This is a genomic window from Amphibacillus marinus, assembly GCF_900110345.1.
GTDB lineage: Bacteria > Bacillota > Bacilli > Bacillales > Amphibacillaceae > Amphibacillus_D > Amphibacillus_D marinus.
The window spans coordinates 1-57,671 of sequence record NZ_FODJ01000006.1 but is presented as its reverse complement, the minus strand read 5'-3'; the positions used below and the strand labels follow the sequence as shown (position 1 = coordinate 57,671).

The following is a 57,671-nucleotide window of genomic DNA, read 5'->3' as shown; positions in this document are numbered from 1 at the left end:
TGTTTGAAACAGATCAAGAGGAGATTGTTCTGACGGTTGATACAACCGGTAGTAACTGGTTAGAGATTGAGGATGCAAGTGGCGAACGTTTATTTTATGAAACGCTTCAAGCTAGTACAGCTCCGCAAACCTTTGTCATATCAGATGAAGCTTTTGTTTATTTGCGATTTGGTGAGCCTGGAACGATTTCCTTAGCCATTAATGATTTAGATATTGAATTATCGAGTGAGATTGCTCCAACAGCAGTTCAACGGCTCTGGATATATATAAACGATGCTCCTCAATAACAAAACAGTTGCAATAAAAACCCTTCTCATCACATGGTGGGAAGGGTTTACTGTCATGAATTCGAATGAAAATTTGTAGAGCAGCGTAATCTTAAATTGTACATAATAATCTCGGAAGGATGTTTTTTAATTTGAATATACCTAATCGTATTACGTTATCTAGAATTATGATTATTCCTGTTTTTATCTTAATTCTTACCCTATCACTTGATTGGGGACAACTTATTATTGGCGAATCATCATTGCCCATAACCCACCTTGTTGCAGCTATTCTTTTTATTGTCGCTTCAGGAACCGATTGGGTTGACGGCTATTATGCTCGCAAGTTTAATCTTGTCACCAATTTAGGAAAGTTCTTAGACCCAATGGCAGATAAGCTTCTTGTAACGGCAGCTTACATTCTGTTAATTGAACTCGGAATTGTCCCTGCATGGATTGTCATTATTATTCTATCCAGGGAGTTTGCAGTTACAGGATTACGGCTCGTTGCGGCCGGTGGGGGAATCGTGCTAGCTGCTGGACAATTAGGCAAGTGGAAAACAACCTTTCAACTATTGTCCATTTCCTTTTTATTGCTGCATGACTTTCCCTTCTCTTACTTGAATTGGCCAGTTGGTCAAGTATTGTTATACTTGGCGCTCATTCTAACTGTTATATCAGGTGTTGATTACTTTATCAAAAATTGGGCAGTGATGAAGGAGTCTAACTAAATGAAAGCAATTAATGCTGAGATAATTGGCGTTGGCACTGAGCTGCTGCTTGGACAGATTTCCAATACAAATGCACAATGGCTTTCGGAGCAATTAGCTACAAAAGGTATTGGTGTTTATTATCATCATGTGGTTGGAGACAATCACAAGAGGCTACTTGATGTTTTTAAGCTCGCTGCCCGACGCTCTGACCTTGTTTTTGTAACGGGAGGTTTAGGACCAACTGATGATGATTTGACTCGCGAAACTTTGGCAGAATTTGTTGGTAAACCTCTATGTCAGAATGAGCAGGCATTAGCTGATTTAGAATATTTCTTTAAGCGCACCGATCGCGATATGACCGAAAATAATTTAAAGCAGACAATGGTAATTGAAGGTGCTCAGATTATTCGTAATCATGCTGGCACTGCACCAGGAATGATTGTTCCGTTTCAAGACTGTCATTTTATTATTATGCCTGGTGTGCCCAATGAAATGAAGACAATGATGAAGGAGCAGATTCTTCCCTCTTTATCAGAAATGCTAAAATTACATGATGTCATTGTTTCAAGAATGGTTAAATTTATTGGGATAGGCGAGTCACAGCTTGAGATGCGCGTCAAGCCATTAATTGATCAACAAAGTAACCCAACTATTGCCCCGTTAGCTACAGAAGGGGAAGTGGCATTAAGAGTCACTGCTAAAGCACATACAAAGCTAGAGGCAGACGAGCTTATTAATCAGACGCTTGCTCAGATTAATGATTACGTAGGTGAATATATTTATGGTTATGACGAAGAGTCCATAAGTGATGTTATCGTCAAATGGTTATCTGAGCATCACAAAACGCTGGCAGCGGCGGAAAGCTTAACAGGTGGCCGTTTTGCAGATGCTTTCGTTTCTGTTCTTGGTGCTGGCCATGTTTTTAATGGAAGTTTAGTGAGCTATACTGCTGATGCAAAAGCAGGTGCGTTAGGTGTCCAACAGGCGACGATTGATCGAGAGGGCATGGTTAGTAAACAATGTGCTTATGAAATGGCTAAAAGAGCAAAAGAACTTTTTAATGCTAGTTATGGTATTAGCTTCACTGGGGTAGCTGGTCCTGATCCACTAGAAGGCAAAGAGGTAGGAACCGTTTATATCTGTTTGTATACTGATTCAGATAATTATATCATTGAACAGTTTTCATTCCCAAAAAGTAGAGAAATTGTCCGTAATCGCTCAGTAAAAAAGGGTTTACAATTAATTTATGATAAATTAATTCGGCAATAAATTATTGTTATTTTTATTTGAATGATCAAAAACTTAATTTTCTCAAATATAACAGCCTTAAAAAAATAAGAACATTTATTCGGTTTTTGCTTGTTTCTTTTCTGAAAAAAAGGTATGATAAGGTTAGCTGATATTTAGAGGAGGAATTTGTGTGAGTGATCGAAAACAAGCCTTAGACATGGCTTTAAAATCTATAGAAAAGCAGTTTGGCAAAGGATCAATTATGAAGCTTGGGGAGCAAGCCGAACAGAAAATTGCAACAGTTTCAAGTGGTTCATTAGCATTGGATGTTGCTTTAGGTGTAGGGGGTTATCCTAGAGGACGAGTCATTGAGATTTATGGCCCAGAATCCTCAGGTAAAACAACTGTTTCTTTACATGCGATAGCGGAATCACAAAAAAATGGTGGAACAGCTGCTTTTATTGATGCGGAGCATGCGCTAGATCCTGTATATGCACGTAAGCTCGGCGTTAATGTTGATGAATTGCTGTTATCTCAACCGGATACTGGTGAACAAGCATTGGAGATTGCGGAAGCATTAGTCCGAAGTGGTGCGGTTGATATTGTTGTTATTGACTCAGTTGCAGCGCTTGTACCCAAAGCAGAGATTGAAGGAGAAATGGGCGATACTCACGTTGGTTTACAGGCTCGTCTTATGTCTCAAGCACTTCGTAAGCTTTCTGGTGCGATTAATAAATCTAAAACAACTGCTATTTTTATTAACCAAATCCGGGAAAAAGTCGGTGTTATGTTTGGTAACCCAGAAGTAACACCAGGTGGTCGTGCACTTAAGTTTTACTCCTCGGTACGTTTAGAAGTGCGTCGAGCAGAAGCAATTAAGCAAGGAAATGATATGGTAGGGAATCGGACGCGGATTAAAGTAGTAAAGAACAAGGTTGCACCGCCATTTAAGCAAGCAGAGGTTGATATTATGTATGGTGAAGGTATTTCTCGTGAAGGTGAAATGCTAGATATTGCATCTGACCTGGATATTGTCTTGAAGAGTGGTGCTTGGTATTCTTATAATGAAGAACGATTAGGACAAGGAAGAGAAAACTCTAAGCAATTCTTGAAAGAAAATGAGGATATTGCTAGTGAAATTTATCATGCTGTTCGACGTCACTATAATATGGATGAGTCAGGCGATGATGAACCTATTATAGATGAACTAATTAAGGACGAATAATAGTATTGGTTACAACAGATAGCTTTGGTGAGATATTTTCATAAGATTAAGCCTAAGCAAAAATGAGTCGACTTCTCGAGAAGCGGCTCTTTTTTATGATTGTATACAATTACTTACCTAACCAATGCTTTTTTGCAGACCAATATTTTTAGCTAAGAGTAAACCCCATTCAGCATTTACGTTGTTGAATAGGGTTTTTAATGGTGATGAAAAAGCTTTATTCAGCCCCATTTTAATGCTTAAAGGTAAAATACTAGAAAATAGCACGGATGATTTCTTGACATTGCGAATTGCCAACAGTAAAATTAGAGGTGTATAGTTTAATTTGAAAATTATACATCTTAAAATTAATGACGCATTATAATGGGTAAGACAAGTACATGCCGACTTAAAATTTTTTAAAAAAAATGAATAGCAAGAGGAGGTGAAACCATGGGCAATGTGGACTTTTTGGTTCTAGCCATCATCTCCATTTTAGCTACCCTAATCGTCGGTATTGTTGTTGGCTATCTGATTCGAAAATCTATTGCAGAGAAAAAGATTTCAAGTGCTGAAGAACTAGCTAAGCAGATCGTAGCTGAAGGGCATCGTAATGCAGAAGTAGCCAAGAAAGAAGCCTTACTTGAGGCAAAAGATGAAAATCATCGGCTACGTCAGCAAGCTGAACAGGAACTTCGTGAGCGTCGAGTAGAGATGCAGAAGCAAGAAAATCGTCTCATGCAAAAAGAGGAAAACCTTGATCGAAAAGACGAAACGTTAGATAAACGTGAACGTATGCAAGAGAAGAAGGAGAATTTATTAGCGGAAAAACAACAACAAATTGAAGAAATGGAAAGCAAAGTGGAGGCTATGTTGCAAGACCAACAAGCTGAACTGGAGCGCATTTCTGGTTATACATCGGAGCAAGCAAAACAAGTTATTTTAGAACGCGTTGAAAAAGAAGTTAGTCATGAATCAGCACTTATTATTAAAGAGGCAGAGAATCGAACCAAGGAAGAGGCAGATAAAAAGGCAAAGGAGATCTTATCCTTAGCCATGCAGCGTTGTGCTGCAGATCACGTGGCCGAAACAACGGTTTCAGTTGTCAATTTACCAAACGATGAAATGAAGGGTCGGATTATTGGGCGAGAGGGGCGCAATATTCGAACTTTAGAAACATTAACTGGTATTGATTTAATTATTGATGATACACCTGAAGCAGTTATTCTATCTGGTTTTGATCCCGTTCGTCGGGAGACAGCAAGAATTGCCTTAGAAAAGCTAGTGCAAGATGGTCGTATTCACCCGGCACGTATTGAAGAGATGGTTGACAAGTCAAGACGTGAAGTTGATGAATATATAAGAGAAGTAGGTGAACAAACAACATTTGAAGTGGGTGTTCACGGCCTGCATCCTGACTTAATTAAGATTCTTGGTCGTTTAAAGTACCGTACCAGCTACGGACAAAATGTCTTAAAGCACTCGATTGAGGTAGCCCATTTATCAGGTTTACTGGCATCAGAGCTTGGTCAAGACGTTACCCTAGCAAAACGGGCTGGATTGCTTCATGATATTGGTAAAGCAATTGACCATGAAGTTGAAGGAAGCCACGTTGAGATTGGTAAAGAATTGGCGGTTAAGTATAAGGAAAAAGAAGTTGTTATTAATTCAATTGCTTCTCACCACGGAGATGAAGAACCGACTTCAATTATTGCTGTGCTTGTTGCTGCTGCTGATGCTTTATCGGCTGCGCGACCTGGTGCCAGAAGTGAAACATTAGAAAATTATATTAAACGACTTGAAAAACTAGAAGAGATTTCAGAATCTTATGATGGTGTAGAAAAGTCATTTGCCATTCAAGCTGGTCGAGAAGTCAGAATTATGGTTAAGCCAGATGAAATTGACGATCTGGAAGCTGTTCGAATAGCACGAGATATTCGAAAGCGCATCGAGGATGAGTTGAATTTTCCAGGACACATTAAAGTTACCGTTATTCGTGAAACACGAGCAGTTGAATACGCAAAGTAAGATGACAAATAGAGGAGTGATCAAAAGTTTAACTTTTGTTTACTTCTCTTTTTTAATAACCACTAAACAGTTTTTCTTTTCAACGATAGGTAAAAAAGGTATGATGTAAAAGAATGATAGGGAATATAGTAGGCTACTGGAAAGAAAAGTGTAAGGCAAATTAATTAGACGTGCGCCGTTACCAAACGTCCTATTACTGTACTTTCGCTTTGTCTTAGTACACGTATTAGGCCTTTATTTTGGTCCATTTGTATACAGCGTTGGTCGCTCTACCTTTGAAACAGGTTTATTCCATTTTGATTAGTTAATTAAATCTAAAAAGTACTTTTGAAAGAAACATGTTTTTCTAATACAAACTATTATTTTAAGAGATTTGCTAGACGTTTATCGTAGAAGGAGTTAAAAGATGCGTATTTTATTTATTGGAGATATTGTAGGATCAATGGGGCGTGAGCAGCTGCAATCATATTTACCGAAATTAAAACAAAAATATCAACCTCAGCTTACCATTGTAAATGGGGAGAATGCTGCAGCGGGAAAAGGAATAACAGAAAAGATTTATAAGCAATTTTTAGATTGGGGAGCTGACATCTTAACAATGGGTAACCATACCTTTGATAAGAAGGAGATCTTTGATTTTATAGATGATGCCAAAAAAATGGTTAGGCCAGCAAATCTACCAGAAGGAACACCTGGGAAAGGCATAGCCTATGTCAATGTAAATGGAAATGAAGTAGCAATTATTAATTTACAGGGGCGGACTTTTCTCCCGCCAATTGACGATCCGTTTAGAATGGCTGATCAATTAGTAGAAGAGGCCAGCAAGCGTACGAACCTCATATTTGTTGATTTCCATGCGGAAGCCACTAGTGAAAAGCTTGCATTAGCTTGGTATTTAGATGGGCGCATTAGCGCATTAGTTGGCACACATACCCATGTGCAGACAACTGACAATCGTATTCTTGATCGAGGCACTGCCTATATCTCTGATGTCGGGATGACAGGACCCTATGATGGTATTATTGGGACAGATAGAGAGGCAGTTATTAAGAAATTCTTAACCCAGCTACCCGTTCGTTTTGAAACAGTAGCAAGTGGGAAAAGTCAACTAAGTGGTGTCATTATTGATATTGATGTAAAAACTGGACAATCAACAAAGATTAACCGATTATATTTTAATGACGAGCAGCCTTTTTTCAATTAACATTGACTGGAATTAAGCATATCAGAAAATTGATCAGAATATAGTAAAAGTGGAATGACTTTAGAAAACCAAGGAGGTAGCATAAGTGGACGTATTAAAAGTTTCAGCTAAATCAAACCCAAATTCAGTAGCAGGTGCTTTAGCAAATGTGTTACGTGAACGCGGCTCCGCAGAAATTCAAGCCATCGGTGCAGGTGCTTTGAATCAATCTGTAAAGGCGGTAGCGATTGCTCGGGGCTTTGTCGCGCCAAGTGGTGTAGATTTGATTTGCATTCCAGCTTTTACAGATATAAAAATTGATAATGAAGAGAGAACAGCTATTAAATTAATTGTCGAGCCAAGGTAAACCGTCAGGCTGGGAGATAACCGAATATCAAAACTGGGTATTTGAATATTCTGACCAAGCGCAGGTAAAATACGTAGACTCCAGTAGGAATAGCGCGAGCTGAGGATCCACTGTGTGAAGTGTTTTTCTTTACACAGTGGATGTTTTTTGACTAAATACATCACATCCTAGACTGTGATTACTCGTCCCACCAAAAACACTTGCGACAGCATCTAACTGAATGGCCCGAAGCCGTGTCCACGGCTGTATATGAAATGTTTGCAAAACCTAACTGACGAACAATCTGTGAGCCTAAAGATGGTCCGTACATGACCTTGGATGAAAGCGAAGTGTTTAACCAAAGCTCGCTATGTTTTCGAATATAATATGTGAATTTTTCTTACCTCATTATGCTTTTGGCCCACCCCATTTTCATATACTTTTAAAGGAGTGAATTTTATGGTGATTGATGGTCATTGTGATCTTTTATTTCAGTTGTGGAAATATAACTATGATGTAAACGGCAGTGCAAAGCTACAATTCGATTTAACTAAATGGCGTAACAGTCCTGTTCGAGTTCAAGCCTTTGCTATTTTTGTTCCAGAAGATGTCCCTGAACAGCTACAATTTAATGTGGCTTTGCAAATGGTCGATTTGTTTTATCGAAGAATTATTGAGCCTAACCACGATATTATTCATATAAAGTCAAGGTATGATTTAGATAAATTAGCAGATCATCAACGGGGAGCAATTTTGACGTTGGAAGGTTGTCATCCAATTGGACAGGATTTAAATAAGCTAATTAAGCTAGTTGACCTAGGTGTCAGAATTGTCGGATTAACTTGGAATAACAATAATGCAGTTGCAGACAGCATTGATGCACGTAACGGAAAAGGGTTGTCGGTATTTGGTAAGGAGGTTGTTCACTATTTAAATCAAGTAGGCGTTTGGACGGATGTTTCACATTTATCAATAAGAGGATTCTATGATGTCATTGAACTTGCTAAGTATGTGATGGCATCGCACAGTAATGCATTTTCTGTTTGTCAGCATCGCCGTAATCTCGATGATCAACAAATTGAGGCATTAATTGAATCTGATGGCTGGATAGGGATTACTTTTGTTCCGTTTTTTACGAAAATGACCGAACCAGTCGAAATTCCAGATCTTATTAAACATATTGACTACTTTCTAGAACGTGGTGCTGTTAATCAATTAGGCTTTGGCTCCGATTTTGACGGCATTACGACAACAATTAGAGGGCTGTCTTCAGTGCAGGATTATCATAACTTGTTAAATTATTTAGTGGAACGCTATGATCAAACTATCCTTGCCAAGATTAAGTATGAAAATTTCCACCGAAAATTTCCTGCAATCTCAGTTTAAATCATGCTTTTTTACACAAAAACGTTTGCTAACATGTTAAAATGGACAGAGATGTAAATGAGGAAGGAGTTCTAATCTATGAACGAACAACAGCTAAAACAATCAACTCAAATAAATCAAGCTGATCAAAACAATTTAGATCGGCTAAAAAATATTGATTCAGATGAATTAATTGGAAAATATTTTCAAGCGACATATGAGCCGCCAAACTTAAAAAAAGCGAAAAAGCGTCTGAAAAAGGACGTTGATATTCACTATGATTTTAGTATTCCAGCAGACATGAAGGAAATCGGTACAGGTAAAAAGTTTTTAATTCGCACATATGGTTGTCAGATGAATGAGCATGATACTGAGGTAATGGCGGGCTTATTAACTGATATGGGTTATCAATCGACTGAATTAACTAGTGAGGCTGATGTTGTCCTGTTAAATACTTGTGCAATTAGAGAGAATGCAGAGAACAAAGTGTTTGGTGAAATCGGTCACTTAAAGCCATTAAAAATGGAAAATCCAGATTTAATTATTGGCATTTGTGGTTGCATGTCACAGGAAGAGTCCGTTGTTAATCGTATTCTGAAAAAACATCCGTTTATTGATATGATCTTCGGTACCCATAATATTCATCGTTTACCAAGCTTACTTAAAGAAGCGATGTTTTCAAAAGAAATGGTAGTTGAAGTTTGGTCAAAAGAAGGTGATATTATTGAAAACCTTCCAAAGGTTCGAAAAGGCAACATAAAAGCGTGGGTTAATATTATGTATGGATGTGATAAGTTCTGTACATACTGCATTGTCCCATATACGCGAGGGAAAGAGCGGAGCCGTTTACCAGAGGATATTATTCAAGAGGTGCGCCATTTAGCTGCCCAAGGCTATCAAGAAGTTACTTTGTTAGGGCAAAATGTAAATGCATACGGAAAAGACTTAGAGTTTGCCTATAGCTTAGGTGATTTATTGGACGAGATTCGAAAAATAGATATTCCACGTGTGCGTTTTACCACCTCACACCCAAGAGATTTTGATGATCGATTAATTGAGGTATTGGCTAAGGGTGGTAACTTACTTGATCATATTCATTTACCGGTTCAATCCGGAAGCTCTGACGTTTTACGAATCATGGCAAGACGCTATACACGTGAGGATTACCTTGAGTTGGTTGGTAAAATTCGTAAAGCAATGCCAAATGCGACCCTGACTACCGATATTATTGTTGGGTTCCCAAATGAAACAGACGAGCAATTTGAAGAAACGATGACCTTGATGAAAGAGGTTGGCTTTGAAGCGGCTTATACGTTTATCTATTCACCAAGAGACGGTACACCAGCTGCGCGCTGGACCGACAACATTTCAATGGATGTCAAGAAAGAACGCCTACAGCGTCTAAATGCGCTTGTTAATGAGCAATCTAAAGCTGCAATGGAAAAATATGAAGGACAAATTGTCGATGTTTTAGTTGAAGGAGAAAGTAAGAAGGATCCTGATGTGCTATCAGGTTATACTGAGCGCAACAAGCTTGTCAATTTTAAAGCATCCAAGTCGCTAATTGGTAAAGTTGTTCCTGTGAGAATTTTAAAGGCAAAAACATGGTCGTTAGACGGTGAACTTGCCGAAGTTAAAGCTGAGGTGTACTAAGTATTGCATTATTCAAAGGAATCGATTATGAATAAAGTTGAAGAGATTTCAGCCAAGTTAAACGAGTTGGAACAAGTTGAACGTTATAAAGCTCTAGAGGAACGACTTAATAGTAATGATAAGGTGAAGGACAAGATTAACCAGATTAAAGCATTACAAAAGCAAGCCGTTAATTTGCAGGCTTATGGCAAAACTGAAGCTACCCGACAAATTGATCAGCAAATTGATGCTGTTCAAGCTGAAATTGATGCCATTCCAATTGTTGATGAGTTTAAATCCAACCAGACAGAGGTCAATGATATCTTGCAGACGCTTGTGGATCAAATTGAACAGCAAATTAAGGATCATCACGATGGTGATCAATCAATTAGTTAAAGCATAAGAGTAAAGAACTTTTTACTCTTTTAAAGTTCCAACAAAAAGAGCTACCTACACCTTTAGCTCGCAGGATATGAGTCAGTTAAATCCGTCGCCCACTTAGTCGTTCATATGTAAAAGTAATTTAAGTGCAAAAAACTTATCTGTTGGTGCGATCGCTCATAATTGCGGGCGATCGCACCTATTTTATTAACTTCGCACTTATTACCTCTCCTTTCGCACTCACCCTAACTTAGGTGTGATTAAGTAAATTTAAGTGCGAAAATTCATTTGTGGGAGCGATCGCTCACAATTAAGTGCAATTGCACCCACTTTTGTAACTTCGCTTACAATGAAGCGCTTTTTTAATGATTTCGTATCATAGTTATTATGCATTACTTACTTGATAAATCTGCCTGTCGCCTTACTCTTACTGTTCAGTCATTTAAATTAGTTTAGATTAATTGTAGCAACCTTTGGGCAAATGCATAGGATGAATTATGTGGTGAGAGTCACTTCGCCTAGGTTAATTGCATACACTGAACATGAAGAAAGAGGAGGTTAGATGCTATGTCATTTCTTGATCAAGACTATCGAGAAATTATTACAAAGGCAGTGATTGGAAAAGGTCGTAAATTCACACAGGATACACATATCATTAGTCCAACGCACAAACCCTCAAGTATACTTGGTTGTTGGATCATCAATCATTTATACAATGCGAAGAGAAAAGGTGAGGAAGTAGTTGAAGTGAGTGGGAGCTATGATATTAATGTATGGTACTCCTATAATGATCACACGAAAACAGAGGTTGTTACAGAACGTGTCACCTATTCCGATCCAATTAAGCTGGCAGTAAAAGATAAGCAGACAGTTGGTTCGCAAATTGAGGTTTACGCAAAAGCTCTACAACAGCCTAACTCATTATCCTGTCAGATTGAAAAAGGAGATAGTAAAATAAAAACAGAAGTTGAACGAGAATTTCTCGTTGAGGTTATTGGTGATACTAAGGTTGCAGTTAGAGTTGATCCAAGTGGCTTTGTAGAAGCAGATGAAGACTGGATCGATCAGCTAACTGATGATGAATTAATTAATTTAGAGCCGAAATCTTCTAATTAAAGCGTACAGCTTATGTACGCTTTTTTCTATCCATCTGTTTTTAATAGCAATTAGATGTCGGCCGTATGGTATATTTCTCACAGGTTCCCGTTCAGCGTAAATTAATAGATCAAGTTGAAACAATAAAAAACTAGATCACATCTATGCTATAATATATCTATCTAAATTTAAAAAATAGGAGTCAGATTAATGCGTAAGTTTACCCCAATGATTGAGCAATACTTAAAGATAAAAGCGGAATATAAAGACTGTTTCTTATTTTTTCGCCTAGGTGATTTTTATGAAATGTTTTTTGACGATGCTTTAAAAGCATCGCGAGAACTAGAGATTACGTTAACAAGCCGTGATGGTGGTGGAGATGAACGGATTCCAATGTGTGGTGTTCCTTACCATTCTGCCAGTAACTATATTAAGAATTTAGTAGAAAAGGGCTTTAAAGTGGCTATCTGTGAACAGGTTGAAGATCCTAAGGTAGCTAAAGGTGTCGTTAAGCGAGAGGTCGTGCAGTTAATTACACCAGGGACCGTGATGGAAGGCACGATGCTTAATGAAAAAGAGAATAATTACATAGCAAGTCTTGCCGAAATTTCTGAGCAAGTTTTTGCAGTGGCTTATAATGATCTTTCAACTGGAGAGACTAGTGCTGCACTTGTGCAAGCAGGCTGGGATAGCCTGCTGAGTGAGTTATTTAACCGGCCAATTCGAGAGATAGTGATTTCAAAGCATTTAGCTACTGATAAGCAGGCTGCCTTAACTGCTCGTCTAAATGTAACCTTGTCATATTGTGAAGAGGAGTCGATCAATGAGCCATTTGATATGCTCGTTAAAGATTTAGAAGACCCCACTGTAAAACCCGCATTTGGCAGGCTAGTAAACTATGTTCAATCGACTCAGCAGCGAGCGGTTGACCATTTAAAGCCCGTTCAATTGATTGTCCTTGAACAATACCTTGGGCTTGATATGTATTCAAAGCGCAACCTAGAATTGACCGAGACAATCATGAAAAAGGGTAAGCAAGGGAGCTTGCTCTGGGTTTTAGATCAAACGGTTACGGCAATGGGGTCGCGCAAATTGAAGAAATGGTTAGAACGACCGTTACTTAACCACCAAGCACTAACAAAGCGTTATCTGCTCGTTGAAGGACTAATGCATGATTTCATTAACCGGAAAGAACTCCGGACACAGCTAAAATCAATTTATGATTTAGAGCGATTAGCTGGACGTGTTGCGTTCGGTAATGTAAATGCGCGGGATCTATTACAACTTAAGATTTCACTTGGTAAGGTGCCGTGTATAAAAGCATTATTAGCTCAGTTTAGTGCAGCTGATCTTGTTAATCGCGGTGCAGCTCTGGATCCCTTAGCGGATTTAAAAATACTATTGGAGACAAGCTTAACCGAGGATCCGCCGATTACAATTAAGGAAGGCAACATGATTAAGGACGGTTATGATGACAAGCTTGATCAGTACCGTGATGCTTCTCGTAATGGGAAGAAGTGGATTGCAGAATTAGAGCAACGGGAGAAACAAGCCACCAACATTAAATCGTTAAAGATTGGCTATAATCGTGTTTTTGGCTATTACATTGAAGTGACCAGGGCCAATTTGCACCTTTTGCCTGAAGGTAAATATGAACGTAAACAAACGCTAACTAATGCTGAACGTTTTATCACCCCAGAGCTAAAAGAGAAGGAAAGTTTAATTCTATCTGCCGAAGAAAAAAGCATTGAGTTAGAGTATCAACTTTTTCTTAAGCTACGTGAGCAGGTAAAGAAATTTATTCCTCGCCTACAAAAGCTTGCTGACCAAATTAGTGAGTTAGATGTTTTTCAAGCTTTTGCAACAATTAGTGAGCAAGAAGGTTATGTCAAACCAACACTAACAACGGGACCTGCTATAACAATTAATAAAGGTCGACACCCTGTCGTTGAAAAAGTTATGAAAGATCAGATGTATGTACCGAATGATGTTAGTATGGACAAGACTAGTCAAATATTATTAATAACAGGGCCAAATATGTCAGGGAAAAGCACGTACATGCGGCAGGTGGCATTAACGGTCATTATGGCACAGATTGGTTGCTTTGTGCCGGCTGACCAGGCAATGCTCCCTATTTTCGATAAAATCTTTACGCGAATTGGAGCTGCTGATGATTTAGTTGCTGGTCAGAGTACATTTATGGTAGAAATGCTTGAGGCTAGACATGCCCTTACTCATGCAACAGAAAACAGCTTAATTCTGCTTGATGAAATTGGTCGTGGGACCAGCACCTATGATGGGATGGCACTTGCTCAAGCCATCATTGAATACGTCCATAATGAAATTGGTGCCAAAACGCTCTTTTCAACACATTATCATGAGCTAACAAGCTTAGAGCAATCATTAGTTAACCTTAAAAATATTCATGTGCGCGCCGAGGAATATGAAGGAGAGGTTGTCTTTTTGCACCAAATTGAGGAGGGAGCCGCTGATGAAAGTTACGGTATTCATGTGGCCAAGCTTGCCCAACTACCAGCCGCATTAATTGAGCGAGCTGCTGTCATTTTAGCTGAACTAGAAGCTAAGCAGACGGAATACGAACACGCTAACAAGCAATCGGTTCAACTCAGCTTTTTTGGAAACGAGCCGGAGATGGCCAAGCAAGTACAGGTTAAAGATTACGGTAAAATTGCTGCTGCAATTGAAAGTTTTAACTTGATGGAAATGACACCTATGGACGCGATGAATGAGCTTTATCAACTTCAGAAAAAAGTAAGAGAGGAGCGTCAATAAGTCGTGAAAATTCAAATGATGCCTGATGCTCTAGCAAATAAAATTGCTGCGGGTGAGGTAGTAGAACGCCCGGCATCGGTCGTTAAAGAACTGGTTGAGAATAGTATTGATGCTGGCGCAACCGCTATAAAGATTGAAATAGAAGAAGCAGGCTTAAAAAAAATAAAAATAACCGACAACGGTTATGGGATGAGTGAAGCAGATGCAGAGCGTGCTTTTTTACGTCATGCAACAAGTAAAATAAAAACAGAGCAGGACCTGTTTCATGTTCGAACCTTAGGCTTTCGGGGTGAGGCACTTGCATCCATTGCAGCAGTCAGTCAGTTAACGGTAAAAACAGCGACTGGTGATCAGGCTGGCACGCTATTAAAGCTTGCAGCGGGCAAAGTCGTTGAGCGTCATAAGAGTGATGCAAGAAAAGGGACTGAGATTTGGGTGGAACACTTATTTTATAACACCCCTGCCCGCTTAAAATATATGAAGACAATCCATACTGAATTAGGCCATATAACTGATGTCATTAATCGGATTAGCTTATCTCATCCAACTATTCGCTTTGACCTTCTTCATAATGGTAAGGCGTTGTTTCAATCAAATGGTCGTGGTGACTTACTTCAGATTATTGCTCAGATCTATGGTGTGTCAGTCGCTAAGAAAATGATTAAGGTTAACCATGAAACCCTCGACTACAACATTTATGGCTTTGTTGCAAAACCGGAAATAACACGTGCTTCCAGGAGTTATATGTCAACTATTGTGAATGGACGCTTCGTTAGGAGTATCTCGCTCAATAAAGCAATACTAGCTGGCTATCACACGTTACTTCCGATTGGGCGTAGTCCAATTGCGATCGTTCAGATTGAGATGGATCCAATTCTTGTAGATGTCAATGTTCATCCAGCCAAGCTTGATGTAAGATTTAGTAAAGAGAAAGAACTTTTCTATGCTGTTGAGGAGACAATAAAGCAAGCTTTTCGCAAGGAAACATTAATTCCAACTGCTAAGCCGAAACCAGAAAAACAACCAGCCACGATTCAAGAAACATTACAATTTGATTATGACGTGACGATGGTCAATAAAGACAACGCAGCTCACAACATTGAAAATAGGCAGGTGCCTAAACAAGTTGACCAAGGCTTAGCAGAAGCTAGTTTAGCAACTTCAGAACAATTGAATGATGATTTAGTATATGACGAGCAAAAATTACCAGTCATTGAAACTGAGCAAGAGATAAAGCATACCAAGGCTGAAACTGTCTTAAACGCTGAGTATGTACCTAGCCCAGAGCGTATTCCTGTTATGTATCCATTGGCTCAACACCATGGCACTTATATTATTGCTGAGAATGAGCAAGGTTTATACATGATTGACCAGCACGCGGCCCAAGAGCGAATTAAATATGAATTTTATCGAGACAGAATTGGCCAAGTTGAAAGTGATCTACAAGAGCTGCTACTCCCGTTGACCTTTGATTTTACTAACCAAGAAGCAATGGTAATTGAGCAATATCAAGATCAATTAAAACAAGTTGGCCTTTTCTTTGAACACTTTGGCCAAACCACTTATTTAATTCGTGCCTACCCAACCTGGTTTCCAATTGGCCAGGAAGAAGAAACAATTCGTGACATGGTCAATCAGGTTAAGGAAGAGGAAAAGATTGATCTTGCTAAGCTTAGAGAAGACGCAGCAATCTTAATGGCGTGTAAGAAGTCAATTAAAGCAAATCATCATTTAAACCATAACGATATGTTGCAGTTACTTGAAGATTTAAGAGGAACGACCGATCCATTTACTTGTCCGCATGGTCGCCCAATTATTGTTGAGTTTACCAGCTATGACTTAGAAAAGATGTTTAAACGTGTTATGTAAAAGGAGTTAGGTTATGAAGCAACCTGTAATAGCCATTGTTGGGCCGACTGCGGTTGGAAAAACAAGCTTAAGTATTGAAGTAGCCAAGGCATTTAATGGAGAGATTATTAGTGGAGACTCCATGCAAGTATATAAAGAGATGAATATTGCAACGGCAAAAGTAACCGATGAAGAAAAAGCAGGCATTCCTCATCATCTTCTTGACATCAAAGAGCCGGATCAGGCTTATTCAGTAGCTGAATTTCAGAAACATGTTCAGAAGCTGATCATTGACATTAAGGAACGCGGTAATGTGCCAATCATTGTGGGTGGCACAGGACTCTATATTCATGCAGCTCTTTTTAATTATCAGTTTTCTGAACAGAAACGTGATCCCGTTATTCAGGCTAAAATTGAGCAAGAAATTGAACAAAAGGGAATCGCAGAAGTCTATCAAAGACTGAAGCGCATGGATCCAATTCATGCTGAGAAAATACACCCCAATAACCGAAGACGTCTGGTTAGAGCTCTGGAAGTGTTAGAAACGACAGGTCAAATACAATCACAAAGGCAATCGGCTGAACCACTAGCTTCTCCGTATAACCCGATCCTACTTGGTTTGGATATGGAACGATCGTTATTGTATCAGCGAATTAATCAACGGATAGACGAGATGGTTAGATTAGGTGTCGTAAACGAAGCGCAGCACTTTTATCAGCTGGGATTAAAAAATGCCCAGTCCATGAAAGCAATTGGTTATAAAGAGTTTATTCCTTATTTTGAAGGTGAATATGATTTAGAAACAGCCATTGAGCTTTTAAAGCGTAATTCAAGGCGCTATGCAAAGCGGCAATATACGTGGTTTAAAAATAAAATGCAGGTCAACTGGTATCCGATCACTCCTGAAGAAAGAGCTGAAGTTTTTAAAAAAATTATTAAAGATTTAGCAGGAGTTTTAGAAACTATCTAGAATATTAGTATATTAGAGATAGAAAAGAGGAGGAAATAGCATGGCTCAATCTGTTAACATTCAAGATCAGTATTTAAACGCGTTAAGAAAGGATCATGTTCAGGTCACCGTTTTCTTAACAAATGGATTCCAATTAAGAGGGATTGTTAAAGCCTTTGATAATTTTACTGTCTTATTAGAGACAGAAGGTAAACAACAACTAATCTTTAAACATGCCATATCAACTTTTTCACCTGCAAAAAATGTAACATTAGAAAAGGAATAGATGTTGTAGAGATGCTAGTATTGTGGTAACAAAGCGCAATTAGTAAAGCATCAGTTAAACAATAATTGTATGGCGGTGGCGGCTCGTTACTTGCTATAGTCTTAGCATATCTATTTAAAATAAGGTACTGTATACGTTTGGTGTAAATACGTATACAGTACCTTATTATGCTTTCTCAGCGGTATAGAATAAGCCACCATTAACGATCTCAAAGCTAATTTTAGGTTGGAAAAGCACTTGGATATTTTGCTTTTCCTTCTCATACTGTTGCTGATCTAAATTTGGGTTACGCTGATAAAAGTATTCAAGGAGCTTAAGTTCTTCACTCATTTCATGGTAAGACTGTTCTGCCCAGCTGTGTTGCTCATGCTGAAGTTTCTCTAGAATATAATGCTCAATACGTAGAAATGCATGATTAAGTGTAATTAATGGAGTGATGGAGTAGCAGAAGTCTGGTGTGATTCCAGTCCATTCTTTTTCCTTAAGCCAAGTAATGGCTTGATCAATAATTACACCATTTATAAGGTTAATACCAAACGAAAATAGCGACTCATGCTTGGTCTTTCCCACAAAGGTTAGCTTCAAATTAATGATAAACCAAGGATAAAGAGGAGTTTGTTCTGCCACCTCTGTTTTCTGATAAAGTGAGGTGAACTTTCCTTTTTCAAGGACATCTAGACAGATTGTTTTAAAACGTTCTGTACCTAGGTAGATATATTGAACGTCTTTGCTGGCCAGCTCAAACTGAGTCGTAAAACTGACCTTCATTGGTTGTCCAACTTGATTTAGTTTTTTTACATACTGCCAATAAAATGGTCGATTCATTAGCTTTTCATCCATTTCATCAGTCAATTGAACGTGAATTGCCTGTTGGTCTACGTCAACCTCACACTTATTATCGCTAAAATAGTCAATAAGAAAATTATGAAGATTCTCTATTTCCATGTTCTGCACCTGACCAATCATGATAGGCGATCACCTCCGCTAAATTATCCATTTTAATTTTTACTTCGCCAATGCTTGTTGATTGCTGCATAATTGCAGTGAGTTCATCTTCAATATTACCGATATTTAAGTCTGCCAGTATTTGATCTAAGTGGCCAATGACACGCTGAAAGAGATGGATTTTTTTGTACAACAATTGCAGGACATGGTCTTCAATTGTGTTCTCAATAGAAAAGTTATAAATTTTCACATCATGTTCTTGACCAAACCGATGAATACGCCCAATACGTTGTTCAACGCGCATCGGATTCCATGGCAAATCATAATTAACTAAGTGATGGCAAAATTGTAGGTTAATCCCTTCTCCACCGGCCTCAGTTGCGATTAATACTTGCGCATGGTCTTTGAAGAGCTGCTTCATCCAATCTTTTTTTCCGCGTTTAAATCCACCCCGGAAAGGAACTGAGCTGATGCCATGCTCTTTTAATAACCATTGTAGATATATTTGGGTCGCGCGATATTCGGTAAAAACAATGCATTTGTCATTAATTGATTTAATTAGTTCCACTAGCTTTAAAGCTTTGGCATGATGAGGCAATTGTTCGATTTGCGTTAACAAGCTCGTATGCTGTTCTTTCTGTTTAAGTAAAGAAGTATAGAGTGCTTCTCTTGATGAGCAAAATTCCCTTAAAAATAATGTTCTACTTACATTTTGCTTGGTAAAGTTAGCCTGTTCAAGCTCATGGTAGAAAGCTAGCTCTTCATCTGTAAGTGTGACAGTTATTGTTTCGACGTGTCGTTTGGTAAAGTCTAACTCAGTCTCATGACGAAGGTTTCTCACCATTACCTTCTGAATCAAACGTTTTAATTGATCATCTAGGACAGTGGTTCCTTTATCAAATGTTTTAAGGAAGGATTGTTGATCACCTAATAACCCTGGTCTAAGCAGTGTCACTAAATTAAATATATCTGTTAGTTTATTTTGAATGGGAGTAGCCGTTAATAATAAGCAGTATTTCTTTGACAAAGCTTGGATAAGCTGATAGTTTTTTGTTTGATGGTTTTTTAATTTATGTGCTTCATCAATAAGTAAAAAATCAAAATGCTGCTCTAGGACGGCACTTCGATGTGGCTCCCGCTTAATTAAATCAATTGAAGTAATCATCACATCTTGATTAGACCAGCAAGGATTTTTTTTGGCAATGGTCGTTCTTATAAAGAATTTCTCATAGAGCTCACTTGCCCACTGATTAACTAATGAGGCAGGCACTATAATTAATGCTTTGGTGATTAATCCTCTAAGCATATACTCTTTTAAAATTAACCCAGCCTCAATTGTTTTCCCTAAACCAACCTCATCAGCCAGGATGGCACGACCATTCATGTTATGCATGACTTTCTTTACTGTATCTATCTGGTGCTGTAGGAATCGGACGTGCTTCAGTTGTTCTAAAGCTTTTAGTGTATTAGAGCTGGGCACTAGAAGTGTATTAGCAACTTGATAGGCACGCTCAAAACTCTTCCAATCTGAGAAAGGTCCGTTTTGATTAATTTTTTCGAGATAGTGATCGACAAATGTCAGATCACGATTAAGTTCAATATGCATGAAGAGACCGCCTTCTGAAGTAAAGTCTTTTTAGAGATTTAAGATAATACTAGTATTGACAACTTAGCCATTTTTATGACGATAAAAAAATTTAAAAAATGGGGTGAAAGCTAGTTTGTTATTCACGGAGGTAAGCGTGAGGGAACGAGGGGCGATGATCTTAGCTAATAAAATAACCGAACAAGCATGTGCTCATTCGGTCATTGTTATTTATCTTCTAGCCTGAATATTTTAATAATTAGGCTTGTTGGTTTTTTTTATTTTTCCTTTCCAATCCTTGAAGCCACCTTTTAAATCATGAATTTGCTGGTAGCCCTCCTTATGGAGTAACCATGCTGCTCGAGTTGAGCGGGTACCGGATTGGCAATACAAATATATAGGCATATCTTTCCGCATTTCCTTCATACGTTGTTTGAATTGTGAAACCGGTATGTTACGTGCACCCCAAATGTGACCAGCGTCAAAGTCTTTTTGCTCTCTGACATCAATTAGCTGTGCTTTTCGATAACCTTCCCTAAATTCAGTTTCTGTAAGAGTTGTTAATATTTTTTTAGTTTTAAAGTAACGGTACAGTGTGAAGCCAATGTAACCAATTACAATAAATAAAATAACAATCCAGTCCCATGCTAAAGCTAAAGTCATAAACATCTTTCGTTCCCCTTTTTTTAATACAGATTAACTGACCGTAAGCCCCTCCATAAAATAAATTCAGGTTGGGACTCGCCAGTTAGTAAGCCCATTCATTCAGAGGCCGTTCTTTAGAAGGCCGTTTGTTAATCATCCTTTTTGGTTGATACCCGTGGTGCTAACAATTAGTGGCGATAAAGAAAGTCTCATCTGGTTGAACGTTCACCTGATCAGTCTGTCTATATTATACGATGTTTATTAATTATTTTCAAAATGAAATGTTTATTTAGAGTAATTAAAAGCCGATTTGACTTGTCTCTGTTCAGAAACTATTGTATTCTTTAAAGAGTAATTAATTGGTTAGGTAAAGATTGTTTGAAGAATGGGGGAGACTTATGCCGACACCTAGTATGGAAGATTATATAGAACAAATTTACATGTTAATTGAATCAAAGGGCTATGCACGGGTATCCGATATTGCTGAAGCTCTTGAGGTTCATCCTTCCTCCGTTACAAAAATGGTTCAAAAATTAGACAAAGACGGTTATCTTAATTATGAGAAGTATCGTGGCTTAATCTTAACACCACAAGGTAAAAAAATCGGAAAACGTTTAGTATATAGACATGAATTGCTTGAGCAGTTTCTTGAAATCATTGGTGTAGACGCCGCTAATATTTATACAGATGTTGAGGGGATTGAGCACCACTTGAGCTGGAACTCAATTGATCGAATTGGCGATCTTGTTCAATATTTTGAAAAAAACCCAGATCGAGAAAAAGAACTTGCTATCTTAAGAGAAGAAGCGGATCAAGAAGAATAACTGAATCAGATTAGTCTGATTCAGTTATTTTTTTGTAGCAGATGCATATCTATTACACAAATAGATATGAGGAGAATGCGAATGATTGTTGATGGTGTCTTTTCCGGTGGTGGCGTTAAATCGTTTGCTTATATTGGTGCTTTACAGGCATGTGAAGAAAAAGGAATCCAATTTGCCAGAGTTGCCGGTAGTTCAGCGGGGGCAATTGTTGCTGGCTTACTTGCAGCGGGATATCAAGCTAAAGAGCTAAAGGAAATCATGCTTAATCTCGATCTTCAGCAATTTCTCGATGGAGGCAAGCTGGAGAAATACTTTCCCTTTGCAAAATGGTTGGCTGTTTATCGAACGCTAGGTTTATATAAAGGGGATCGACTTGAACTGTGGCTGGCAGAGCTATTAAAAGAAAAGGGAATTGTGTCCTTTAATGATATTACCAAGGTTGAAATGAAGATAACAACAGCGGACCTTACGCTTGGTCGATTAATTATTTTGCCAGATGACTTGACTAAAATATATGGTATAAACCAAAATGCTTTTTCGGTAGCGAAGGCAATTCGAATGAGTGCGAGCTTACCCTATTTTTTTCGACCGATTAAGCTATTTGATCAACAGGCAAGAAAGCATTTACTCGTAGATGGTGCTTTATTAAGTAGCTTGCCAATGGGAATCTTTAAAACCGATCAGTCAAAGCAAAAGCGTCCTGTTCTTGGGTTTCAACTACAGTCTAAAGAAAATTATTTTACTAACTTTCAAATAGATAATGGTCTACGCTTTACCAAGACGCTGATTGGAACTATGCAACATGCTCAAGATCTAAAATATATTGAGCAGCATGATAAACGAAATATTATTTTTTTAGATACGGATGCTGTTAACGTCGCAGACTTTGGGCTTTCGCAACAAAGACGCGAGCAATTAATCGAAAAGGGCTATCATAAAACAAAGCACTTCTTACAAAAGCAGCTTGTTTAGTTTTAATTCCGCAATTAACTTAGATGAATGTATTTTATAATTGTTTTTACAAGTTCCAAACACGAACATTAAGCAAGGTTTCGTAAATATTCAAATAAGACGAGTGAGCTGAAGTAGCTCACTCGTCTTATCTTTGTTTTGCCGGTATTATTAGAAGAATATGTGACTGCCAGCAGGTCGGTCTAGGTTACAAGGAAGCGCGGTCTTTTTTATTTGCTTTCTTTCCCTCAATAACTCGAAGATGAGGTGGATTTGAAGCTCTCTTTTTTGCGATTGGTGTAACCTTTCTTTGAGTGCTATTTTTCTTCTTCTTTTGAGTTTGAGCGAAACGTCGATTTGTCATCTTTGCTGCGCGTCGGTATTTCTTCAACTCATCGGTCATTCTTTGTTGTGGTTTGAATAAATAAACGAGAAGATAAACAAATGCGCCTATTCCAGCTAAAATTAGTATATTATTAAATAAAGAAGTTGTTTGAAAGAAGAGTTGATAGAAGAAACCAATTGTTGCGAACAGGATAACAGTGTATACTAAAACAGTTCGAAGTCCTTTCATATGATGTACTCCTCCTTTTTTGTCGTAGAATAAACTTGCTACTATTTTCCCTCTATAATAGAATCTTAATCACTTAATTAACTATATTATCGTCTTTTAAATTAAATTTATGCAATGCAAAGTGTTTTTTTGCAATTTCTTTCACGATGCATAGCGGACTTGAAATTTGGACAAGTTAGCAATGAGGTGAATACTTATGATTAAACAAGAGAAAAAGAAAGAGTCAATTCAGTCACTTAGATGGCGTGTTGCAGAAGCTGGTTTTTTTGGTGGTCTTCTTTGGAGTAGTGTCGGGGTATTTGCTTCGTATTTTAATTTTACTAAAGTATCACCTTCTTCACTAACACTACAGCTGTTCTTTCGTGCTAACTGGATCATGCACTGGCAGGGAGAGTTATTAGCCATTCTTATATTAAGTATTATATCAATAGTTTTAGCATATCTATACTACTTTTTTTTAAAGAACCTAACGGGTATGATGCCAGGCTTGCTTTATGGCATCGGGATCTGGCTAGCTATTTTTTTAGGTCTGTCAAACTGGTTTGAATCTGTCCCTAGTCTTGTGACCCTGAGTAAAGATACGATTGTAACAACGATTTGTATATTCATATTATATGGTGTCTTTATTGGTTACACCATCTCCTATGATTTTATGGATTACAATTCCGAGCAACAATAGCTGCATTAGAGCTTGTCATCTTCACAACACGACAAAATGTGGTACACTGATAGGTGGGAAATGTTTTTTTAACATAGTGAAGGGTGGATCAGATGATGAGTAAATTAGTAAACCTTAAGCAAGCCATTGAAAAACAGGATTTGGATGCATTAATTATAACCAATGCCTTTAATCGTCGGTACATATCAGGTTTTACAGGAAGTGCGGGAGTTGTAATTGTAACGAAAACAGAGCAACTCTTTGTCACAGACTTCCGCTATGTGGAGCAGGCTGCTAAGCAAGCAGTTGATTTTGAAATAATTCAGCATAAGCAAGCAATTGTTACGGAGATTGCCACTCAACTTAGCAAAAGAAAGTTAAAAAAAATTGGTTTCGAACAAACTGATTTAACCTACGCCAATTATCAGGCCTATAATAGTGCTGTTGAAGGTGAGCTTGTCCCGACTTCAGGAATTGTTGAGCAGCTACGAACAATTAAAACAGAGGAAGAATTAGCGATTATGCAGCAGGCTGCAAATATTTCTGATGCTGCCTATGCCCATATTTTAAAATTTGTTAAACCTGGTATTACTGAAATTGAAGTATCTAATGAACTAGAATTCTTCATGAGAAAGCAAGGCGCTACCTCATCAAGTTTTGATATTATTGTTGCTTCAGGTGTTCGCTCAGCGTTGCCACATGGGGTAGCGAGTGAAAAGAAAATTGAGCAAGGTGAGCTTGTTACACTTGATTTTGGTGCTTTATATCAAGGGTACTGCTCGGATATAACGCGAACGTTTGCAGTTGGGGATATTTCAGATCAATTACGTGATATTTATGACACCGTTTTGGAAGCGCACTTACGGGGATTGCGTGGTACCAAAGCAGGAATGACTGGTAAAGAAGCTGATGCGCTAGCACGAGATTACATAACAGAGAAGGGCTACGGCAATTGCTTTGGTCATGGTACTGGTCACGGCTTAGGCATTGAGGTTCATGAGTCACCGCGCTTGTCACCATCAGATGAAACGGTGTTGCAGGAGAACATGGTTGTCACTGTTGAACCAGGTGTGTATGTGCCAAATGTTGGCGGGTGTCGAATTGAAGATGATATCATCATCTTGAAAGATGGAAATAAAAGCTTGAACAGTGCACCGAAAGAACTTATTATATTATAGGTAGCTAAAAGCTACTGAGAGGTTTTAGGGAGGATAAAGTAATGATTTCAGTTAATGATTTTAAAACAGGATTGACCATTGAATTTGATAACGGTATTTGGCAAGTACTAGAATTTCAACATGTTAAACCTGGTAAGGGTGCAGCCTTTGTGCGAACAAAGCTACGTAATTTGCGTAATGGAAACATTCAGGAAAAAACCTTTCGTGCTGGGGAAAAAGTAGCTAAAGCCCATATTGATAACCGTAAGATGCAATACTTGTATGCTTCTGGAGAAATGCATACCTTTATGGATATGGAGTCTTATGAGCAAACAGAAATTCCTGCTGGACAAATTGACTACGAATTAAAGTTTTTAAAAGAAAACATGGAAGTAAATATTATGTCATATCAAACTGAGACAATTGGTGTAGCCTTACCCAATAACGTTGAACTAGAAGTTGTTGAAACTGAGCCAGGTATTAAAGGTGATACGGCAAGTGGCGGCTCAAAACCAGCAGTAATGGAAACAGGCTTAACTGTTCAAGTACCTTTCTTTGTTAATATTGGTGATCGCTTAATTGTAAGTACCTCTGATGGGAAATATGTATCACGCGCATAAAACAATAATGAAAAGCATCAACTAAATGAAGCTTAGCTGAATTTAGTTGATGCTTTTTTATTCGCTTTCTTGGTTCTTAGCAACATGGAGAAGAAAAGGGCAAGTAGATATTTTGCCGAATAACCCCGTTCGTATAAAGCTATCGTTATTAAGTTGCAAGAAGGATATGTTCTGATTTCCGTGGGTGTTTGAACTATACCTTGTAAGTCTTGAACACAGCAGGTCTTGGTTTCAGAAGTAGTAAATCCCAGCATCTTCGCTTATTGACTGATAATAAGCGCTATTTTCGTTTCTACTTTTGATTTTGGACTAACTCATTCATGATGAATACCTACCTAAGTGAAGATAAGTAATGGATGCGAATCCTCTCCTGTGGGAATAGGATGAGCTGAAGATTCACTGTGTGAAGTGTTAGACTAACCCCGTCACGTCCTGGAACAACGTTTAACTGACTTACATCCTGTAGCCAGAAGCCAGCTCCGCGGAGAGCGATCCCATTGCTTTTCGGAACGGCATAACGCGCCGAACTGATATGAAAGTCAATCTGGGTAGTGCATGCACACTCCCCCAAACACGTGCAAGGCTTAATGACTGTTTTCAGTGTCTGAAAAGTTGAGGAGTTTAGAATTAACTTATTGGGTACTGAATACACATGAATACTGCTCCGAAAGATAGCGAAACTCTCCTGCTTGTCATAATCAGTTGTAGACATCATATATTAGAAGTAATCATAGTCTAATGATTGAAGGTGATTAAACTGTTACCAAACGACATCCTTAAAATAATCCCAAAGCGATTCCATCAAGAGTTAAATTCAATTAGTGGCAGTAGACTAATTGAAGAGATACGGATAAGAATAAACAAGCCAATTGAACTTGTGTTTCAAAATCATTTTAATTTCATTGCGGAGTATACTGTCACTGTTGAAGATGGTCATTATATCCTCAATCAATTAAGTGAATTTTCGCGCTATCGTTTAGAAGAGGAGCTTAGACAAGGCTATGTCACTTTAGCTGGCGGACATCGTGTTGGTATTGCTGGTCAAACTGTTGTTCAAAATCAATCAGTTAAACAAATTCAAACAATTAGTTCATTTAATATACGACTAGCTCGTGAAAAGATTGGGGTGGCGAACACGGCAATTAAATACTTATTTGAGAGTGGTCAATATTTAAATACCTTAATTATTGGACCACCTCAATCAGGCAAAACAACCTATTTGCGCGATTTAGCCAGAATTATCGCAACCGGTTGGGGACAAACACCTGCCTATAAAGTTGGCATCGTTGATGAGCGATCAGAAATAGCAGCTTGTAAAGGTGGACAGTCACAATATCAGCTTGGCGATCGTTACGATGTGCTGGATCACTGTCCGAAAAGTGAAGGCATGATGATGTTAATACGTTCAATGTCCCCCGACGTGCTAATTGTTGATGAAATTGGTTCAGAGCGTGATGTCCAAGCTATTTTAGAAGCTAGTCGTGCAGGTGTGGCGGTTTTATGTACAGCGCACAGCATGAATTTAACTCAACTAAAGAAACGGAGTCAATTCCAATATTTACTAAAAGAAAACTATTTTGACCGTTTTATTATCTTAAATCGAACAAATCGGACAAGCATTCAAGTTTTGAATGAGAATGGAGAAAATATTGCTTTGAAGCGGGGGGAGCGTCATGAATTGGATTGGAGCGATTTTGCTAATTACAGCAACGTCATTAATCGGCTTTGAATATGCTGAGCGGTTAAAGCAGAGACCAAAGCAAATCTTGCAGCTAAAGGTTGCTTTACAAATCATGGAATCAGAAATTATTTATAGCTATACAACAATTGGACAGATATGTCTTAAAATAGCTGAGCAATCACCCAAGCCATGCAATTATTTTTTCGCTAGTATTGGTCGGCAATTAAGTTACCATGATAATCTTTCGACACTTTGGAATAGTGAATTAATTAAGTTAAAAAATTGCTCAGCCTTAAAACAACAGGAAATTGATATTTTAAAGCAATTCGGCTATACACTGGGTACGTTTGATGCGAAAGAACAAAGAAAACAAACGCAATTAGCTTGTGTACATCTTGATCGATTATTTCAAGAAGCGCAGGTTGACCACTTAAAGCTGGGAAAGGTCTATCAAGGAATTGGTTTACTTAGTGGCATTCTAATGACGTTAGTTTTAATGTAGAAGGGAGTTAACGATAATGCAACAGGATGTTTCATTAATTTTTCAGATTGCCGGAATTGGCGTAGTTGTCGCCATGATCCATACTATCTTAAAGCAAATGGGGAAAGAAGAATACGCTCAATTCATCACATTGGTAGGTTTTATTATTGTCCTAATGATGGTCATGAATAGTATTGCTGATTTATTTCAGCAAATTAAATCTGTCTTCCTATTTCAAGGATAAAGAATGCTAATTGTCCAAGTCATTCTTATTGGCTTTGTCGCTGCGCTCCTTATTACATTAATAAAAGCTTATCAGCCAACTATTGCCTTAGTTTTATTAATAATCACAACCTGTTTACTATTTTATTTTATTCTAGCTCCTGTTACTGAAATTATTAGTCTACTTAGAGATTTAGCCAATCAATATCGCATTAACTTTATTTACCTGGATACTGTTTTTCAAATTATTGGTATTGCATACTTAACAGAATTAGGGGCTCAGCTTACTAATGACGCTGGTCTTGGATCAATTGCATCAAAAATTGAACTAGTAGGTAAAGTGTTAATTCTAATCGTTTCAGTACCTGTTTTAACAGCAGTTATCGAAGCCATTATTCGCTTTATTCCTCAATAGCTTAGCGAATATACGGGAGGCTAATTCCTGATGAAGAAACTAATCACGCTTATAGGTATCATCGTGTTGAATTTGACAAGCCATACCCTGCCAGTTTATGCAGAGCAAGAGGTCCAACAACCGGAAATACAATTGTTTGACCAACTAGAAACAGAGCCATTAACTGATTTCTGGCAGGAGTTGAGATATGATTATGAGGATTATTTACCTGAGATCAATCGACTGTCTGTGAAGGAAATGATAACAAATAGCTCAGGTCTTTCGATAACAAGCTTGTTTAGAGCTTTCTTCGAGCTAACAGCTCATGAATTAATGGCAAGTAGTAAACTATTGGGTCAATTAATCGTCATTAGTCTGATTTCGGCTTTTCTTAAAAATATGCAAGCATCCTTTCAATCTGAGTCGGTTAGCACAGTTGCTAACCTCGTACTTATTATTTTACTAACAACTTTGGCCATACAAAGCTTCACGGTTGTAGGAGCGCTAATTACAGATGTGGTTAGTCAAATTCATAGCTTTGTTCTGGCTCTGTTACCATTACTACTTGGTTTAATGGCAATGATGGGAGGCATCCTTTCAGCTTCGTTCTTCCATCCAGTCATTATTACGTTTCTAAATATAACGGTCGTTATAACAGATAAAGTTGTGCTACCGCTTATTTATTTTTCCTTATTATTGCATTTAGTTAGTCTATTAAATAAAACCTTTCAGTTAACAAAACTAGCGGACCTGTTAAGACAAGTTGCTCTTGGTTTACTTGTCATTTGTCTTAGTGTTTTTTTAACTGTTTTGTCAGCCCAAGGTGCTATTTCATCAGTTCAAGATGGCTTGACTGTGAAAACGACTCAATTTGTAACCAATAATTTTATTCCAGTCGTTGGCAGGATGTTCTCTGAGGCGACGGATACTATTTTTGCAACAACGCAAATTTTGAAAAATGGTTTAGGTGTGTTTGGCTTTATATTTATTCTACTCATGGTTGCCGTTCCCATTATTAAAGTAGCCATTATTGGTCTTTCTTATAAGCTGGTAGCAGCTATTCTGCAACCGATCGGTGAGGTTCAGATTGTCAAAAGTGCAACAGCCATTTCAGAGCATATTTTTTATTTGTTGGCAGCTTTGCTTGTTGTTTCCTTTATGTTTGTCATGACAATCGTTATTTTATTAGTTGCTAGTAATCTCACTTTAATGATGCGTTAAGAAAGGAAGTGACTAGTTTGCGTATAATTATCGATTGGCTAACCAATATTATTATTTTAATGATTATCATGATGATTGTCATGATGATTCTACCAGATAAAAAAATGAAACGTTATGCTCAATTTAGCTTATCAATTATCTTTCTCTTTTATTTTATTCAACCTATTGTGCAATTGTTTAATATGAATATCCAGACTGATGCCAGTAAATTGATTGATTCATTATTTAGTCAAAATGGTAGTGAAAACATCGAACAAACAATTAATCTTCAAAAAAAAGATATACAAGCCTCGACTCATGCATATGTTATAGAAGAGCTTGGCAATCAAGTTAAGACAGAGCTTGAGGATGAATTTGCAAGCTTGTATGGTTTTCGCATAACCCAAATTACATTTGACCATGTTTCAGATGAGCTCTCCACTGAATTAGCCAATGTTTCAGTCTATGTAGAGGAGGAAACCTTCAATAATATTCATATCAAGCCCGTCTGGATTAATACTGAAGAGCCCGGTAACGAGTCCACTTATTTTCATGAAAATTATCAGGCAATGCAACAATGGCTAAGTCAAGCTCTAGAGATGGAGCATGAACAGCTTACTATTTATTGGGAGGGGGGGTAGCGTTGGAAAATCCACTCAAAAAATGGTTAGACTGGCTTTCCCCTAATAAAGGTCCAGAATCAAAGCCAAAACTAACAAAAGCAAATTACATTGTCATTTTAGCGTGTCTAGGTGTCCTACTCTTAATTATTAACCAGTTCTTCTCAATAGATGATAGACAAGCTAAGGATAGTGCCGTTAATCAAACTGATGAAGATCAAGATTCAACTGTCTTTTTAAATAAGGATAGTGATGATCCACTTACAGAACTTGAGCTAACCTATCAAGCTGATTTACAAGGCATTCTTGAGAAGATTTCTGGTGTGTCAAATGTAGAGGTAATGGTCAATCTAGACGCAACAAGTGAGCAAGTTTTTGAAAAGAATCTTATTGTTGGGACACAATCTACAGTGGAAAATGACCAGGGCGGTGGAACAAGAAACATTGAAGATTTAACTGAAGAACAACAAGTGGTTGTTGTTCGCCAAGGTGATCAGGAAATCCCACTAATTGTACAAAGTAAGAAGCCAACAGTAAGGGGTGTACTTGTAGTGGCAGAAGGCGTTGAACAAATGCAGCTTAAACAATGGGTTACTGAAGCGGTTTCAAGAGTGTTAGATGTACCACCACATCGTATTTCTATCATGCCAAGAAGTGAAGGAGAGGGTTAAGGTGTTAAAAAAGCAAACGGTTTGGTTACTAACTTTATTAAGTTTAATGGTCGTTTTAAGTGTGTACTATATGAATTCTCCAACCGGAGAAGATTTGGCATTTATCTTTCAAGAGGAAGGTGATGAACAGCAATTAACAGATCCACCAGCAGAAGATGATGGCAACATAACTGATGATGGTGAATTAACAACGTCATCTGTTACCTCTGAGAATGACCTGTTTACCATTATTCGCATGGAACTTGCACAATCTAGAAGCAGTCGGCTAGAACAGTTAGAAACAGTTGTTGCTTCTGGCACAGCTAGTTCAGAAGAAAAGAATAAGGCATATGATGAGATAAAAGCGATGGATGCACTCTCATCAAAGGAACTTATTGTTGAAGAAACGTTAAAATCAGAATATGGCTATCCAGATGTTCTTGTTCGAACAATGGATGAGAGTATTGTAGTCACAATTAAAGCGGATGAACTTTCTGAGACAGAAGCAAATCATATTATGAGAATGGTCTATGATGAATTTGGACCGTTACAAGTAGAAGTTAAATTTCAACCAGCAAGTTCGTAGTATGGTATTTCTTTAGATAGTGAGGGGCTTGTGCTGATTGTCAGACCAAATATCCTTCAAATGCTCGAACTTATATGGCAAGATTTAACGTAGTAACCTTTGAGGTTACGATCTTGTTAAACTACTACTTGCAAATAAATGACAATTTAAATATTGATTTTTTTATAATTGGAAAAAAGAATTAAAAAAACCTCACAATAGCTAGATCTGATTAAACGGGTATAATTATATGCTCGTTTTTTTGTTTGAGTTAAACGGTAGGTATTACCTCAGAAAAAATTGCTGCAATTACTGTGCTAGATAAATTAATATGCTAAATCCGACCCTAGAAAAAGCCGACCTAATTAGACAGCCTTACCTGAATCTATTACAATAAGAGAAACAAATGTTGAAGTTTTGGTGAACTTTTAATAAAATGTTAAGAGTAATCATTAGTACCTGTTATTAATATTTAGTATTTAATCTTAGATTTTAAACAATAAGGAGCGTAATAAGATGATAAAAATTTCCGAAATTAAAGAATTAATAAAAGTATTAGATGCATCCTCCGTAGATGAACTTGTCTATGAATTTGAAAACGAGAAGTTAAAGCTGAAAAAAAATGTTCCAACATTTGAGTCAGTACCTGTACAGACTGCTCAGCCGATAGTAACACCAGCTATTGAGCTAGCCGACGATAAACAGCCAGTAACGGTTGAAAAGGTTCAACCAGATTATGATTATGAAATTACTTCACCAATGGTTGGTACCTTTTACTTGTCTTCCTCACCTGAAACTGGTCCTTATGTGAAAATAGGTGATCAGGTAACTAAAAAGTCAGTTGTCTGTATCGTTGAAGCAATGAAGTTGTTTAACGAGATTGAAGCTGAAGTTGATGGCGAAGTAGTAACAATATTAGCAGAGAATGGCGAACTAGTTGAGTATGGCCAGCCTCTATTTGGGATAAAACAGAAGTAGGGGGATAATAACAATGCTGAAAAAAATATTAATTGCGAATCGCGGTGAGATTGCGGTTCGAATTATTCGTGCTTGTAAAGAATTGGGTATTAAGACAGTAGCCATTTTTTCAGAGGCAGATCGCGATGCCTTACATGTACAATTAGCTGATGAAGCATATTGTATTGGCCCAGCTAGTAGTAAGGAAAGTTATTTAAATTTCACCCCTATTATGAGCGTTGCCAACCTTACCGCAGTGGACGCGATCCATCCCGGCTATGGTTTCTTAGCTGAAAATGCTGATTTTGCGGAGCTTTGTGCAAAATGTAAAATTACCTTTATTGGCCCAAGTGTTTATGCTATTCAAAAAATGGGAACAAAAGATGTAGCACGTGAAACAATGCGACAAGCTGGTGTTCCGATTGTTCCGGGATCAGAAGGAATTATTGAATCTGAAGCCCAAGCAATTGCCTTAGCGGCTGAAATTGGTTATCCCGTCATTATTAAGGCTACTGCTGGTGGTGGTGGTAAAGGGATTAGGGTAGCGCGTGATCAAGAAGAACTGATTAAATCGATCAATGTTACCCAACAAGAAGCGGAGAAGGCTTTTGGAAACCCTGGTGTTTACTTAGAAAAATTCATTGAAGATTTTTCCCATGTTGAAATACAAGTACTAGCAGATAACTTTGGAAATGTGATACACTTAGGGGAGAGAGATTGTTCAGTACAACGTCGACTCCAAAAGCTGATTGAAGAAACCCCTTCACCAGCGATTAATTCTACTATCCGTAAAGAAATGGGTAATGCAGCAGTTAAGGCGGCACAAGCTGTTAATTATTCTGGTGCTGGTACAGTAGAATTTATTTTTGATAAAAAAGACCAAAGCTTTTATTTCATGGAAATGAATACACGCATCCAGGTAGAGCACCCTGTAACAGAAATGGTGACGGGGATTGATTTGATTAAGGAACAAATCAAGGTGGCGAGTCATGAAACGCTTGCAATTAATCAGGATGATATTCAATTTAATGGTTGGTCAATTGAATGTCGGGTTAATGCTGAAGATCCATTTAAACAATTTATGCCAACACCTGGCCAAATTGAACTTTATTTACCACCTGGTGGCTTAGGTGTTCGCGTGGACTCGGCTGCATATCCTGGCTACCGGATTCCGCCTTATTATGATTCAATGATTGCTAAATTAATCACCCATGGTAAAACGAGAGAAGAAGCAATTGAACGCATGAAAAGGGCATTAAGTGAATTTTTTATTGAAGGTGTCTCTACGACCATTCCCTTTCATCAACGTGTTTTAGAGCATGACGTTTTTCTCTCTGGAGATTTTAATACTAAATTTCTTGAACTCCATTCGATAATGAAAGATGCTACGATTGATTAAGTGCTGAACAGTTCGATTAACTCTAAAGGAGTAGATCAAAATGAATGAACAAACGGTCTTAAATGTAAGTGAAGATTTAAGCTTAGGAAAAGTAGAGATTGCGCCAGTTGTCATCGAAGTTATTGCTGGCTTGGCCACCCTTGAGGTAAAAGGGGTTTATGCAATGCGAGGTAATTTTGCGACTGATGTAGCAGAGCGTTTCGGACTAAAATCGCACGGCAAAGGAATTAAAGTTGAACTAACTGAACATGGTGTCGTCATTGATGTCTATGTTATTTTTGATTATGGTGTAGCAATTCCAATTGTTGCGCAACGCGTTCAAGAAAACATTAGGCAAACGCTAAAAAATATGACTGCACTTGAGGTTGATGAAATTAATGTCCACGTTGTCGGCGTGCAAATGGAGAAAGACAATAAAGAAAGCCACACTGACTGAAGATAATGTGGCTGGGACATAACTAAATATTGAAACTGGGTATCCGAACATTCTGACAAAGCGAAGTGTTTTACCGAAGCGCTCTATGCTTTCAGAGATTATGTTCGGATTTTCCTTATCTAATTGGGTTTTCGTCCTAGCCGTTTTTATGGCTACTGGTTTAATGTGACTCCTACTATAAGGTTCAGTCGAACAAGATAATTATCGTATAGACTTAGTTGTAAGATTCTTTAGGATTAAACTAGCTATTGCTATAGCATTTTAAAACTAGATTAGTTATGATAGTATTGAGTTTTATCGTAATATATTTGATGAAAGCAAGGAGAATCAGGATGAATCGTAGACTAGCTAGAGAAAAGGCCTTTCAAGTGCTTTTTTCTATAGATAATGAAAATTTCGACCCGAATGAAGCCATTCAATTATCAATGGAGGATGAAGCTCCAAATGAATTTCTATCTGGCGTTATCTTCGGGGTGGTTCAGCATAAAGCTGAAATCGATCAAAAAATTACCAATCATTTAGAGCATTGGTCTTTTAAGCGGTTAGCCATCGTAGAGAAAACACTGCTTAGAATTGCCACATTTGAAATGTTTTATGAGCTTGAGACACCAAAAGGGGTGGCTATTAATGAAGCTGTTGAGCTTGCCCATGCTTATGGTGATGATAAATCGGGCAAATTTATTAATGGTGTCCTATCGAAAATGAATAAATAAATAAGGGGATGTATGTCATGACTGCAGAGATTATTTATGGGGACAAGCTTGCTGAATCTTTACGATTAGAAATGAAAAGTGAAGTAGAAACGTTAAAAGAGAAGGGAATTACGCCAAAGCTTACCGTTGTTTTAATTGGTGATGATCCCGCATCAAAATCTTATGTATCTGGCAAACAGAAAGCAGCTGATTTTATCGGGATTGATTCAACGCTGCTAAGCTTGCCCACCTCTACGACTGAGCACGAACTTCTAAATACAATAGATCAATTAAATCGTGATACTAAAGTTAACGGAATCTTGGTTCAGCTTCCATTACCTGCTCATATTAATGAGCAACATGTCATTGAGGCAATTCATCCAAACAAGGATGTAGATGGCTTTCATCCTATTAGTATTGGGAGAATGCTAACACAGCAGGAGACGTTTCTTCCCTGTACACCATATGGCATTTTAACAATGCTTCAGTCTAAAAATATTGAGATAAGTGGTAAGCATGCCGTGATTGTTGGTAGAAGTAATATCGTCGGTAAGCCGGTTGGTCAACTCTTATTAAATAATCATGCAACTGTGACATACTGTCATTCCAGAACACCAAACATGACTGAATACACGAAGCAAGCAGATATATTAATTGTTGCAGTGGGACGGGCCAATATGATCGGTGCAGATGCAGTAAAAGCTGGCGCAATTGTAATTGATGTAGGTGTTAACCGCATTGAAGATGGTAGCCTAACTGGTGATGTTGATTTTGATTCAGTAAAAGAAAAAGCTTCCTTTCTGACACCAGTACCAAAAGGGGTTGGACCAATGACTATTACTATGCTGATGAAAAACACGATTAAAGCTGCCCGCGATCAAGCGGAATAAAAAATAAGGTGATTTGATGGCTGAACAATATTTAACAGTTACGGCGTTAACCCGCTACATAAAACGAAAATTTGAAGTGGATCAGCACTTATCAACTGTATGGTTAAAAGCAGAGATTTCAAATTTCAAGCATCACAGTCGCGGTCATATGTATTTTACTTTAAAGGATGATCAAGCAAGAATTCTTGCGGTTATGTTTGCTGGTCATAATCGAAACATGAAGTTTGAACCTGAGAACGGAATGACTGTTATTGTAAAAGGTGAAGTAAGTGTTTATGAACCACAAGGACAGTACCAACTGTATGTTCAAGAGATGATTCCGGACGGGGTGGGTGCACTGCACCTCGCATTTGAACAATTAAAGACTAAGTTAGCTGCAGAGGGGTTGTTTGCCAACGAACGCAAGAAAGTCATTCCTAAGTTCCCCGATCATGTTGCGATTATAACCTCTGAAACAGGGGCGGCTGTCAGAGATGTACTGATAACGTTAAGTAGAAGATACCAAAGAGCTCAAGTCTCTATATTTCCAACCCTTGTTCAAGGATCGGATGCTAAGTTCTCATTAGTAAAGCGAATAAAACAAGCGAATCTAGATTCTACGATTGATGTCATTATTCTAGCAAGAGGCGGTGGCTCAATTGAGGAATTGTGGTCTTTTAATGAAGAAATGGTCGCTCGAGCTATTGCTGAATCACGAATTCCAATCATATCTGGTGTTGGACATGAGACAGATACTACAATTACTGATTTTGTTGCTGATCTGCGGGCGCCTACTCCGACCGGTGCTGCTGAGCTTGCTGTGCCAGTACAGGGGCAGATCCAACAACAAATTACGCAATTACGGAAAGCATTAGACAAAGAGATTCTAAATCGAATTGAGACAAATAAGAGTAAGTTAACAAGATTGGGTACTAGCTATGCTTTTAAGTATCCACAACAGCTTATTAGTCAAAAGGAGCAAGAACTTGACCGGTTAATGGAGAGACTTCAGGTTAAAACTGAGCAGATCCTACAGCATAAGGAACATCAATTTAAAGCTATTTCATCACGTTTAAATCTAAAGTTAATTAACCAAGAAATGAAGCAACTACAGCAACAAAAAGAATTTTTAATGAAAGCGATCGAGGTTGCATTAAAAAATCGAATTCAAGATAAGAAGAATTTATTTAGCAAGAAACTTGATAAACTAGATATGCTAAGTCCACTTTCAATAATGAAGAGGGGCTATGCCTTAAACTATCAAGCAGACGGAACCCTGATTAAATCAGTTAAAGCTGTTCAGCCTGGTGATCAGATTACAGTAAAGCTTCAAGATGGCACTATGGATTGTCAGGTATGGGGCATAGAGGAGGAGTAAAAATGGCAGAGGAAAAGCAAAGTTTTGAGCAAGTCATGGAGGAACTTGAGAATATTGTGAAGAAACTAGAAAATGCTGATATTCCATTAGATGATGCACTTGAGCATTATAAAAAAGGTATTGAATTATCTAAATGGTGTGATAACAAACTAAGTGACGTTGAAAAGCAAGTTGCTACCATTATTGATGAAAATGGAACCAAGACCCCAATAAATTCAGAGGAGTAGTGATGATGTCTTCCTTACTCAAAGACTATATTAGTAAGCAACAAGCCAACCTAAATGTTGCATTAACTACATACCTTGAACATGCTACAATCCCAATTACATTAAAAAAATCTATGCTATACTCTATCCAAGCTGGTGGTAAAAGAATTCGACCTATTTTAATGATGGCGAGCTGTGAAGCCTTTGGAGGGCAAGCTGAGGCAGTTATGCCGTTAGCAATTGCTTTGGAGATGGTTCACACGTATTCGCTCATTCATGATGATCTTCCTGCAATGGACGATGACGAATTTCGCCGTGGGCAACCGACTAACCATATTAAGTTTGGTGAGGCAACAGCAATATTAGCTGGGGATGCATTACTTACCTTAAGCTTTCAAGTTATTTCCGAGGCTGAACAACTTACTGCGGACCAAAAAACATATGCCATCGCTCGCCTTAGTCAAACAGCTGGTGCAACAGGTATGGTTGGTGGCCAATCCTTAGATTTATTAGCGGAAGGGCAAGAAATTTCCCTTGAGCAGCTTGAGGAGATTCATCATTTAAAGACAGGTCAGCTGCTTATTTATGCAATGGAGATGGGTGCATTTATTGCAGGGGCCTCGTCCGCTAATATCGAGGTTATAAAAAAATGCGCACGTGCTAGCGGGTTAGTTTTTCAAATTCAAGACGATATTTTAGATATAAATGGTGATCAAGCTAAGATTGGCAAAGATTTAGGCAGCGATATCGAAAGAGACAAAAGTACATATCCAAAGCTTCTTGGTTTAAATGGAGCGATTGAGCAAAAAAATCATTATGTGCAATTAGCAAAACAGGCATTGTTAACCGCTAAAATAAATCAGACTGTTCTCGCTCAATTAATTGATTATTTAAGTAATCGTGATAATTAATTGGTTTTTAACAATCATTATTCCTGTTTTTTTGAGAATGTCGTTTTACTCTAATTAGTATTCGTGTACAATCTGTGCTATAATACAGGCAGAAATACGTGACGTCGATTAGCTTTTTTATAAAAGTGAGAAGGCTTTATCATTTTTTTCAGTGTCAGCCTGTTATAAGGGATTGTCATATACGTTTACACATTGCCGTTATCACAGTTGTGTTAGCGGCAATTTTAAATTGATTATAACGTTATTAAATGTAAGATAGGGAGGATTCTTGATGGATCTGACGAAAATAAAAAATCCTAAATTTTTAAAAAAACTTACTGATGATGAAATGGAAGTGCTTGCGCAAGAACTTCGATATTTTTTAATTGAGCAGTTAGCAGTAACAGGTGGTCACTTAGGCTCTAATTTAGGCGTTGTGGAGCTGACCCTTGCCTTACATCGAGAATTTAATAGTCCTAAAGATAAGCTTCTATTTGATGTTGGACATCAATCATATGTTCACAAAATCTTAACAGGACGAGCTATACAATTTCAAACCTTACGGCAATATCAAGGTCTGTCAGGTTTTCCAAAACACAACGAAAGTGAGCATGATGTTTGGGAGACCGGGCATAGCTCAACCTCATTGTCAGGTGCAATGGGGATGGCAATTGCTCGAGATATAAAAGAGGACAATAATTTTATTGTTCCCATTATCGGAGATGGTGCGTTAACGGGTGGAATGGCGTTTGAAGCGTTAAATCATATTGGTCACGAAAAGACCGATATGATTGTCATCTTAAATGATAATGAGATGTCCATTGCAAACAATGTTGGTGCACTTCATCAAGCATTAGGGCGAATGCGCAGTGCTGCAAAGTATAATAAAGCCAAGGATGATTTTGAATGGCTATTAAAGCGAATTCCAGCGGTTGGAAATATTCTCGTTAATGCTACCGGACGACTAAAGGATAGTATGAAGTATTTTATGGTACCAGGGATGTTGTTTGAGGAGTTTGGATTTACCTATTTCGGCCCAGTTGATGGCCATGATATACAAGCATTAAGGAAACATATTGGCTTTGCTAAAAAAACAAGCGGTCCTGTTATCATTCATGTTATTACTAAAAAGGGAAAAGGTTATTTGCCAGCTGAAACGGATCCAAAAGATAGGTGGCACGGAGTTGGTCCATATAAAATAGAATCCGGTGAAAAAATTACCTCCGCAAGCAAAGGGACTGCGTGGAGTAAGGTGGTTAGTGATGCTTTAGTAACAGAAGCAGAAGTTAATGAAAAGCTAGTTGTCATTACGCCCGCAATGATTCTTGGTTCTAAGCTTGAACGGTTTGCTAAGCGCTTTCCTGATCGCCTATTTGATGTTGGGATCGCTGAGCAACATGCGACTACTATGGCTGCTGGTTTAGCTACCCAGGGAATGAAACCATTTTTAGCAATTTATTCGACTTTTCTTCAGCGTGCATATGATCAAATGCTTCATGATATCTGTCGAGTTAATCTAAACGTCATAATTGGCATTGATCGCGCTGGACTAGTAGGGGCAGATGGTGAAACACATCATGGTATCTATGATATTGCCTATTTAAGGTCAATGCCTAATCTTGTAATTATGATGCCAGTTGATGAGCATGAGTGCAGACAAATGATTGCTACAGCAATGGCATACAATGATGGTCCAGTAGCGATACGATATCCGCGTGGGAATAGTGATGCAGTGACCAAACCAGTTAGCGTGATGCCGTTACCAATAGGGAAATGGGAGGTTGTTAACAAAGGAGAGGATTTAGTTATCTTGGCCTTTGGACCGATGCTTGCATTAGCTCAGGAAGTTGTTAAGCAATTAACTGATTATGGGTTAACGATTGAAGTTGTGAATGCGCGATTTATTAAGCCACTTGATCATGTTTATTTATCTGAGGTAGCTAAGCGGAATATTCCGTTGTTAACTATTGAGGAAGCTGTTTTAGCTGGCGGATTTGGTAGTGCAATATTAGAGTGGGCCGAACTTAATGATTGTGCTCATATTAAGATAAAAAGAATGGGTATACCTGATCGTTTTATCGAACATGGTGATGTTAATTTATTATTACAAGAGGTTGGCCTTACGACAAACAAAATTGTAGAAAAAATAAAACAATGGTTGCCAATACACATGAAAAGGGTTCGTTAACGTATGAAAGTAAACAAACTGAGATTAGATATATTACTCGTTGAAAGAGGACTGATTGAAACAAGAGAACAGGCCAAACGAGCAATTATGGCGGGGACAGTCTATTCTGAAACCGAAAGACTTGATAAACCGGGACTTAAGGTTAATGAAGACATTCCACTTTTGGTAAAAGGAAACAAAATGCCTTACGTAGGAAGGGGAGGGTTAAAGTTAGAAAAAGCGCTTTCTTTTTTTGATATCTCAATGCATGAAAGGATAATGCTAGATATTGGCTCTTCGACCGGCGGCTTTACTGACTGTGCGCTTCAAAATGGTGCATCTCTGTGTTATGCAGTTGATGTTGGCTATAATCAGTTAGCATGGAAACTTCGAAATGATCAGCGTGTAGAAGTGATGGAGCGGACTAATTTCCGTTATGCGACAGCTGCTATGTTTACTAAAGGAACTCCTAATATAGCCACAATTGACGTTTCCTTCATTTCACTCAAGCTAATTTTACCACCTTTACGCGATATTTTAGAAAATGGTAGTGATGTAATTGCGTTAATTAAACCACAATTTGAAGCAGGTAAAGATCAGGTGGGCAAAAAAGGTATTGTGAAGGACCCAGTGATCCATCAACAGGTCCTGATTGCAATTGTTAAATTTGCTGAGCAGCAAAGATTCACTTTAAACCAACTCACCTTTTCACCTATTACCGGTGGTGATGGGAATATCGAATTTTTAGCGCATTTTACTCTTAATAAGGTATGGAAGGGTGAAAGTGAGCCCTGTATTACTCAAATAAATAAGGTGGTAAAAGATGCGCATCAGCAATTAGTCGATGCTAAGAAAGGAAGATAAAAATGAATAAAGGACAACGGCATATAAAGATTAGAGAATTCATTGCCAACCATGATGTTGAGACACAGGATGAGTTAGTCGATATTCTTAGAAGTGAAGGCTATAACGTGACCCAAGCCACTATTTCTCGTGATATTAAAGAGTTGCATTTAGTGAAAGTACCGATGACTGATGGGCGTTATAAATATAGCCTGCCAGCTGACCAACGTTTTAATCCACTTGAAAAGCTTAAAAGGTTAATGCGTGATGCGTTTGTAGGTGTTGACAAAGCTACTCATTTTTTAGTCCTTAAGACCTTACCGGGAAATGCCAATGCATTAGGCGCTCTCATTGATAATTTAGATTGGAATGAAATATTAGGAACTATTTGCGGTGATGACACGATCTTAATTATTTGTAAGGATATTGCAGTTACTGACGAAATTGAGAAACGTTTTTTGGAGATGCTATAAGTGGGGTGATTGTTTTATGCTAACAGAACTTTCTATTAAGGATTTCGCAATTATTGATCATTTAACTATTAATTTCAATAGTGGACTAACGGTTCTTACTGGGGAAACCGGAGCAGGGAAATCAATAATTATTGATGCCATCCAGTTGTTGAGTGGTGGACGTGGCTCTGTTGAGTATATTCGTCATGGCTCAAAAAAAGCAACACTTGAGGGTTTATTTAATGTTGACGATCCTAAGCATGAAGTTTTTCAAATTGCTGAAACTTACGGTGTTGAAACAGATAATGATGGTATGTTTGTACTGCATCGCACGATAAGCGCTTCGGGAAAAAGTATTTGTCGGGTAAATGGCTCACTTATTACCTTAGCTATACTACGTGAATTCGGCCGCCTATTAATTGATATTCACACTCAGCATGAAACGCAGTCCTTAATGGATGCTGACCGCCACATTCAGCTGCTCGATCTATATAGTCGTGACGAAATTGAAGAAGTCCAAAAAGAATATCAATCCATATATAAAAAGCTGCTAGCAGTGAAAGGCCGACTAAAACATTTTGAAAAAAATGAACAAGAGATAATTCAGCGCTTAGATTTATTGACATTTCAATTAAAAGAATTGAAGGATGCCGAATTAACGCCTAATGAAGATGAACAGTTAGAAAAAGAGCGTGACCGTTTAGCTAATTATGATCGGATTTTTCAAAATGTTCAAGAGGCGTATAGTGCATTGCACGGAGAACGTCATGGATTAGACTGGTTGTCACTAGCTTTGTCGGCATTGGAAACAGCAAGTACATATGAACAGAATTTAAAAGAAGAGGCAGAGCAATTTTCAAATCATTTTTATTTAGTAGAAGACATAGCCATGCGATTAAGACAATATTTAGACCAACTCGAGTTTGATCCAAATCGTCTCAATCTTATCGAATCTCGTTTAAATGAACTAAATCGTTTAATGAGAAAGTATGGTTCATCAGTAAATGAGATGCTTGAATATGCGGCAAAAGTTGAGGATGAAATTGACCAGCTAAAAGATCGCGATCAGTCGATGCAGCAGCTTCAGAATCATCTTCAAGCATATACAGAGGATGCCATTGCTGAAGCAAACCATTTACATGATATTAGAATAAATAATGCAGCAAGGCTTAAAGTAAGTATGCATAAGGAGTTAAAGGATTTATACTTAGAAAAAGCTCAATTTCAAGTTGATATTTCGAAAAGAATAACCGGTAACGTTTCTGCTAAAAACCTTGGACTGAATGGATTTGATTATGTACAATTTATGCTTTCAACTAACCCAGGTGAACCTTTAAAGCCGTTAAATAAAGTTGCTTCTGGTGGGGAACTTTCAAGAATCATGCTGGCATTAAAAAAAATATTTGCTAAACATCAAGGTGTTACAAGCGTTATTTTTGACGAAGTAGATACTGGCGTCAGTGGAAGAGTAGCACAGGCTATTGCAGAAAAAATTGTAAATATTGCTGCTAAATCACAAGTTTTATGCATTACCCACTTACCACAGGTTGCTGCAATGGCGGATACACATATTTTAATCGAAAAAAAAATGCTTCAAAATTCAACGCATACTATAGTTTCTCAGCTTGAAAAAAAACAGCAGGTTGAGGAGATTGCGCGAATGATTACTGGGACTGAGCTAACCAAAGCTTCCCTTATGCATGCCAATGAATTAATTGAACATGCTGACACAATAAAAAAATAATAATTATATGTAGGTGTATTCTATTGTCAAGACACTTTAATGTTTCCTTAATCTGTTAAGGGAAACAGAGTATTGACAGGAAAACATCTCTTTTTTTTGAGAACTTTACAGGGTTTAAAAAGCATGCTTCAAGGTCAAATTAGAGGTACAGATAAATAAAAAAGACCAAGAAGAGGAGCATGACTTGTGAAAAACCCCCCTGTTAAATATATATGTGGCTTAATTATTCTTCTTGCAATGGCTTGTATACCGTTTGTACCTATGGTAAAAGAATATTTGGCTATTCCAAATGAAATACAGTTATATAAGAATCAAGTTGAATCCGTTTATACTTCTCATTTTAATCATGGTGAGATTGAAGCTAATTCAACTCAAAGCATTATCAAAATTGAAAATGATCAAATTTGGCCAATTAATATTGGTGAAACGTCTTTGTACTATACTTACAATGGTTTTCCAATAAAGAAGGTCAATGTGAATGTAAATGACGTTTATGAAGTAATTCCAGGCGGACAATCGATTGGCGTAAATTTAGACACGTTGGGAGTTCTTGTCGTTGGTTATCATCAAGTTGGATCTAAAGAACAACTGCGTTCGCCTGGCCAAGAAGCAGGTGTTGAAATTGGTGATACCATCTTGACGTTAGGCGGTAAAGATATTAATGCAATACAGGATATCGCTCCGATTGTTAAAGTAGCTGGTGAAAGTAACAAACCTTTATCTGTTACTTATAAACGAGGAACTCGTGTTTTTGATGAAGAAATACTTCCTGAATATGATGATAAAACAGAAGGTTATCGTATGGGGTTATATATAAGAGACTCTGCAGCAGGTATTGGTACCATGACCTTTTATGATCCTAAAACTGAAAAATATGGTGCATTAGGTCATGTCATTTCTGATATGGATACAAGAGAACCAATTGAAATTGAATCAGGAACAATAGTAAAATCAACTATTACTTCTATTGAAAAAGGGAATAGTGGAAAACCAGGTGAGAAAAAAGCAACATTTAATCGACAAGAAGGTGAAATTGGAACGATCACAAAAAATAGTGCCTACGGTGTTTTTGGTAAACTTCAATTTGATTTAATAAATGAATTATATAAGACGCCTATCGCAATTAGCAAGCCTGAAGAGGTAAAAGAGGGTCCAGCACAAATTCTAACTGTAATTAATAATGAACAAGTAGAGGCATTTGATGTTGAAATTATTAATTCAGTTAAGCAAAAAAACCCAGCCACTAAAGGGATGGTTGTCAAAGTAACGGATAAACGACTTCTTGAAGAAACCGGTGGCATTGTTCAAGGTATGAGTGGAAGTCCGATTATCCAAAATAATAAACTAATTGGTGCTGTTACCCATGTATTTGTCAATGATCCAACTTCTGGATATGGCATTCATATTGAGTGGATGCTTGATGAAGCTGAAATTAATCATACCAATACTATGGTAGAAGCAAGTTAAACGTTTCTAAACTCAGACATAACTTAATACTAAAACGATGTATCCGAACATTTTGACTAAACGCCAATTGCATTTAGACATAATGTTCGGATTTTTTAAAATACTTTTTTTATTTTATTTTTTACAAAGAAATTCCAAAAAGGCTTTATTAGCTACCATTTTATGTTATAGTAGAAGTAGATAATTTTCGACAAAAGCAAGTTATCTTTGTAAGGTTAAATCGAAATATAAGAACATTAATCGTAAAATAATTTTCTTATTTATTTTAACAGGAAATAGAAAAGTGCTGTCGAATTTACTTATGAGAATAAAGGTTATTAAGGAGGAATTAGTGTGAGTAAAATCAAAGTTTGTTTAGTTGATGACAATCAAGAGTTAATTCGAATGATGGAGGATTATTTTGACGAACAGAAAGACTTAGAAGTGGTTGGGACTGCTTATAATGGTAAAGATAGCTTAGAGCTATTTGAAATATGTAAGCCGGATGTCGTTATTCTAGACATTATTATGCCTCATGTTGATGGCTTAGCAGTGCTCTCTAGAATGAAACATTTAAATTTAGCAAAGCAACCTCATGTTATTATGTTAACGGCTTTCGGTCAAGAAGATGTTATGAAAAAAGCAGCTGATCTTGGTGCTTCCTATTTTATTTTAAAGCCCTTTGATTTAGACAATCTCGCAGATCAAGTAAGACAAGTATACGGTAAACCAGTGAAAGAACGAAAAACAGCAAAGCATGCAGATCATAAACAAAACAAGTTTGATCTTGAAGCCAGTATCACCAATATTATTCATGAAGTAGGCGTGCCTGCTCATATTAAAGGCTACATGTATTTGCGCGAAGCTATTACCATGATCTTTAATGACATTGAGTTACTTGGTTCAATTACAAAGGTACTGTATCCTGATATTGCTAAGAAATACAATACCACACCTTCACGAGTTGAACGAGCTATTCGTCATGCCATTGAAGTTGCCTGGAGCCGAGGTAATATTGATTCAATTTCTGATTTGTTTGGTTATACCGTCAGTAGTACTAAGGCAAAACCGACTAATTCAGAATTTATCGCCATGGTAGCTGATCACTTAAGACTTGAATATCGCGCAAGCTAGCGCATAAAACCTCCTTGTTCGTCCATAATAACGAATAAAAGGAGGTTTTTATTTTGCTCAAAATTTTGGCTTTATCTGCCCTGTTTACTATGCTTTTTCCAATCTTTCTTTTAGCTGAAAGTGAATATAACGTTAAGAAAGGGGACTCACTGTGGAAAATTGCGCAAAAATATGATTTAGGCGTTACGGAAGTTATTGAAGTGAATCCGCAAATTAATAACCCTAATTTAATTTATCCAAATGAAAAGGTTCAGATACCAACCAGTGATGCCATAAAACACACTGAGCATATCGTCATTCAACTAACTAATCAACTAAGAGCACGTCATGGTTTGTCAATTTTAAGGCCGAGTCAACGACTCTCTGTTGCTGCTAGGTTTAAAGCGGCGGATATGCTAGAAGCAAATTATTTCGACCATAAAAGTCCTACCGAAGAAACAATCTTTAATTTACTTTCTGAATATGACATTAGCTATCAACGTGCGGCAGAGAACATTGCTAGAGGCCAACAAACTCCCCATCAAGTTGTTCAAGCTTGGTTAGCTAATCCTGAACAAAAGGCTAATCTTTTTGCTGACTTCACGCATATAGGAGTTGGGTATATTGAGGATGGTAAATATTGGACTCAACTTTTCATTAAGCAATAATTAAATTTTTTACCTGTGTTTTCAACATTTAACGCCCTTTTTTATAACATTTCATGCTTATTTGTGATACTATCTAATAAATAGAAAATATATTGGAGTTGTATAGCATGAAAGTAGCCAAATTTGGGGGAAGCTCAGTCGCGAGTGCTGAGCAGTTAAAGAAAGTCGCTTGTATTATTCAAGACGACCCGGCAAGACGTGTAATCGTGGTATCAGCACCTGGAAAACGAAATAGTGAAGATGTAAAGGTAACGGATTTGCTAATTAATTTAGGTAACGCTTATCAAGTGGGAAAAGACTATCAATATGAACTTGAGCGGGTTTTACATCGTTATCAAATCATTATTGCTGGTTTACAATTATCCAGCGAGTTAGTTAATACGATTAGCCAAGATCTTGTGCAAGTGTTAGAAAAAGATTATGATATTGAAACAAAGTTAGAAGCTATTAAAGCAAGTGGAGAGGACTCTTTGGCAAAAATCCTTAGCACTTATTTAATTTCTTTAGGCATAGATGCACGTTATTTAAACCCACAAGATGCTGGTATTATTCTTAGTGACCAACCTGGTAGCGCTCAAATTTTACCTGAAAGTTTTGAGAAGATTTATAAACTGCGAAAAAGCAACCAAATTTTTGTTATTCCAGGTTTCTTTGGTTACACACCAGAAGGTAAACTTGTTACTTTTTCACGAGGTGGCTCAGATATAACGGGCTCAATTGTTGCAGCTGGTTTAAAAGCGGAATTATATGAAAATTTTACTGATGTTGATTCAGTCTATTGTGTCAATCCGCAAATTGTTGATCAACCGAAAGAAATTACCTCATTAACGTATAAAGAGATGCGAGAATTAGCCTATGGAGGATTTTCGGTATTTCATGCTGAAGCGTTAATTCCAGCGTTTAAGGCCAAAATCCCGGTTTGTATCAAGAATACTAATAATCCAAACGCGCTTGGGACAATTATTGTATCAGAAAAAGAGGTGAGGGGTAATCCGGTTGTTGGTATTGCCAGTGATAAAGGGTTCATGAGTTTATACGTCAGTAAATATTTAATGAATAGAGAAGTTGGTTTCGGAAGACGTCTGCTAAACATATTGGAGGATGAAGGTATTTCTTATGAGCATACACCTTCAGGAATTGATGATTTATCGGTTGTGTTAAGAGAGAAGCAAATGACGCCTGAAAAAGAAAGCTTTGTTATTGAACGGATTAACAATGAATTGCACCCAGACTTGGTTTACATAGAACGAGGTCTAGCATTAATTATGATTGTTGGTGAGGAAATGCATAGCCATATTGGAACGGCAGCCAAAGCAACACAGGCATTTGCTGATGCTAAAGTAAATATAGAAATGATCAACCAGGGCTCCTCAGAAGTATCAGTTATGTTCGGGATTAAAGAGGAAGGTGTCGAGCGTGCTGTCCGCTCACTTTATAACGCTTTTTTCAGATAACAGCTAACAGCCTAACATAGTAAGGTTCAGCTAAACTGGCTGAAGCGCGGACGAATGATTAAGTCTAGGTTAGGTATTGACATGACCAGTAGCTATTCTAATAAATAATTCATTTCTAAATTAAGCTATCGTTATTAACCCTTAGTGGAGCTATGTACCACTTTCCGTGGAAGTGGCTTGAGCTCACTTTGCACGTTTACACTGATTCATTCATTACGAATACCTAGCTAAGTGGAGATGAGCAATGAGGGAGACTGCTGCGGGATCATACGGTGAGGGATGTTAGTCTAAACCCGTCACGTCCTGGGACTGCGATTACTCGTCCCACCAAAACACTTGTGACAACGTCTAACTGCCATACATCCTATAGGCCTTAAGCCAGCCCCGCGGAAAGCGAATCCATTGCCTTTAGGAACGACATAGCGCGACAAACGGATAAGAGAGTCACCATGGGTAGTGAATGCCGACTCTTCCAAACATGATTAAGGCTTCATGACTATTTTCAGTGGGCAAATGTTGAGTAACAACTAAATAATTTATTTAAACCGATAAGAACAATAAAATGTTCTTATCGGTTTTTTAAGTGCTTTACATAAAAATTATTACCTATTACTAATATCTTGTATAAAGATTCTTGCCAAAAAAAAGTTTTAGCGATAAGATGGTAAGTGGAAGTAAGATTTGTTTAGAATTAAAACAAATGATACACTATTAATAAAGATTTATGTGAAAATTTAATTCTATTATAATAATTATGAGTAGACAAAGGAGCTTTTTTATGGCAAAAAATTATGACCTAGTCATATTGGGTGGTGGTATGGGTGGTTATGTCGCCGCTATTCGTGCGAAGCAATTGGGATTATCTGTTGCACTTGTTGAGGAGCAATTAATTGGTGGCACCTGCTTGCATCGAGGGTGCATTCCAACCAAGGCATTATTAAAAAGTGCCTCCCTCTTCCATAGTATTAAACATAGTAAAGAGTACGGCGTGGAAGTAGACGAGCCTACTTTAAATATCAATATTGTGCAAAGTCGAAAGGATCAAATTGTTGAACAGCTCTATCGAGGTTTACAACAACTTATGAAAAAAAATAAAATAGACATATTTAATGGTTACGGGAGAATGCTTGGCCCTTCAATTTTCTCTCCTCTACCAGGAACAATCTCAGTACAATTTAAAGATGACAAAGAAAATGAAATGCTAATTGGAAAAAACATTTTGCTGGCAACAGGGTCAAAGCCTCGAAATCTTGAACAGCTGCCTTTTAACCAAGACAGTATTTTATCATCAGATGATGCTCTAAAACTAAATCCTTTGCCCAAATCAATTATTATTGTAGGTGGTGGTGTAATTGGAGTTGAATGGGCTTCTATGCTAATTGATTTTGGCGTGGAGGTTACTGTTGTGGAGGCAGCAAATCAATTGCTTCCACAGCTAGATCGTGATTTAGCAAAAGTGGTTGAACGTGAGCTTAGCAAAAGAGGTGTTACTATTATAAAAAATAGCAAGGTAATTGCTAGTGAGCATGTCGGAGAACAAGTCGAGCTAATTGTTGAGCAAAAACAAGATCAACAAAAACTATTAGCTGAGAAAGTACTTGTCTCAGTTGGACGGGAACCAAATAGTTCAAATATTGGTTTAGAAAACACTTCAATTCTTAGGGATGATCATGGTTTCATTAAAGTAAATAGTCATTATCAAACACAAGAAGCACACATTTATGCTGTTGGAGATGTAATTGGCGGTTTTCAATTGGCTCATGTTGCTGCTGCCGAGGGGAAAGCTGCAGTCGAGCATATTGCCGGTATCCGTTCATTCGCAAACCCACATCAGCCAATAAGCTGTGTCTATAGTCATCCTGAGGTTGCTTCGGTCGGTTTATCAGAACGAGAAGCAAAAGAAAGCGGGCAAGCTATTATTGTGAAAAAAGTGCCGTTTTCAGCAATTGGCAAAGCTCTTATTAACGGAAATGCCACCGGTTTTATTAAAATTATTTCAAACCAAGATAGTGAGGATCTTGTCGGTGTCCATATGGTAGGGGAGCATGTGACAGAATTAATATCTGAAGCAGGGTTAGCACTCGTGCTAGATGCGACTGCAGCTGAAATTGGTCATACTGTCCATCCGCATCCTTCATTAAGTGAGGCATTCCAAGAAACAGCACTGGCAATTAATGATTTGCAAATTCACGGATAATTGAAAGGAGAGTTTTTTTATGACAAAGCATAAGGAAATAGGTTTGTCAGATCAAGCTGTCGTAGACATGTATCGAATTGCTCTAACAGCTAGAAGGCTAGATGAACGGATGTGGTTATTAAACCGGGCAGGTAAGATTCCTTTTCTTGTCTCCTGTCAAGGTCAAGAAGTACAACAAGTCGCGGCTGCTTTCGCTTTAGAACGAGGCAAGGATTACACAGCGCCTTATTATCGTGATGTAGGCGTGGTCCTCGCCTTAGGGATGTCGGTACAGGATTTAATGCTCCAAGCTTATGCTAAGGCTGAGGACCCTAATTCTGGTGGGCGACAAATGCCTGGACACTTTGGTTCGAAAAAACTGAAAATGTTATCAGGCTCTTCACCTGTTACCACGCAAGTGCCTCATGCTGTCGGCATTGGCTTAGCTTGTAAAATGAGAGGTGAAGATGCCATCTCATTTGTTACCCTAGGCGAAGGCTCAACAAATCAGGGTGATTTCCACGAGGGCGCCAATTTTGCTGCTGTCCATAAGCTACCCGTTATCATAATGGTAGAAAATAATCAATATGCAATATCCATTTCTTTAAAACAGCAGGTTGCCTGTGAGAAGATTTCTGATCGAGCAGTCGGTTATGGCATGGTTGGTGAAACTGTCGATGGAAACGACCCTTTTGCGGTTTATCAAGCAATTAAGACTGCATCGCAACGCGCTCGGAATGGTGAAGGACCATCACTTGTAGAAGCAATTAGCTATCGATTAACGCCACATTCAAGTGATGATGATGATCTGACATATCGAACTGCAGAAGAGGTAAGAGAAGCTAAGGCCAAAGATGGTCTGTTGTCTTTTAAGAAGTATTTAAAGGAAAATAATTTACTTTCAGATAAGAAAGAAGAGGAATTGGAAGCTGCCATTAAAAAAGAAATTGACTTAGCAAATGAGTATGCTGAAGCAGCGCCTTCCCCAGACCCAGATACACTTTATCAAGGTGTTTATCAATAAGGAGGAGTATATCATGCCAGTACTATCTTATATCGAGGCAATAACAGCTGCGATGGATGAAGAGATGGAGCGCGATGATCGCGTGTTTATCCTAGGAGAAGATGTTGGTAAACGTGGTGGTGTCTTTCGAGCAACCGACGGTCTTTACAATAAATATGGTGCCGAACGTGTTATTGATACACCACTTGCCGAGTCAGCTATTGCTGGTGTTGGCATTGGGGCGGCTATGTATGGTTTGATCCCAATTGCAGAAATGCAATTTGCTGACTTTATTCTTCCAGCAGTTAATCAAATTATTTCTGAGGCTGCAAAGCTACGCTACCGATCCAATAATGATTGGAGCTGCCCAATTACCATTCGTGCCCCATATGGTGGTGGCATTCATGGTGCACTTTATCATTCTCAGTCCGTCGAAGCGATTTTTGCTAATCAACCGGGCTTGAAAATTGTAATGCCTTCTAGTCCTAGAGAGGCAAAAGGGTTATTAAAAGCCGCGATAAGAGATCCAGATCCAGTGTTGTTTTTTGAACATAAGCGTGCTTATCGGTTATTAAAAGAAGAAGTACCTATAGAAGAGGAAGTTATTGAAATTGGTAAAGCCAATCAAGTTAGAGCAGGTGATGATATTACGGTCATTACTTATGGTTTATGTGTTCACTTTGCCAAGGAAGCTGCTCAACAGCTCAACGATGAGCATGGCATTGAGGTTGAACTTCTTGATTTACGAACAGTTTATCCGTTAGATCAGCAGGCAATTGTACATGCAGCTAAAAAAACGGGTAAGGTTCTGCTAATTACTGAGGATAACAAAGAAGGCAGTATTATTAGCGAAGTGTCTGCTATTATTGGTGAACAATGTTTATTTGATTTAGATGCACCAATTAAGCGTTTGGCAGGTCCAGATGTTCCTGCTATGCCGTATGCCTCTTCATTAGAAAAAGCTTTTATTGTTAATCAAGATAAAATTAAGCAGGCTATGCTAGAGCTTGCTCAATTTTAAATACGAGATGTGGAGGGTAAAGAATGAGTGAAATAACAATAACAATGCCTCAGCTCGGAGAAAGTGTTACAGAAGGTACAGTAAGCCAGTGGCTTGTTCAAGCTGGTGATTTAATTGAAAAATATCAACCATTGGTTGAGGTCATGACAGATAAGGTTAACGCTGAAGTTCCTGCTACTTTTTCAGGGGAAATTACGGCTCTATTGGTAGAGGAAGGCGAAACAATTGCAGTTGGTACGCCCATTTGTCAATTAAAAGTTGAAGGGACAGATGACTTGTCTGAGAGCACCCAAACTCCCAGTGAAAATAACGAGAAAGCAATTGATGAAGCAGCTGCAACCGAATCAATGAAGCAACGCTATTCTCCTGCAGTATTAACGTTGGCTGCCGAGCATCACATTAATTTGGCTGACGTTACGGGGACTGGAATGGGCGGACGGATCACGCGTAAAGACATTAAGCAACTGCTTGCTAATCAAGATTCAACCACTGCATCTGCAGCGTCACAGCAGTTAAGTGAGACTAGTACTCGTAAACCACACGAAAAAAAACTTAAGCCCATTCAAGTTGATCAACTACCTGGGGATCTAGAAATTCCGGTAACGGGGATCAGAAAGGCGATTGCCTCAAATATGGTCCGGGCAACATCTGAAATCCCACATGCTTGGATGATGATTGAGGTAGATGTGACAAATTTAGTTAGCTATCGCAATGCTGAAAAGAAAAGATTTAAGGAATTAGAAGGCTACAACCTATCTTATTTTTCCTTCTTTTTAAATGCAGTTGCTAAGGCTCTTAAAAAATTTCCTGAGCTAAATAGCTCTTGGGCTGGTGATAAAATCATTCAACACAAAGAAATTAATCTTTCCATTGCGGTGGGAAGTGAAACAGAGCTTTATGTGCCAGTTATTCGAAATGTGGATGAGAAAAGTATTAAAGGTATTGCAAAAGATGTTCATCACCTTGCTAAAAAAGCAAGAACAGGAAGTTTAACGCAAGCTGATATGCAGGGTGGCACCTTTACAGTAAATAACACAGGTACTTTTGGTTCTGTTCAATCAATGGGCGTCATTAATTACCCACAAGCAGCAATTCTTCAAGTAGAATCAATTGTTAAGCGCCCCGTAATCATTAATGATATGTTTGCGGCCAGAGATATGGTTAATTTATGTTTATCATTAGATCACCGAATTTTAGACGGTGTTATATGTGGGAAATTCATGTCCCATGTTAGAGATATTCTAGAGAACATTTCTGGTGATACAACACCAATTTATTAATGGGAATTGAGGCTATGAGTGAATATTCATTCATAGCCTTTTTTTGCGAAGTATTATAAGTACATGATTTGAATTAATTGCTAACACATTTTGCGGTCATTATTCGTAGAAGAATAATATCTTATTAAATCTTTAGCGAACTTAACCTTTGTTAATTGACCTGAATATCTAAATGAACAAATTGTGAACACTAGGAAAACATGTGGAGCTGGATTGATTATTTAGCTAATTTGTCAAATATTATAACCCGATAATATAGTATAATCATCTTGTGAAAGATAAAACAAGAGAGTATTAGGGGTGTAGTATTTGAAAAAACAGACAAAAAAACAGATGGGGATCAGAGGAAGACTAATGCTGTCATTCAGTATGATTTCTATCCTAACTATTCTTTTAATTGGTGTCATTGTATACACAATTTCTAGAGCAGCATTGGAGCAAGAGGTTGGCAATAAAGTAGAGGAAAATGCACGATTACATATGGAAAAGCTTGATCGGTTTATGTATGAACGAACAAAAGAACTGAAGCAGTTGGCTTCACTTGATCAAATAAAGATACCATTGCTAACAGGTGAATCGATTAAGCAGTCTTTTTTAGATGAGCAACTTGATTTGCTAACCTATTATGATGCACTAACGATCATTGATCATGAATATAACGTTCAAGGTGGAACGAAAAGCACAACAGCTACCGATTTTAATACACTTAAATATTATCTAGATGATATTCAAATAAGTGGACAAGGCTATTCTGAAATCCTTTTTGATCAACAATTGAATGACTATGTCATGATGTTCTATGTTCCGATCTTTGAAGCAAATGAACTAATCGCAACCCTAGAGGCTGCCTTTAACATGGCATACATCTGGGATGATATTAATGCGATTGTTGCTGAACAAACAGTAGTTGAGTTGGTCAATCAACAAGGAGATAAAATTGCTGATACGGTAAGTGCGGCAACTGGGCAAGGAGAAGAAGAATCAAATCCTGTTAAGAAGTTAGATACTGACTCAACACTATTTAATACGGTTGAAGAATTGCAACAGGGCGATTCTGGTGTTATTAATGGACAGTCAAGTCAGCAGCAGGAGGCTCTAATTGGCTACGCAGCAAGTGCTGGGTATCGTGATTTTCCTGGGAACGACTGGGTCCTGCTTGTTAGTGAAGCAAAAGATATAGCACTTGTCTCAATAAGTCAGTTGCGGTTATATCTCATGATCGTGGCTGTGGTCATTTTATTGGTGCTATTGCTTAGTGCGACTCTGGTTTCCCGCCATTTATCATTACCACTACTTAACCTAAAAACAGTTGCATTAAAGATTGCTGAAGGTAAGCTTAACGAACCGATTTCAATTAAAGGGGATATTGAAATTCAAGATCTCGCTTTTGCAATGGAGACGATGGTCACCAATCTTCGTGAGACTTTAAAGCAAACAGAAGCTGCGTCAGCAAGGGTACAAGTTCAAAGCGAATACCTCGGTAAATCAAGTCAAGAGCTTCAATCAGGAAGTGAACAAATTGCTTCAACAATGCAAGAAATTGCTGCCGGTGCTGAAAGCCAAGCATGCGCTTCAACGGAAATGGCCCATTCAAGTCAGCAACTTGCTGCTAATTTGCAGATTGTTCAGCAACGTTCAACGATACTTCATCAGACGGCTAATCAGGTTGAAGGGCTGGCTAGTGCTGGCTTAAAGCAGATGAATCAGACATTTAATCAAATTGGAAAAGTGAATAGTGATGTCAAGCAAGCGGTTCATCAGATTACGACTTTAAACGAAAAGACAATTGAAGTTGCGAAGTTAACCGATATTATAAACAGTATTACTGAGCAGACAAACCTACTTGCTTTAAATGCAGCAATAGAATCAGCAAGAGCTGGTGAGGCCGGCAGAGGATTTACAGTAGTAGCAAATGAAATTCGAAAGCTTGCCGAACAAGTTAGTCGTTCTGCTATTGATATTTCTAAAGTAATAAAAGCAATGCAAAAAGAGTCAACCGCTTTGGAAAGTGTGCTTTATTTAACAGCACAGCAGACCAACCAAGGTATGACTGATGTGAAGGATACAAAGATATTCTTTGATGATATAACTGCAGAAATCTCCGCAATGAATCAAAGCATAAGTGATGTGACGGCTTCAATAGGAAATATTAAGGAAAATGGTCATAAGCTAAATACTGGTATGAACCAAATTGCTACCACTGCTGAGGAAAGCTCTGCTGGTATTGAAGAGATTGCTGCCAGTACACAGCAGCAAAGGAATGTTATTGATAATTTAAATCAACAAGCTAGTGAACTTGCCCAGCTATCAAGTCATTTACAAAGCATGGTGCATAAGTTTAGTTTATAATTAACTAGGAAGTTTACGGCTACGCGTCTGCTGATCACCTTGATTGTTTAACGATAATAGTGCTTCAATTAAGCTGTCGTAGCCCCTTTTAAAGCTTTGCTTCTCTATAGTCCAAATTGGTGTAAATGGCAAAAGCCGCTGCTGGTCAATACGTAGGTATCTTAAGTAAACACGACTTGTTTGCTGATTAACGGTTACAGCATAGCCCAGGTGAATAATGTCGTGTTTAATTTGCTTCTCATAAATTTCTATTCTATCAAGACTGTAGTGTATTTTAATTTGCTCTGCATGCTTTGCTAAATGATTGTGGATATCAGCGTAAAATAATTGCTCCATAAATATAAACCTCCATTTAAAATGCTTTTTGTTTTAGCTTAGACAAAAAAGTAAAATTGCATACTTCTATTATGAAAGGAAATGATAAATTTGAAAATTGGCTATCGAACGCTGAAGACTGCTATTGCAGCACCAGTGGCTGTTTTAATTGCAGAACTGCTCCAACTTGATCATTATGGCTCAGCCGGCATTATTGCTGTTCTTTGTATTCAGCCAACCCGAAAACAATCCTTTCTAACAGCTTGGCATCGCATCGCTGCTGGGTTGCTATCGATTGTTTTTGCGTATTTTATTTTTGAGTATTTAGGTTATTCACCACTAACAATCGGACTATTGTTAGTTCTATTTATACCTGTTACCAACCTGTTTAAAATTGCACCAGGGATTGTAACGAGCCTTGTTATTCTATTTCATTTTTATGGTGATCGAATGGTCACATGGCCGCTAGTTGTGAATGAAGTGGCTATTATGTTAATTGGAATTGGCACGGCATTGCTACTAAATCTTTATATGCCAAGCTTGGATGCTAAACTAATGAAGCTTCAACGTGAGATTGAATCAAATTACCAATCCCTCTTTCGTCACTTCTCAAGCTATTTAAAAGGAGAATGTACCACAATTAATGAAGAATTACTGAAGCAATTGGAGCGGAATTTTGTCCTTGCTAGCGAACTTGTCCAGCGCGATATTGAAAATACGTTTAGTAGAAATGCCCAGCGCCAGCAACAATATTTCGCTATGCGTGAACTGCAATTAACCTCGTTGCGGAGGATGATTACAACGATTAAGCAGTTAAAGGCAACTGTTGATCAATCACTTAAAATTGCCTATTTATTTGATGATCTGGCTGATGCTATTTATCCCAAAAATCCTGTTGACTATTATTTAGAACAGGTTCAAGAACTAAGACGCTATTTTGAGCGCGATTCGTTACCCAAAACGAGGCAAGAATTTGAAATAAGGGCGAACTTATTTTATCTATTATTTGAAATTGAACAGTATTTAACAATAAAGCATAAAACCATAACCGAAGGAGATTCTGAATAATTAACTATCTAGCTAAACAACTAAAAAAGGTTCTTCATCAAATAGCGTTGGTTAAGCAGATGTTGTATGGCTCCAGCAAAAAAGAGCCGCTTTCACCCATTGGTACAAACGTGATATCCTTAGGCTCACAGGATGTGAGTCAGTTAGACATTGCGACACGATGTCACGTCCTTCGTCTAACATCCTCAAAGGGGTCTTCGGACACGTGCTATTCCCATAGGAGCCGGTTCTTTTTTGCTTCTGCCTAATCTTGAGAAATTAGCTTACCAATGCTATTTGAGATACAACTCTAAAAAACAACTCACCTAGATTTTGAACTGCCCCCTGTCAAGTAGACAGTGGAAATAATAAAAAAGATTTATGCGGCCATCGCTCTATATTCCATAGGGCTAAGGCCGTTTAATCTTTTTTGGTATCTTTCATGATTATAAAAATGGATGTACGCATCTATCGCGGTAGTAAGTTCCTCAAATGTCTTATATTTATGTAAATAATACTTCTCACATTTCAGTGTCCCAAAAAAGGACTCCATGGGTCCATTATCAATACAACGACCCACTCGTGACATGCTTTGTGTCATCTTTGCCGCATCTAGCTTACGTTTGAAGCCTTTAGAGGTATATTGGAATCCACGGTCACTATGGATAAGAGGGT

Annotated in this window: 56 protein-coding genes (1 of these 56 running past the window's edge); 50 read left to right on the top strand and 6 right to left on the bottom strand. The window is 37.9% G+C overall.

Going from position 1 to position 57,671, the window contains the following annotated elements; genetic code table 11:
• From BM000_RS09435 to hfq, 15 genes are all read left to right on the top strand, one after another.
• Window positions 1-287, top strand: partial view of a helix-turn-helix domain-containing protein gene (locus tag BM000_RS09435; RefSeq protein ID WP_091497312.1) — the final stretch only. The gene continues 601 nt to the left of window position 1, outside the view; the window shows 287 of its 888 coding nt (coding positions 602-888); its start codon lies beyond the left edge, outside the window; its stop codon occupies window positions 285-287.
• A gap of 131 nt (window positions 288-418) precedes the next feature.
• Window positions 419-997, top strand: coding sequence for a CDP-diacylglycerol--glycerol-3-phosphate 3-phosphatidyltransferase (gene pgsA / locus BM000_RS09430; RefSeq protein ID WP_091497310.1), 579 nt, complete (start codon window positions 419-421; stop codon window positions 995-997).
• A complete protein-coding gene (locus BM000_RS09425; RefSeq protein WP_091497307.1) occupies window positions 998-2,248 on the top strand; it encodes a competence/damage-inducible protein A in 1,251 nt (416 codons plus the stop codon). It begins immediately after the preceding gene.
• A 151-nt stretch (window positions 2,249-2,399) separates the two neighbouring features.
• Entirely contained in the window at window positions 2,400-3,434 is a 1,035-nt protein-coding gene (gene recA, locus BM000_RS09420) for a recombinase RecA (protein ID WP_091497303.1), read from the top strand.
• Between the two features lie 432 nt (window positions 3,435-3,866).
• Window positions 3,867-5,441: a ribonuclease Y gene (gene rny, locus BM000_RS09415; protein ID WP_091497301.1), complete on the top strand. Its 1,575-nt coding sequence runs from the start codon at window positions 3,867-3,869 to the stop codon at window positions 5,439-5,441.
• A 406-nt stretch (window positions 5,442-5,847) separates the two neighbouring features.
• Window positions 5,848-6,645, top strand: a complete 798-nt coding sequence (locus tag BM000_RS09410) for a TIGR00282 family metallophosphoesterase (protein ID WP_091497298.1) — start codon at window positions 5,848-5,850, stop codon at window positions 6,643-6,645.
• Window positions 6,646-6,730: 85 nt separating this feature from the next.
• Window positions 6,731-6,991, top strand: a complete 261-nt coding sequence (locus BM000_RS09405; RefSeq protein ID WP_091497296.1) for a stage V sporulation protein S — start codon at window positions 6,731-6,733, stop codon at window positions 6,989-6,991.
• Between the two features lie 438 nt (window positions 6,992-7,429).
• A complete protein-coding gene (locus BM000_RS09400) occupies window positions 7,430-8,356 on the top strand; it encodes a dipeptidase (RefSeq protein WP_091497293.1) in 927 nt (308 codons plus the stop codon).
• Window positions 8,357-8,434: 78 nt separating this feature from the next.
• Window positions 8,435-9,988, top strand: coding sequence for a tRNA (N6-isopentenyl adenosine(37)-C2)-methylthiotransferase MiaB (miaB, locus tag BM000_RS09395; RefSeq protein WP_091497291.1), 1,554 nt, complete (start codon window positions 8,435-8,437; stop codon window positions 9,986-9,988).
• Window positions 9,989-9,991: 3 nt separating this feature from the next.
• A complete protein-coding gene (locus BM000_RS09390) occupies window positions 9,992-10,363 on the top strand; it encodes a YlbF/YmcA family competence regulator (protein ID WP_091497288.1) in 372 nt (123 codons plus the stop codon).
• Between the two features lie 552 nt (window positions 10,364-10,915).
• On the top strand, window positions 10,916-11,464 hold the full coding sequence (gene cotE, locus BM000_RS09385) for an outer spore coat protein CotE (protein ID WP_091497286.1): 549 nt from the start codon (window positions 10,916-10,918) through the stop codon (window positions 11,462-11,464).
• Between the two features lie 189 nt (window positions 11,465-11,653).
• Complete coding sequence (gene mutS / locus BM000_RS09380; RefSeq protein WP_091497283.1) at window positions 11,654-14,236, top strand: DNA mismatch repair protein MutS; 2,583 nt, start codon at window positions 11,654-11,656, stop codon at window positions 14,234-14,236.
• A 3-nt stretch (window positions 14,237-14,239) separates the two neighbouring features.
• Window positions 14,240-16,105 (top strand): DNA mismatch repair endonuclease MutL, encoded by a 1,866-nt coding sequence (mutL, locus tag BM000_RS09375; RefSeq protein ID WP_091497280.1) that lies wholly within the window; start codon window positions 14,240-14,242, stop codon window positions 16,103-16,105.
• A gap of 13 nt (window positions 16,106-16,118) precedes the next feature.
• Window positions 16,119-17,054: a tRNA (adenosine(37)-N6)-dimethylallyltransferase MiaA gene (gene miaA, locus BM000_RS09370; RefSeq protein WP_091497277.1), complete on the top strand. Its 936-nt coding sequence runs from the start codon at window positions 16,119-16,121 to the stop codon at window positions 17,052-17,054.
• Between the two features lie 40 nt (window positions 17,055-17,094).
• The gene (gene hfq / locus BM000_RS09365) at window positions 17,095-17,319 is read left to right on the top strand and encodes an RNA chaperone Hfq (RefSeq protein ID WP_091497274.1); all 225 of its coding nucleotides are present in this window, start codon (window positions 17,095-17,097) and stop codon (window positions 17,317-17,319) included.
• A gap of 165 nt (window positions 17,320-17,484) precedes the next feature.
• On the opposite strand, the gene BM000_RS09360 is transcribed toward hfq, so the two are convergent.
• The 3 genes from BM000_RS09360 to BM000_RS09350 form a co-directional block, all read right to left on the bottom strand.
• Window positions 17,485-18,285: a YqhG family protein gene (locus BM000_RS09360; protein WP_245751623.1), complete on the bottom strand. Its 801-nt coding sequence runs from the start codon at window positions 18,283-18,285 to the stop codon at window positions 17,485-17,487.
• Window positions 18,242-19,870, bottom strand: a complete 1,629-nt coding sequence (locus tag BM000_RS09355) for a DEAD/DEAH box helicase (protein ID WP_091497272.1) — start codon at window positions 19,868-19,870, stop codon at window positions 18,242-18,244. Before BM000_RS09355 ends, BM000_RS09360 begins: the two co-directional genes overlap by 44 nt.
• 231 nt (window positions 19,871-20,101) lie before the next feature.
• A complete protein-coding gene (locus BM000_RS09350) occupies window positions 20,102-20,518 on the bottom strand; it encodes a rhodanese-like domain-containing protein (RefSeq protein WP_091497269.1) in 417 nt (138 codons plus the stop codon).
• 374 nt (window positions 20,519-20,892) lie between these two features.
• Between BM000_RS09350 and mntR the strand changes: the two genes are divergently transcribed.
• Together mntR and BM000_RS09340 are read left to right on the top strand one after the other, a co-directional pair.
• Complete coding sequence (gene mntR / locus BM000_RS09345; RefSeq protein ID WP_091497267.1) at window positions 20,893-21,318, top strand: transcriptional regulator MntR; 426 nt, start codon at window positions 20,893-20,895, stop codon at window positions 21,316-21,318.
• Window positions 21,319-21,399: 81 nt separating this feature from the next.
• Window positions 21,400-22,290: a patatin-like phospholipase family protein gene (locus BM000_RS09340; RefSeq protein WP_091497264.1), complete on the top strand. Its 891-nt coding sequence runs from the start codon at window positions 21,400-21,402 to the stop codon at window positions 22,288-22,290.
• A 187-nt stretch (window positions 22,291-22,477) separates the two neighbouring features.
• On the opposite strand, the gene BM000_RS09335 is transcribed toward BM000_RS09340, so the two are convergent.
• Entirely contained in the window at window positions 22,478-22,843 is a 366-nt protein-coding gene (locus BM000_RS09335) for an SA1362 family protein (protein WP_091497262.1), read from the bottom strand.
• Window positions 22,844-23,039: 196 nt separating this feature from the next.
• Between BM000_RS09335 and BM000_RS09330 the strand changes: the two genes are divergently transcribed.
• The 32 genes from BM000_RS09330 to BM000_RS09175 all read left to right on the top strand — a co-directional run bounded on the left by BM000_RS09330 (window position 23,040) and on the right by BM000_RS09175 (window position 55,634).
• Entirely contained in the window at window positions 23,040-23,522 is a 483-nt protein-coding gene (locus BM000_RS09330; RefSeq protein ID WP_091497259.1) for a YqhR family membrane protein, read from the top strand.
• Window positions 23,523-23,617: 95 nt separating this feature from the next.
• A complete protein-coding gene (locus tag BM000_RS09325; protein ID WP_091497256.1) occupies window positions 23,618-24,679 on the top strand; it encodes a M24 family metallopeptidase in 1,062 nt (353 codons plus the stop codon).
• Window positions 24,680-24,720: 41 nt separating this feature from the next.
• Window positions 24,721-25,278: an elongation factor P gene (gene efp, locus BM000_RS09320; RefSeq protein ID WP_091497254.1), complete on the top strand. Its 558-nt coding sequence runs from the start codon at window positions 24,721-24,723 to the stop codon at window positions 25,276-25,278.
• Window positions 25,279-26,035: 757 nt separating this feature from the next.
• Window positions 26,036-27,007, top strand: coding sequence for a stage III sporulation protein AA (spoIIIAA, locus tag BM000_RS09315; protein WP_091497663.1), 972 nt, complete (start codon window positions 26,036-26,038; stop codon window positions 27,005-27,007).
• Entirely contained in the window at window positions 26,952-27,461 is a 510-nt protein-coding gene (gene spoIIIAB / locus BM000_RS09310; protein WP_091497251.1) for a stage III sporulation protein SpoIIIAB, read from the top strand. Before spoIIIAA ends, spoIIIAB begins: the two co-directional genes overlap by 56 nt.
• Window positions 27,462-27,477: 16 nt before the next feature.
• Window positions 27,478-27,684 carry a stage III sporulation protein AC gene (gene spoIIIAC / locus BM000_RS09305; RefSeq protein WP_091497247.1) on the top strand — a complete coding sequence of 69 codons (207 nt, stop codon included), beginning with the start codon at window positions 27,478-27,480 and terminating at the stop codon, window positions 27,682-27,684.
• A 3-nt stretch (window positions 27,685-27,687) separates the two neighbouring features.
• Window positions 27,688-28,077: a stage III sporulation protein AD gene (spoIIIAD, locus tag BM000_RS09300; RefSeq protein WP_091497244.1), complete on the top strand. Its 390-nt coding sequence runs from the start codon at window positions 27,688-27,690 to the stop codon at window positions 28,075-28,077.
• A 30-nt stretch (window positions 28,078-28,107) separates the two neighbouring features.
• Window positions 28,108-29,277: a stage III sporulation protein AE gene (gene spoIIIAE, locus BM000_RS09295; protein WP_091497241.1), complete on the top strand. Its 1,170-nt coding sequence runs from the start codon at window positions 28,108-28,110 to the stop codon at window positions 29,275-29,277.
• Between the two features lie 17 nt (window positions 29,278-29,294).
• On the top strand, window positions 29,295-29,897 hold the full coding sequence (gene spoIIIAF, locus BM000_RS09290; protein ID WP_091497238.1) for a stage III sporulation protein AF: 603 nt from the start codon (window positions 29,295-29,297) through the stop codon (window positions 29,895-29,897).
• A 2-nt stretch (window positions 29,898-29,899) separates the two neighbouring features.
• The gene (gene spoIIIAG, locus BM000_RS09285) at window positions 29,900-30,547 is read left to right on the top strand and encodes a stage III sporulation protein AG (protein WP_091497236.1); all 648 of its coding nucleotides are present in this window, start codon (window positions 29,900-29,902) and stop codon (window positions 30,545-30,547) included.
• A gap of 1 nt (window position 30,548) precedes the next feature.
• Window positions 30,549-31,112, top strand: coding sequence for a SpoIIIAH-like family protein (locus BM000_RS09280; RefSeq protein ID WP_091497233.1), 564 nt, complete (start codon window positions 30,549-30,551; stop codon window positions 31,110-31,112).
• A gap of 495 nt (window positions 31,113-31,607) precedes the next feature.
• On the top strand, window positions 31,608-32,069 hold the full coding sequence (gene accB, locus BM000_RS09275; RefSeq protein WP_091497231.1) for an acetyl-CoA carboxylase biotin carboxyl carrier protein: 462 nt from the start codon (window positions 31,608-31,610) through the stop codon (window positions 32,067-32,069).
• Window positions 32,070-32,082: 13 nt separating this feature from the next.
• Window positions 32,083-33,447, top strand: coding sequence for an acetyl-CoA carboxylase biotin carboxylase subunit (accC, locus tag BM000_RS09270; RefSeq protein WP_091497228.1), 1,365 nt, complete (start codon window positions 32,083-32,085; stop codon window positions 33,445-33,447).
• A 40-nt stretch (window positions 33,448-33,487) separates the two neighbouring features.
• Window positions 33,488-33,883: an Asp23/Gls24 family envelope stress response protein gene (locus tag BM000_RS09265; RefSeq protein ID WP_091497226.1), complete on the top strand. Its 396-nt coding sequence runs from the start codon at window positions 33,488-33,490 to the stop codon at window positions 33,881-33,883.
• A 332-nt stretch (window positions 33,884-34,215) separates the two neighbouring features.
• Window positions 34,216-34,596: a transcription antitermination factor NusB gene (gene nusB / locus BM000_RS09260; protein ID WP_091497223.1), complete on the top strand. Its 381-nt coding sequence runs from the start codon at window positions 34,216-34,218 to the stop codon at window positions 34,594-34,596.
• A gap of 17 nt (window positions 34,597-34,613) precedes the next feature.
• Window positions 34,614-35,465, top strand: coding sequence for a bifunctional methylenetetrahydrofolate dehydrogenase/methenyltetrahydrofolate cyclohydrolase FolD (folD, locus tag BM000_RS09255; RefSeq protein WP_091497220.1), 852 nt, complete (start codon window positions 34,614-34,616; stop codon window positions 35,463-35,465).
• Between the two features lie 16 nt (window positions 35,466-35,481).
• Window positions 35,482-36,822, top strand: a complete 1,341-nt coding sequence (xseA, locus tag BM000_RS09250; protein WP_091497217.1) for an exodeoxyribonuclease VII large subunit — start codon at window positions 35,482-35,484, stop codon at window positions 36,820-36,822.
• Window positions 36,823-36,824: 2 nt separating this feature from the next.
• Entirely contained in the window at window positions 36,825-37,049 is a 225-nt protein-coding gene (gene xseB, locus BM000_RS09245; RefSeq protein ID WP_091497214.1) for an exodeoxyribonuclease VII small subunit, read from the top strand.
• 5 nt (window positions 37,050-37,054) lie between these two features.
• Window positions 37,055-37,939 (top strand): polyprenyl synthetase family protein, encoded by an 885-nt coding sequence (locus tag BM000_RS09240; protein ID WP_091497212.1) that lies wholly within the window; start codon window positions 37,055-37,057, stop codon window positions 37,937-37,939.
• A gap of 271 nt (window positions 37,940-38,210) precedes the next feature.
• On the top strand, window positions 38,211-40,106 hold the full coding sequence (gene dxs, locus BM000_RS09235) for a 1-deoxy-D-xylulose-5-phosphate synthase (protein ID WP_091497209.1): 1,896 nt from the start codon (window positions 38,211-38,213) through the stop codon (window positions 40,104-40,106).
• Between the two features lie 3 nt (window positions 40,107-40,109).
• Entirely contained in the window at window positions 40,110-40,949 is an 840-nt protein-coding gene (locus BM000_RS09230; protein WP_091497206.1) for a TlyA family RNA methyltransferase, read from the top strand.
• Between the two features lie 2 nt (window positions 40,950-40,951).
• Window positions 40,952-41,401 carry a transcriptional regulator AhrC/ArgR gene (gene ahrC, locus BM000_RS09225; RefSeq protein ID WP_091497204.1) on the top strand — a complete coding sequence of 150 codons (450 nt, stop codon included), beginning with the start codon at window positions 40,952-40,954 and terminating at the stop codon, window positions 41,399-41,401.
• Between the two features lie 16 nt (window positions 41,402-41,417).
• Window positions 41,418-43,124, top strand: coding sequence for a DNA repair protein RecN (gene recN / locus BM000_RS09220; RefSeq protein WP_091497199.1), 1,707 nt, complete (start codon window positions 41,418-41,420; stop codon window positions 43,122-43,124).
• Window positions 43,125-43,310: 186 nt separating this feature from the next.
• Complete coding sequence (spoIVB, locus tag BM000_RS09215; protein ID WP_091497197.1) at window positions 43,311-44,591, top strand: SpoIVB peptidase; 1,281 nt, start codon at window positions 43,311-43,313, stop codon at window positions 44,589-44,591.
• A gap of 333 nt (window positions 44,592-44,924) precedes the next feature.
• Window positions 44,925-45,704, top strand: a complete 780-nt coding sequence (gene spo0A, locus BM000_RS09210) for a sporulation transcription factor Spo0A (RefSeq protein ID WP_091497194.1) — start codon at window positions 44,925-44,927, stop codon at window positions 45,702-45,704.
• 53 nt (window positions 45,705-45,757) lie between these two features.
• A complete protein-coding gene (safA, locus tag BM000_RS09205; protein WP_091497192.1) occupies window positions 45,758-46,351 on the top strand; it encodes a SafA/ExsA family spore coat assembly protein in 594 nt (197 codons plus the stop codon).
• A gap of 107 nt (window positions 46,352-46,458) precedes the next feature.
• Window positions 46,459-47,805 (top strand): aspartate kinase, encoded by a 1,347-nt coding sequence (locus BM000_RS09200; protein ID WP_091497190.1) that lies wholly within the window; start codon window positions 46,459-46,461, stop codon window positions 47,803-47,805.
• Window positions 47,806-48,583: 778 nt separating this feature from the next.
• Window positions 48,584-50,002: a dihydrolipoyl dehydrogenase gene (gene lpdA / locus BM000_RS09195; RefSeq protein ID WP_091497188.1), complete on the top strand. Its 1,419-nt coding sequence runs from the start codon at window positions 48,584-48,586 to the stop codon at window positions 50,000-50,002.
• A gap of 19 nt (window positions 50,003-50,021) precedes the next feature.
• Window positions 50,022-51,005 carry a thiamine pyrophosphate-dependent dehydrogenase E1 component subunit alpha gene (locus BM000_RS09190; protein WP_091497185.1) on the top strand — a complete coding sequence of 328 codons (984 nt, stop codon included), beginning with the start codon at window positions 50,022-50,024 and terminating at the stop codon, window positions 51,003-51,005.
• Between the two features lie 13 nt (window positions 51,006-51,018).
• Window positions 51,019-52,005: an alpha-ketoacid dehydrogenase subunit beta gene (locus tag BM000_RS09185; protein WP_091497182.1), complete on the top strand. Its 987-nt coding sequence runs from the start codon at window positions 51,019-51,021 to the stop codon at window positions 52,003-52,005.
• 23 nt (window positions 52,006-52,028) lie between these two features.
• Window positions 52,029-53,285 carry a dihydrolipoamide acetyltransferase family protein gene (locus BM000_RS09180; protein WP_091497180.1) on the top strand — a complete coding sequence of 419 codons (1,257 nt, stop codon included), beginning with the start codon at window positions 52,029-52,031 and terminating at the stop codon, window positions 53,283-53,285.
• Between the two features lie 309 nt (window positions 53,286-53,594).
• Entirely contained in the window at window positions 53,595-55,634 is a 2,040-nt protein-coding gene (locus tag BM000_RS09175; protein ID WP_091497177.1) for a methyl-accepting chemotaxis protein, read from the top strand.
• Here BM000_RS09175 and BM000_RS09170 read toward each other — a convergent pair whose 3' ends face one another.
• Window positions 55,635-55,970: a DUF5634 family protein gene (locus BM000_RS09170; RefSeq protein ID WP_091497174.1), complete on the bottom strand. Its 336-nt coding sequence runs from the start codon at window positions 55,968-55,970 to the stop codon at window positions 55,635-55,637.
• Between the two features lie 90 nt (window positions 55,971-56,060).
• On the opposite strand from BM000_RS09170, the gene BM000_RS09165 reads away from it, so the two are divergent.
• Window positions 56,061-57,017, top strand: a complete 957-nt coding sequence (locus tag BM000_RS09165) for an aromatic acid exporter family protein (protein ID WP_091497171.1) — start codon at window positions 56,061-56,063, stop codon at window positions 57,015-57,017.
• Between the two features lie 358 nt (window positions 57,018-57,375).
• Here the strand turns inward: BM000_RS09165 and BM000_RS09160 are convergent.
• A partial coding sequence (locus BM000_RS09160; protein ID WP_143063920.1) for an IS3 family transposase occupies window positions 57,376-57,671 on the bottom strand: 296 nt, incomplete at its 5' end.

Bases quoted from the DNA above. Each gene is read 5' to 3' on its own strand.
- BM000_RS09170 (WP_091497174.1), bottom strand. From the start codon at position 55,970: ATGGAGCAATTATTTTACGCTGATATCCACAATCATTTAGCAAAGCAT.
- spoIIIAC (WP_091497247.1), top strand. From the start codon at position 27,478: ATGCAACAGGATGTTTCATTAATTTTTCAGATTGCCGGAATTGGCGTA.
- xseA (WP_091497217.1), top strand. From the start codon at position 35,482: ATGGCTGAACAATATTTAACAGTTACGGCGTTAACCCGCTACATAAAA.
- cotE (WP_091497286.1), top strand. From the start codon at position 10,916: ATGTCATTTCTTGATCAAGACTATCGAGAAATTATTACAAAGGCAGTG.
- BM000_RS09410 (WP_091497298.1), top strand. From the start codon at position 5,848: ATGCGTATTTTATTTATTGGAGATATTGTAGGATCAATGGGGCGTGAG.
- ahrC (WP_091497204.1), top strand. From the start codon at position 40,952: ATGAATAAAGGACAACGGCATATAAAGATTAGAGAATTCATTGCCAAC.
- accB (WP_091497231.1), top strand. From the start codon at position 31,608: ATGATAAAAATTTCCGAAATTAAAGAATTAATAAAAGTATTAGATGCA.
- dxs (WP_091497209.1), top strand. From the start codon at position 38,211: ATGGATCTGACGAAAATAAAAAATCCTAAATTTTTAAAAAAACTTACT.
- BM000_RS09350 (WP_091497269.1), bottom strand. From the start codon at position 20,518: ATGTTTATGACTTTAGCTTTAGCATGGGACTGGATTGTTATTTTATTT.
- BM000_RS09190 (WP_091497185.1), top strand. From the start codon at position 50,022: ATGACAAAGCATAAGGAAATAGGTTTGTCAGATCAAGCTGTCGTAGAC.
- BM000_RS09330 (WP_091497259.1), top strand. From the start codon at position 23,040: ATGATTAAACAAGAGAAAAAGAAAGAGTCAATTCAGTCACTTAGATGG.
- BM000_RS09425 (WP_091497307.1), top strand. From the start codon at position 998: ATGAAAGCAATTAATGCTGAGATAATTGGCGTTGGCACTGAGCTGCTG.
- BM000_RS09355 (WP_091497272.1), bottom strand. From the start codon at position 19,870: ATGCATATTGAACTTAATCGTGATCTGACATTTGTCGATCACTATCTC.
- nusB (WP_091497223.1), top strand. From the start codon at position 34,216: ATGAATCGTAGACTAGCTAGAGAAAAGGCCTTTCAAGTGCTTTTTTCT.
- BM000_RS09200 (WP_091497190.1), top strand. From the start codon at position 46,459: ATGAAAGTAGCCAAATTTGGGGGAAGCTCAGTCGCGAGTGCTGAGCAG.
- BM000_RS09180 (WP_091497180.1), top strand. From the start codon at position 52,029: ATGAGTGAAATAACAATAACAATGCCTCAGCTCGGAGAAAGTGTTACA.
- BM000_RS09230 (WP_091497206.1), top strand. From the start codon at position 40,110: ATGAAAGTAAACAAACTGAGATTAGATATATTACTCGTTGAAAGAGGA.
- BM000_RS09335 (WP_091497262.1), bottom strand. From the start codon at position 22,843: ATGAAAGGACTTCGAACTGTTTTAGTATACACTGTTATCCTGTTCGCA.
- recN (WP_091497199.1), top strand. From the start codon at position 41,418: ATGCTAACAGAACTTTCTATTAAGGATTTCGCAATTATTGATCATTTA.
- spoIIIAB (WP_091497251.1), top strand. From the start codon at position 26,952: ATGAATTGGATTGGAGCGATTTTGCTAATTACAGCAACGTCATTAATC.
- lpdA (WP_091497188.1), top strand. From the start codon at position 48,584: ATGGCAAAAAATTATGACCTAGTCATATTGGGTGGTGGTATGGGTGGT.
- folD (WP_091497220.1), top strand. From the start codon at position 34,614: ATGACTGCAGAGATTATTTATGGGGACAAGCTTGCTGAATCTTTACGA.
- miaB (WP_091497291.1), top strand. From the start codon at position 8,435: ATGAACGAACAACAGCTAAAACAATCAACTCAAATAAATCAAGCTGAT.
- rny (WP_091497301.1), top strand. From the start codon at position 3,867: ATGGGCAATGTGGACTTTTTGGTTCTAGCCATCATCTCCATTTTAGCT.
- BM000_RS09265 (WP_091497226.1), top strand. From the start codon at position 33,488: ATGAATGAACAAACGGTCTTAAATGTAAGTGAAGATTTAAGCTTAGGA.
- mntR (WP_091497267.1), top strand. From the start codon at position 20,893: ATGCCGACACCTAGTATGGAAGATTATATAGAACAAATTTACATGTTA.
- BM000_RS09325 (WP_091497256.1), top strand. From the start codon at position 23,618: ATGAGTAAATTAGTAAACCTTAAGCAAGCCATTGAAAAACAGGATTTG.
- accC (WP_091497228.1), top strand. From the start codon at position 32,083: ATGCTGAAAAAAATATTAATTGCGAATCGCGGTGAGATTGCGGTTCGA.
- miaA (WP_091497277.1), top strand. From the start codon at position 16,119: ATGAAGCAACCTGTAATAGCCATTGTTGGGCCGACTGCGGTTGGAAAA.
- BM000_RS09340 (WP_091497264.1), top strand. From the start codon at position 21,400: ATGATTGTTGATGGTGTCTTTTCCGGTGGTGGCGTTAAATCGTTTGCT.
- BM000_RS09185 (WP_091497182.1), top strand. From the start codon at position 51,019: ATGCCAGTACTATCTTATATCGAGGCAATAACAGCTGCGATGGATGAA.
- xseB (WP_091497214.1), top strand. From the start codon at position 36,825: ATGGCAGAGGAAAAGCAAAGTTTTGAGCAAGTCATGGAGGAACTTGAG.
- spoIIIAD (WP_091497244.1), top strand. From the start codon at position 27,688: ATGCTAATTGTCCAAGTCATTCTTATTGGCTTTGTCGCTGCGCTCCTT.
- spoIIIAE (WP_091497241.1), top strand. From the start codon at position 28,108: ATGAAGAAACTAATCACGCTTATAGGTATCATCGTGTTGAATTTGACA.
- BM000_RS09360 (WP_245751623.1), bottom strand. From the start codon at position 18,285: ATGATTGGTCAGGTGCAGAACATGGAAATAGAGAATCTTCATAATTTT.
- efp (WP_091497254.1), top strand. From the start codon at position 24,721: ATGATTTCAGTTAATGATTTTAAAACAGGATTGACCATTGAATTTGAT.
- hfq (WP_091497274.1), top strand. From the start codon at position 17,095: ATGGCTCAATCTGTTAACATTCAAGATCAGTATTTAAACGCGTTAAGA.
- BM000_RS09240 (WP_091497212.1), top strand. From the start codon at position 37,055: ATGTCTTCCTTACTCAAAGACTATATTAGTAAGCAACAAGCCAACCTA.
- mutS (WP_091497283.1), top strand. From the start codon at position 11,654: ATGCGTAAGTTTACCCCAATGATTGAGCAATACTTAAAGATAAAAGCG.
- BM000_RS09400 (WP_091497293.1), top strand. From the start codon at position 7,430: ATGGTGATTGATGGTCATTGTGATCTTTTATTTCAGTTGTGGAAATAT.